Consider the following 54,129-nt stretch of genomic DNA (forward strand, 5'->3'; position numbering starts at 1 on the left):
AGAAGGATATCCGGGTCGACCAGCAGAAGCCGGGAGACCTCGATCTTACGCCTGAGCAGGGGGATCAGAGAGACCTCGATCTCGAGCCTTTCGATGACGGCCAGGTCGGGCCGCGATCCCCATTCCGCGTTTTCAAGACGCACCTGTCTTGCAACAAGCCAGGGGTGAAATCCGATTTTCAGGTCAATGTCGCCGGTCAGCGCCAATCGCCGGCCCGTGGCATTATACACTATTTCCTCGATCTCGGGTTTGAAGTGGTTGACGTCGAAGCGTTTGACGGCAATCCACAGGCAGATGCCGAGAAGCACCAGGATGACCGCCGCGGTCGCCGTAATTTTTCGCCAGTTCATTTTTCTCCAGCCTTCGCAAAAAGTTTCTACCCCAACCCGACTTTCGAAAGCCGATGCCGCCCAGGGGCGGCTCAAGATCCCCACCAGGCGCACCCCAAGCGATGACCCTGATGCAACGGCGCGGGCCGTATCCTCCCGGCACCGGCCTGTCAAAGTCGAAAGTTGAGTGACTTGTTATTTCAACATAAGCATTTAAGGTGAAATTCCCAATGGATGCGTTCAGGAAGGATCCATCGTGTCGCAGCGCACGCTTGTTGACAAATTTATCTATTTGATATCCATAAACAAAATATTTGTAAAAAATTTTGTCGAATGCTCTTGACAAGGCCTTTCCCTCGCTTAATGTTTATGGCCAAAATAAAAGGCTTTCGGTCCGGGTTTAAATTGTTTCCCGGAGGTTGCCCAACGGGTTGCCCGCTGCCGAGAAAATGCGGCGGTGACAGGCTGCATGATGATTTCGGGAATTTGAGATATTTTAGAATGCTTTCATTATGATATCTACGGAGGTAAACAGGCGAGATGAAGGTCAGACCGTTGAACGACAGGGTTTTGGTAAAAAGGGTTGAGGCCGAGCAGAAAACCGTCGGTGGGATCATCATCCCGGACACGGCCAAGGAGAAACCTCAGGAGGGAGAGATTGTGGCGGTGGGACCGGGCCGGCTGAACGATGACGGCACCCGAACGGCGCTTGATGTCAAGGTTGGGGATCGAGTGCTGTTCTCGAAGTATGCCGGAACCGAAATCAGGACGGGGGGAGAAGAGCAGATCTTCATGCGCGAGAGTGACATTCTGGCCGTGTTCGAATAACGACACAGGAGGAGAATTCAGATGCCTGCAAAAATGATCGCATATGGTATGAATGCCCGTGAAAAGATGCTTGCGGGGGTCGACAGCCTTGCCGATGTCGTGAAGGTAACCCTCGGACCGAAGGGCAAGAATGTCGTTATCGAAAGGAGTTTCGGCAGTCCTGTCGTCACCAAGGACGGCGTGAGCGTGGCCAGGGAGATCGAATTGGAGGGCAAGTTCGAAAACATGGGCGCCCAGATGGTCAAAGAGGTCTCCAAAAAGACGTCGGATACCGCGGGCGACGGCACCACGACGGCGACGGTACTTGCTCAGGCCATCTATGCCGAGGGCCATAAACTGGTAACTGCCGGCATCAATCCGATGGCCCTCAAGCGGGGACTTGACCGCGGGGTTGCCGCCGTTGTGGAGGAACTCAAGGCCCTCTCTAAGGATGTCAAGGGCAAAAACGAAATCTCCCAGGTAGCCGCTATCTCCGCCAACAACGATGAAGAGATCGGTCAGTTGATCTCGGATGCCATGGAAAAGGTGGGCAGGGAAGGCGTCATCACGGTAGAGGAGGCCAAAAGTATGGCCACCACCCTCAACATGGTCGAAGGCATGCAGTTCGACAGGGGCTACATTTCCCCCTACTTCGTGACCGATGCCGAAAAGCTGGAGGTTCATCTTGAAGAGCCTTATGTCTTGATCCACGAAAAAAAGATCTCCCATCTCCAGGATCTGGTCAATCTTCTGGAGGCGGTGGCCCGATCGGGCAAGCCCCTGCTTCTCATTGCGGAGGATGTCGAGGGGGAGGCCTTGGCGGCGTTGATCGTGAACAAGCTGCGGGGCACGCTTCAGGTGGCCGCCGTCAAGGCGCCGGGGTTTGGCGATCGCAGGAAAGCCATGCTTCAGGATATTGCCGTCCTCACCGGCGGCCAGGTCATATCCGAGGAGTTGGGCATAAAGCTGGAGAATGTGACCCTTAACGATTTAGGCCGGTGCAAATCAGTCCGGATCGACAAGGATAACACCACCATCGTCGACGGCGCAGGGGCCAAGGCGGACCTGGACGGCCGCATTCGTCAGATCAAGGCCCAGATCGAAGAGACGACGTCCGATTACGACCGGGAAAAACTTCAGGAGCGGCTGGCCAAACTCGCCGGCGGCGTTGCGGTGATCAACATCGGCGCGGCGACCGAGACCGAGATGAAGGAGAAAAAGCCGCGGGTGGAGAATGCGTTGAACGCCACGCGGGCGGCAGTGGAGGAGGGGATCGTCCCCGGCGGCGGGGTTGCGCTGATTCGTTGCCTTGGCGCCCTCGATAAGCTGAAGGTTCCCGGAGATGAGAAGCACGGCTTGACCTTGTTGAAGCGGGCCCTCAAAGCTCCCCTTCGCCAGATCGTCTGCAATGCCGGCCATGAGGGTTCGGTCGTCGTGAACCACGTGCTGGAGGGTAAGGACGATTATGGATTCGACGCGGCTGTCGGTGAGTTCGGAAACCTGATGGCCGCCGGTATCATCGATCCGACGAAAGTGGTGCGGTTCGCTCTCCAGAATGCCGCGTCCGTTGCCGGTTTGATGCTCACTACGGAAGCCATGATCACGGAAAAACCGAAAAAGAAAAAGGGGACCGGCGCGGCATCTCCGGCAGATATGGAAGACGATCTGTATTGACGGCGTCCGGCCGGGACGACTCGGCCACAGCCCCATAAGGTTATTTCAGATACGAAGGGGTGGAGCAGGGTTCTCGGGTGATGGAACCGCTTCACCCCTTATGTTTTCAGCGTGCCGCGATCGCGGCTGCGGCCCCGTCGCTCGCGGTATTGCGGGTTTGCGGTATGGGGCGCTGGCAGGCGGGGGTGGTTGACAGTAGAACCCCGATATGAGAGAGACGTGAGGAATATATGAAACTGTTGAAGCGTATTTTGGGCATTTGCGAAACCCCGCAGCCTTTCGATGCGGGCGGATGGTCCTATGGAGAGGGAACTCTCACGGTCCGACTGGCGCGGATGCCGGAATTGCGCCGTCGGGGAGGCGCGGTGCGCCTGGAGGGCGGGGGGCTTCCCCGAAGAATCCTGGTGATTCACGGCACCGACGGCGCGTTCCACGCCTTTTCCAATCGATGCACCCACATGGGGCGGCGGCTGGATCCTCTGCCTGGGGAAGACCGCCTCGAATGCTGCAGTGTTTCCAAATCCACATTCACTTATGCCGGCGAACCCGTTTCGGGCGCCGCTAAAACACCCATCGAGACGTTTTCCGTTACGACGGAAGGCGATGCATTACGAATCGCAATCGGTTAAGGACCGGGTCGGCATCTCGGATGCCGACTTATCGACGTAAACAAAGGAGATGAACATGGAATTGAAACAGAAAGGCAGTGAGGCCAATGTCGGCGGATTCAAACAACTCATGGTCGCCATGCGGTGGACCACCGCCGCCGATTTCGATCTGGCTGCAGCTTATGAAACCAAGGAGGGCAAACAGGGGCTGGTCTATTTCGGCGAAAAAGGTGACCTGAACGCGTTCCCCTTCATGCAGTTGAGCGGAGACGAGGGCGTCGGCGACAAGGGCGGCAAAAACGAAGAGGTCATGCGAATCACCAAGCTGGATGACATGAAGTATGTCTGGCTCATGTGCTGGGACTACGGCCGGGTGAAAGACGGATCCGCCGCCCGGTTCAAGGACAGCGACGTCACCCTCTCGCTCCTGGACGATACGGGCACGTCCCATGACGTAACCCTCGACACCGGCGACATGGGAAATGTGGCCGTTATCGCGACCATCGACAACACCAGCCCCATTGGCGCCAGGCTGATCAACACCAGCAAGGCGGGAACGCTCAAGGGTTTGAAAAAGCTTCAGGATCTCATGGATATTATCAACGAATAATCCGAAAGGCGGAGAGCATCCGGTTCCGGAGACGCTCTCCCGCCCGAATTCTGGCGTCGACCGGCATCGACGGTCGACGCTTCAGTCCGGCGGCCCGGAAATCCTGAAGTCTTTCTTCAGCCGGGCCAGCATTCGTGCGGGGATCTTTGCCGCTGTCTCGGACGTCGTCAGATGGGTGGGGGCGATGGCCTGACGGTGTCTCCGGTTGGCCGTACAGCGCCAGCAAGGCTTTCCTCCCCAAGTCCCGAACTCCACCGCGCCGTTGCACCGGGTGCAGCGCAGGGCATCCTGTGAGGGCCGTGGCGTGTGATCGATGGGACGGACATAGCAGCGTTTTTGGATGCATCGCCAGTAAAAGGGGCGATGCATGCCCACGGCGGCGACTATCTCTCCGCCGCAAATGGGGCATCGGGGGCGCGTGCCGTCGTCGAAAGCCTCTACAAGTTTTTCCAACCCCAGCTTCAGGATGGTGAAGGCGATGACGGCCCGGGCTTCGCACCGCCCCATCCCCCCGGGACAGCAGCAATTGGGGACCGGCGAGGCATCGGCACCCAACGGGTCTTGGGATCCAAACCACAGAACCCGGTCGTCAATCAAAACCAGTTTTTCGTGCATCCGCATCTGGTGAATCACGGTGACTCCCCAGGTTTCCAGGAGTCCCTCCATCGATCGATATTTCTTGACCTCGCTTTTTCGTCGTTTTTCAACCGGCCGGGTAATGACGTATACCCTGACGCCGTCAGCGACGGCCGTGAGCAGGGCGGATTCCAATATGGAGATGGTGTTCGGATCCAGGTCGGGAGAATAGAAGACCGCCCGTTTCTCTGCGACGGCGATATCTTCCATGAGGCCTTCGATGAAGCCTTTCCGGAAGGTTTCGGGGCGGGTTGTTTCTCGCCCGAGGTCATTGTTTCCAGCAGCCGGAACCGGTTCCAGGATGTGATTGGGAGATTTCAGGATGGCCGCTCGCTTTTTAAGCGCGGGAATGATGCGGTTTCCGGTCACGCAGGCATGGGCCCGGCGCTCGAGGCAGCCGAAATCGCCAATGACGACGAGGCGGCATCGGGCGCGGGTGAGGCAGGTATACATGCGCCGCAGTATGACGGCATCGGCGCTGGGCCTGAATACCGGAGCGCCGGAATAGGGATCGTCCTCCACCAGATCCAGGACCACTGCCGACGCACGAACCGCGGCAAGGCTTTCAGGGGTTCCGACGTGAATTTCGTTTTCCAGATGTTCGTGGCGGATCATCAGGTCCACGAGGGCGGCATGGGAATCGTAAAGCGTGAGGATCAGAACCCGGGGGTTCCCATCCTCCCCGGGCAAGCCCCCATCCTCGTCAAGGAGAGCTTTGGCGGCGGAGACGGAACAGGCGGCCGACAGGAAATTTATCCTGTCCGCGGGATCGCGGCCGGCCACCCGGGTGATCCAGGCGTTGCAAGGTCCGGTGTCGATCATGCGGATGGGGGCGAGGATATCCCCCTGGATGCCTTCGACATCGGATCGACCGGTATTGGCGAGGATGTCTCCGGGTTCAAGCAAGAACTCGGGATCGGGTGGCGACGGCGTCCATTGCGAGCACATCTCCGCGGTCAGTCCACTGATGAGGGGATGTGTACGGTACTGACGGCGGAGTGTGACCCGGTAAGATCGGTCTTTCTCCTTCCAGATGGCGCTTGCGCTCTCGAAGACGTTTCGCCCCATCCATTTACGAGCCGATTCGCCGTCGGACAAGACAGGCGGCGACATCTGATTCGGATCTCCCATAACGACGACGCGGGCCGACGCCAGGCCTGCCGTGATCCACACCGCCGGCAACGGCGTCATGGCAGCTTCGTCAATGATCACCGTATCAAATTGCCGGGCCTGGACGGCGTCATGCCGTGAGGCGGTGGAAAGGGTCGTTACGACGACGGCCGCACCGGCTATGATCCGCTCTTCCAGGTTATTGACGTCCGGATCGTCTTCCGGTGCATCCATTTCACCGGAAAGTTTCTTCAGCGCCTTCCGGTAGGACGCGGTGGCGTCCTCCAGCCGCATCAGTTCACGACGAAGGGTGTCGATATTCAGCCCACTGGTTTTGGATTGGGCACCGGCATAGGCTGTCTTGATCGCTTTGAGAACCGTCTCGGGAGGCCCCCCCGAGAGGTGGGTCAAACCCCACCCGTTCAGAATTTTCAGTCTCGCGCTCAGGAGCCCCGCCATATCGATGCGGCTGTCGTGATAGGCCTTGTTGAGTCTTTTTGTTTCTCGGCTCAACGGTTCATAGCCTGCCTTGAGGATAAGTTTCTTTTTATGGATGCCCTGTCGACCGGCGGGATGTGTTCGTTTAAACTGCGCCGCCAGCGACTCGAGGTGTGTCTGTTGGTCTTCGAGGGTCTTCCGTATTGTCTCTTTGGCCCCTATCGTCTCACGCAATCCGGCTGTTTCGGCTTCAAGGTCGTCGACAACCGTTTTTTGCTGTTCCGGGGGGGGCAACTGGCGCAGCTGACGCGCCAACCATCCGGCGGAAGATGTCTTGGCATAGATACTTCGGGCTTCGACAAGACGGGCGACCGCAGCCTCGAGCAGGACGATCAGATCCGAAACCTCGCCCTTCAGAGATGTGATCCGTTCGGTGAGTCGGACCCGTTTCGTTTCAATCGCCTCGATCCTTCCGGCCTCCTCTTCGGCGTCGCACCAGAAAGCTATCCGCCCGGAGATCACTTTTAAAGCGCGGCGCCGTTTTTCAAGCACTCGCTTTTTTTTCTGAAGATCCAAAAACTTGAGGTCCATCTCCTCGAGCTCTTTTTTCCCCTGTGGAAGCCAGGTCAGGATATCGATCATCCGGGATATCTCAATAGATCGCGTCTCTGCCGTCCGAAGCTTTTCTTTGATTCGTGCCGTCTGTTTCAAAGGGGCTTCCGCTTGCATGGCGGCCAGCCGCTCCGGGAGAAGGTGATCGTGTTCCGCGAAGTCCGACCTTACCGGATCCCCGACCCGAATCACGCGCCCGTCGCTCCCTTCAACCGCCGAAAACCGGCGGGAGATTTCCAGAACGATTCGGTCCGCTGACCGGCCGCTGCCGGAGGCGACAAGGACCGAGCGATTTTTTTCGGTGAGGCGGCGGGCGATTTCAGCGATTGTCCGGGTTTTTCCCGTGCCCGGCGGGGCGAGGATGAAGGCTGCATCGTGGCCCAGGGCCGCGGCCACAGCCCGGGCTTGATGCGGGTCGAGATCCTTTGTCGGCACGATCTCCGCAGGGGATTCCGATGCAGGGAATTCCGAGACGGCAAGCATCCCGCAGGCGCGCTGCCCCATCGGATTCGGTCGATCCCTGAATCCTTCGAGTCTTTCGATCCATCGCCCGAGCATCCGGGTCGGATTGTAGTGTACGCGGGCCTTTTTGATGCGTTTGCCCACATGGTCGGGAAGGCTTGCGGTCAATGTCAGGCCTCTTGCAGAAAGCAGCGTGACGTTCAAAGGCGGTCGGCCGGGGATGTCTATGATCGCCGGTGCATCCCATAAAAGGCTCAAGGGCCTCTCCATGGCAAAGCTGTAGTGGCAGCGATTCCCGATGCGGATGATGAATCGGCCGTTTTTCAGTTGAAAGGCGTCCGCGAATCCATTGCTGCGAATAGCGGCCGTCTCTTCAAGGAGAGCCGTCTTGAACTCGGACAGAATGTCATCCGGCGGCAGATCGCTTCTGGTGTTCGGCTCCGGTGTCGGTTCCAAAATCAGGTGCCTCGTCTATTCTCTCATCGAAATCTTATGCGTTTCGGGCGGCTTCGAGAGCCCGGAACGGAACGCCGGACCCATGATCATTGTATCTACCTGAAAGGACTGCCTTTAAAATATATCGAAAAGATTATAAACGCAATCCATAAATGATGCGCCATCATATGAATCTATAGGATGGTTTTCAAGGGAATTTTACGGTGACGGCAAAAACCGCATTCGGGACGCTGATGATGGACCACGCGATACCGCCTGAACGACAAAATCTCCGGAAACCTTTTGGGCGGCTTGCAGACAATACCATGGATTCGAGTGTCCTATGATGATATTGTCTTTTTGTGATTTAATCCAGGGATCGACGGGTTTCACGATGCTCGTTTTTCAGCTTTTGGCAGACTTGATGAAAGGCCGCCGTTCAAGAACCGTTAACGCATTTTCGATCGATTCACCATTCGTTTTACTGTGCGCAATTTCAAAAGGAGATTTAAATGATCGTAGGCATCCTGAAAGAGATCAAAGCCGAAGAGAACCGGGTGGCCATGACGCCGGCCGGGGTTGAGGTCATGAATCACCACGGTCATACCCTGCTCGTCGAAAAGAACGCCGGTATGGGAAGCGGCTTTGACAATGCCGCCTATGACGACGCCGGAGCCGAAATCGTTGCGACTCCCGGGGATATTTTTGAGCGTGCCGACATGGTCATGCACGTCAAGGAGCCGCTGCCCGTCGAATACGATCTCATCCGGGAAAATCAGATTCTTTTTACCTATCTTCACCTGGCGGCCGCCGAAGCACTGACCCGCGCTCTCATCAAAAGCAAAGCCGTCTGCATAGCCTATGAAACCATCCAGAAGACCGACGGTTCCCTGCCGCTGCTTACCCCTATGAGTGAGGTGGCGGGGCGGATGGCTATTCAGCAGGGCGCCAAGTACCTCGAGATTGCCCAGGGGGGGCATGGGATGCTTCTGGGAGGTGTCCCCGGCGTCGATCCGGGAATCGTGCTCATTATCGGGGGCGGTACTGTCGGCATCAATGCGGCCAAAATGGCCTGCGGTCTCGGCGCCAAGGTCTATCTCCTCGACAACAATCTCGAGCGTCTCCGCTATCTGAGCGACGTGATGCCGGCCAACTGTTTCCTCCTCTACTCCAGTCCCGCCGCAATCCGGGATCTCGTTACGCGAGCGGACGTTGTGGTGGGGGCGGTACTGATTCCCGGGGCAAAGACGCCGAAACTGATTACACGAGAGATGCTGAAGACCATGAAACCCGGTTCCGTGATCGTGGACGTTGCCGTCGATCAGGGGGGATGCTGCGAAACTTCCCGGGCTACGACCCATTCCAACCCGACATACAAGGTTGACGGCATCGTCCACTACTGCGTGGCCAACATGCCCGGCGCGGTTCCCAAGACCTCGACCCTGGCGCTCACCAACGCCACCTTGCCCTACGCCGTCGAGATTGCGGGCAAGGGATGGCAGGCCGCCATGCGGAGCAATCCTGAAATCAGGCGGGGCGCCAACGTCGTGAATGGAAAGGTTACCTGCAACGGCGTAGCCGAGGCATTTACCATGGACCTGACACCTATTGATAGTTTTCTTTAAATTCCTCAACTTTCGACTTTCATGATGGTGACCGGCCCATGAAAGTCGAAAGTTGCATAAATTCAATGTGCTTTCTGTTTCAAGAGGCGCACCGTTCAGGCACCCGACGCCTGGTAAAGGTCCTTGGCATGGTAGGAACTTCGAACAAAGGGGCCGCTTGCCGCATCGATGAAGCCCATGGCCAGGGCGGCCTCTCGCCAGGCATCGAATTCTTCGGGCCGGACAAACCGCTCGACCGCGAGGTGGCGGCGCGACGGTTGGAGGTATTGGCCGATGGTCAGGAATTTGCAGTCGACGCGCCTGAGGTCGGCGAGCGTCTCCCGAACCTCCGCGTCGGACTCTCCCAGCCCGAGCATGATGCCTGATTTGGTGAGAATGCTCGGCGCCATTGATGACGCCCGCTCCAGGAGCCTGAGGGATCGCTCGTAAACGGCCTGGGGTCGGACCCGCTCGTAGAGGCGCGGCACGGTTTCGATGTTGTGATTCAGGACATGAGGTTCGGCGTCCAAAACGGTTTTCAAGGCATCCCGATCTCCCTGGAAATCCGGGATAAGGATTTCTATCCGGGTGTCGGGCAGCCGGCGGCGGATTTGGGCGATCGTTTCGGCGAAGATGCCCGCGCCGCCGTCCGGAAGGTCATCCCGGGTCACGGACGTCACCACCACATATTGGAGTCCCATCCTCATAGCGGCTTCGGCCACCCGCCGGGGCTCTTCCGGATCAGGTGCGGTCTGGGGACCGTAGGCCACGTTGCAGAACCGGCAATCGCGGGTGCATCGGGAGCCCATGATCAGAAAGGTGGCCGTTCGTTGCGAAAAGCATTCGAACCGGTTGGGACATTTGGCTTCCTCGCAGACCGTATGCAGGCGGCCCTGGGAGATGATCGTGCGGACCTGTTCGTACTCGGGGGCGCTGGGAAGCCGTCGAGAAAGCCACCGGGGTTTTCGTTTGATTTGGGAAGCGTGTTCGCATGCCATGGTTAAAACCTTTCTTTGGGTGTTGTTCGGGGGCGTATCCGGTTTCTGAGGCTTGTCATGTCCGCATCCGTGCACATGATGTTGAGAACCGATAGAAGGTGGTGCTTCAATGCGTGTCGAACCCGATCCATGGGAATCTCCCGTTTCAGTTCCTTTTCGAGGGACGTCATGCGGATTCCGTGGAGTCCGCAGGGGTTGATCCAGTCAAAGGGCGCAAGGTCGGTGCCGATGTTCATGGCCAGACCGTGGAAGCAGATCCCGTGGGTGACGCTGACGCCGATGCTGCCCAGTTTCCGACCGTCGACCCAGACCCCCCGATTTTTGGGATGACCGACAGCCTCCACTCCCCAATCCGCGGCGGTGCGAATCATGGCGAGTTCGAGGCGCCCGACGTAATCCCGGATACCCAGGCGGGCGGCGTTGAGGTTCAGTATGGGGTAGACCACCAACTGGCCCGGGCCGTGATAGGTGATGTTCCCGCCTCTCTCGATCTGGACCATGTCGACCTTCATCCGGTGCAGAAAATCTTCGGAAACGACCAGGTTTTCCCGACCGCCGTTGCGGCCCAGGGTGAAAACCGGCGGGTGTTCCAGGGAGAGGATCACATCCGCGTCCAGACGGTTTTCCTTCCGGGCCGCCGTGATTTCCCGCTGAAGCCCCAGAGCCTCACGATAATCCGTGAGCGGCAGATCTATACAAAGGCAGGCGCTCGGTTTCATTGCATCCTTTCCATGAACGGCCGTGAAGGCGTCCGTGTGTCGTCCAGGGCCCTGAGGTACGGGTGCCGCTCCTGAAACCACGGCGGTCGGTTCCGGCCAGGTACTCTTGTTTACGGTTTTTCGAGGTCACGATTCATCGACGCCGAGACGGGCCTCAGGGAGCGGATCAGAGAATGTAAGGTACCTTGAGGTTGAAGTTTTTATAGATGACGAAGGTTTCCATGGACTGAACCCCTTCTATCCTGGAGACCTCTTCCGTATAGAATTCCTCCAGGCTGTAATCGTCGTTGAACAACACCGTGACCATCAGATCGTAGCGACCCGTCACCACCGCCACCGAAACGATCCCCCGCAACTTGCTGAACATCTCCGCTTTTTTGAACATGTCCGCAGTGCCCAGTTTGACGCCGATAATCACCGTATGATGTCTGGGAATCGATTCAGGGTTCACCACGCCCGATATTTCAAGGATACCGCCTTCCATCAATTTCTTTACGCGGGATCTGACCGTGTTTTCCGTGAGGCCTAGATTGTCGGCAATGTTTTTGAAGGATCTTCGACCGTCACGAAGATGCTTGATGATTGCCATGTTGATCTCGTCAATTTTCATGATGTTTCGGATTTTCGTTTATGCGTGTCCATATGATTTGACATGATTTTTCTTAAGGTTGATTTATGTTAAAGTCAATATTTTTCTCTGATTTTCATTAAAACATTAAAATCGAGACCAATATTGAAGGGAAAAACTAAAAACGCATGAATAATTCCGGGTGCCTGGCGACGGTCGACAAGATCCGCCATCCCGACGGGGTTGAATGGAATATTTCCAGATTCAAGCGGGTGACGGGCCGGGACATCGACCGGATCACACGGTACGGGGGAGAGGCGTCATTGGGGTGCTACCCGAAACAGGGTCTGATGGGGCATGGGCTGTCGGAGAAAATGGTGGAAGGCGTTGGCGGACGGCAGTCTTTATCCGACCAAACGAAACGGTCGAAACAGAAAGCCCGATCGATGTGACTGCGGCGGCCGGCACGCACGGCGAAACCGGCCCCATATGGACGGATCGGGCGAGGGAACTCCGCCGAGATATATCAGATGGACTCTTTCAGCTTCTTTCCGGGAGAGAATTTGACGACATTGCAGGCCTTGATCTTGATCTCCTCGCCGGTCTGAGGGTTTCGCCCCTTTCTGGCTTTGCGGCGGACCTTCGAAAAAGAACCAAAGCCCACGAGGGTGACTTTGCCGTCTTTTTTCTTGAGAGCCTGGGTGATACCTTCGGTGATGGAATCGATGGCTTTCGCCGCGATGGTTTTGGAGATGCCGACATCCTCTGCTACTTTGTCGATTAAATCTGCTTTTTTCATCCGTTTTCCTCTCCTTTGTCTGTTGGGGTTTTGCTCCCTGATCATGGGTTCCGGAGCAGGCCGCGGCATCATCTTGTGATGCATACGCTCAACAACCCGCCGAGGATCCTTCACGTGATGATCAATGCAGAAATATATCTGCGTTGTCAACATAAAACGGCTGTTTTTCAGTGGGTTCGCGGAGGGATGAAGGTCGATCCGCCTGTTCCGGTATCCGGTTGTGGGTATCGACAAGACGGGGATGGGATTTAAAACCCATTGACGCAGGGTTAGATCTTACTGTAAATTCAAATGATATTTTACGGAGCCGACTGGGTTCCGAGACCGGTGGTTTTGGCAGAGGAATGCGATGGGGACGTATTCGTTAAACTTGTACGGCTCCGGCACGGCCTGGGATTGACGCCTGCGGATGCCAACCCGGGACGCACTGAACGGTAGGTCGAACGCGGGAGGAGATGGTATGTCCAAGGTACTGATTGTTTATGCCACAAGAATGGGAGAAACGGAAAGGATCGCTCAACTGATTGGGGAAGGGGTCCGAATATCCGGAGTGGAGGCCGTCGTTATGGATGCCGGGAAGATCAAGAATGAAGGGGATCTTCAAGGATACGACGCGCTTGTTTTCGGCTCTTCCACCTATCACGGCGAGATGCTCAATAAGATGAAGACCCTCCTTTTTCTGGCGGAGAAGGCTGGTTTGGAGGGTAAGGTGGGGGGCGCTTTCGGTGCTTTCGGTTGGAGCGGCGAAGCGCCCGGGCGAATCTACAACACCATGGCCAACGTTTTTAAAATGGCGATGGTGGGTGATCCTCTCATGCTGAAAAACGCTTCCCTGGGCGGCGGCATCCAGATGGCCCAGGAATACGGCAAATCCATCGCCGGGAAACTTAAGGAGCGATAATTCGCAATCATACCCCCTTTATTTTTCCTCATCCTCGCTCAATAGGACGATCGAAACGCCGCGAATCGCGGCGTTTCTTGGATGGCCGACGTCGCGGCCGAGGGATCACTATCCGACGTATTTGAAGGAAAGATTTACCCGGGCGCGGTAGGCCGTTACTTTACCGTCTTCCACCTTCATGTCGAGTTTGGTGATTTCCGCGACCCTGAGATCCTTGAGGGTTTTCGATGCAGTCTGCACCGCGTTTTTCGCGGCTTCCTCCCAGGAGTTGGGACTCGTTCCGACCAGTTCGATGACTTTGTAGACACTTTCGCTCATCATTGCCTCCTTTTCCGGTTGATCAGGGGTTGAGTAAAACGTCCTACAGTTCCGGCGGATACGTTATGAGATGTGCCGATCAGGTGTCGATTTCGGTCGTAGTTCGAATTGCGCGATTTGCGAACGGTGTATGTCGGATGCGATTGTCGGGCCCGGAACAGATGAACAGGCACAGATCATGATAGGTTACCTTTACCCCATCTTCGACGCATCCGTCAAGAGGGCTTTGGCCGGGAAATAAGTTTTTTCCCGAATGAACGAAGCGATACGGCCAACGGCGCTCGCCCGGATTGCCGAACTCCTTCGGGTCATAGGATAATCCCCCGATTCGCCCCTCAATCAAACCACCATTGAAAAATCGCTGTTCGTGAACCATTATATGTGTATGTAAGGGGAGGCGGTTCCCACGATCGGGGTACTGCCGCAATCACAGTCCAACATCTCTGAAAGGAGAATCCATATGAACAGAACGGAATGCTTTTACGACAAAATATCCAGCAGAATGGTCGGCACCGTTGTATTCACTGTAAGTCTGCTGCTGGCCGTTATCGGCGCTCTCATTTTGCCGGTCTTCGGTTTCTTTTTCGCCCTGCCCCTCATCATTCTCGCAGGAATCTTCATGCTGGCGCCCGACAGCAAGGCCTGTCGGCTGTTGTCGGCAAAGGAGGAAGAGCGCGGTACGGCATGACCACCGTCTCAGCAAGCCTGATCGGGAAACGGCGCGCCCCTCGTCCGGGGGCGCCGCTTGATGCGGATACAGGGGATCGATGGCCGCCGATCCGGGTGTCAGGGCGTGATGTCCGGATAACATGTTTTCGGGAAAGGAGGCAGGCATGTACGGATGGTGCGGCATCGTGTTACGGGTGGATTTGACCCGCGGCGTTATTGATAAGGTTCCGTTGGATCTGGACGCGGCCCGAAAATTCCTGGGGGGCCGAGGGTTGAATTCCAAAACGCTGTTCGATGAAATCGCGCCGGGCATCGATCCCCTGGGGCCTGATAATGTGCTTTGTTTTGGCGCAGGGCCGCTTTCCGGTACGGGGGTGCCGCTGTCGAGTCGCATCGAGGTGAGCGCGCTCTCGCCTTATTCGGGTATCCTCGGGGACGGGAACGCCGGCGGGGCCTTCGCCCACCGCCTGAAACGGGCGGGCTACGATCAGGTTGTCATCACCGGCCGGGCCGAGCGCCCCAAATATCTCTGGATCGACAACGCGCATGTTGAACTGCGGGATGCCGCAGGGCTCTGGGGCAAAACCACCTGGGAGACCGCGGATGCCCTGGTTGCTGCTCACGGCAAGGAGATTTCCACGGCCTGCATCGGACCTGCCGGGGAAAACCTGGTCCGGTTCGCCGGCACTATCGTGGACAAGTACAACTCGGCGGCGCGGGGCAGCGGGGCAGTACTCGGATCCAAGCATCTGAAGGCCGTGGCGGTCCGGGGTACGACGCCTGTTCCCGCCGCGGACCCGAAGACGTTTCGGCGCCTTGTCGACCTGGACCGCCGTTTTTTCGCTACGGATCCGATTCAGCGGGACAAGGTCGCGGTTTACGGCTCCCATGTCGGCATGGTGGAATGGCGTCCCGGCTATCGGTATTTTCAGAAATATCTCGAGGCAGAGGAGGTGCCGGTTTCGCTTCGGCCGGAATCCTGGAAACGCTTTGAAATCGGCCGAAAGGGCTGCCACGGTTGCTCCGTGGCCTGCAAGAACGTCTTCCGGATCCCCGAAGGTCCGCGGGCCGGCGAAACCGGAGCGGCCCTCGAGTTCGAGGCCATCTACTGCATGGGGGTCAACGCCGGCATCGAAGACCCGGTGGCGATCATGGAATACGGCAATCTGGCGGACCTCTACGGCATGGACGTGATCGCACTGGGCAATGCCGTCGCCTTTGCCAAGAAACTCTTCGAACTCGGCATCATCACCGAAGCGGATGCGGGGGTCTCCCTGGCGTGGACGGACGCGGCGGCGCAGGCCGAGCTGATTCATCGAACGGCCCTGAGGGAGGGATTCGGCAACCGCCTGGCCGAGGGCATGCTCAACCTGGCCAGGCTTCTGGGCCCCGAGGCCGTGAAGTATTGCTATCATGTCAAGGGACTCTCCCGGGGAACCTTTCCGACGGGGCTCTTCGCTTTGGCCCATGCCACCTCCACCCGCGGGGCCGACCATCTTCGTGGTCGGAGCTGGGCATTCGGAGAGAACGATCCGGTGCTTTACCCGGAACTCGTGCGGCGCGGGTTTCTCCCGGCGGATCCGGAAAAGGCGCCGGTCGCAAGCCTTGTCGTCTCGGAGAGCGCTACCACCCTGGCTGATGCCTTGGGTCGTTGCAAGGGTGCTGTCAACACGTGGGGCTGCGCTGTCCCCCTGGTGGGGGCTTTCCCACTCTTCGACGGGTTGGGGCGTCTCCTTACGGCGCTGACCGGCGAGGATTTCGACGAAGCATCTCTGGGCGGTGGAATCGCTCCGAGGATCTGGGCGGTAGAGCGCTGTTTCAACATCCGGCAGGGCTGCATCCGCCGGCACGATGCCTTGCCGCAGCCCCCGGATATCGCCGAAAGCCTCGAGGGCAGGGAACAGGTCAAGGCCCACGAGGCACTCCTGACCGAATATTATCGTACCCGGGAATATGATCCCGACACCGGCGTTCCCACGCTGGATCTCATGGAACGGCTTGACATCAGGGATGTTTTCGAACGGACGGTGATGGGGTTGCCCTATCCCGAGTGGGATGGGCCGACACTTTGGCCTTTAGAGAGATATCCCCGAGGCGGTGTTCGAGTCTGATGCGATCAGGGCTCCGGGGAGAGGAAAAATCCGACGAGGCTCTCGACCAACTGGGCCATGAAATCGAAATCGAGTGTTTCCAGGGTGTCCGAGGGCATATGGTAGTGGGGATTGCGGTAAAAGGCCGAGTCCGTCACCATGACCGCCCGAAATCCCTCACGCCAGAAAGAGGCGTGGTCGCTCAGGCGAACGGTGGGCATGAGCAGGCCGTCGAAGGGGACTGTGAGGCCGATGACGGGGAGTTGACGGTTTTTGCGGAAGCTGTCGAGCAACTTGCGGGCGAACGGCCGGGATCTGAAATTGCCGACGATGCCGATGAACTCCCCTGTATCCGGATAATCCATGAACATCAGGGGGAAGGGGTAGTGCTGGCACCCGGGGGTGCGGCAGGTATAGCCCACCATTTCGAGGCAGATCATGCCGTCGATGGCCGTGCCCGCCCCCCGGGCCCGGGCCGCGTAAACGCGGCTGCCCATGTACCGGGTCCCGTAGGCCGGCGGCTCCTCGAGGGCGAAGGCGACGAAGGTGACGGCCGCAGTAAGCCGTTTGCGGTGCTCCGGGGCGGCCAGAATTCGGGCCGTCTCCAGCTGGACCGCCAGCGCGCCGGCGTTGTCGTCCGCTCCCACGGTGCCTGTCACCGAGTCGTAGTGGGCGCCCACCACATAATGGGTGCGGGGCGCCCGGTCCGGTGCAAGCGATGCAACGACGTTGTGTACCGTCATGCCCCGGAAACCGTAAGGCTCCAGTCGGGACTCCAACGGGATCTCCCGATGGAAGGCGTGGAGATATGCGGCGGTTCGGTTCAGATTCTCCGGACGGCGAACGCTTCTTTCGCCGATGTCGCGGGTCAGGACCGTCAGGTGATTCCGGAGTCTTTCCCGGGTGGTGTTGAAATCGATCAATGCCGTTTCCTCCCATGAAATTCGCCGCCGGACGCCCGGGTTTCATCAGGCGCCTCGGCGCTTCATGACGTGCCGTAAAAGGTCCAGGTAGATCTCCGCGGCCCGACAGACTTCGGCGAAGGATACTGATTCGTCCTCGGTGTGGGCCTGGGAGAGATCCCCCGGCCCCAGAACGATGGATTTGACCCCCGAAGCCCAGAGGTGATTGGCGTCGGAGTGGCTCCTGAAGGCGTCGGGGGTCCACGCCAGCTTCCGGGCTTGGTAGATGGATCGCAGGGCGTCCACCACCGCCCCCTTTTCCGGGATCTCGTATCCGGCGTCGATGGTGCGACACTTGAACTCCGTTCGCACGTCCATGGGGCTGTCACCGTCCCGTTGGAGGGTCTCCTCGATCTCGGAGAGAATCGTTCCCATGGCGAGGTGGGGGGGTACGTGGACGTCCAACCATGCCTCGCAGCGTTCGGACACGGCGAACCCGGCGGGGTTGCTGAAGAGATCCCGGATGTTGAAGACCAATTCCTGCCGGTTCGTCTCGAAATAGCGGATCAACCGGAGCATCTTCCTGAGCAGGACGGTGACGGGGCTGTGGCGGGGGTTGGCCACCGAGGCATGGATCCGGCGCCCCAGGGTGGCGACTTCGATCTCCACATACCCGAAACAGCGAAGGCAGGGGACGAGTCCGGTGGGTTCCCCGATAACGGCCCAGGGAAAATAATGCTCCTTCATCAACTGCCATGCACCGTCGCCGGTCTCCTCCTCCCCCACCACCAGGCAGAGGATCGCCCCCGGGGGAAGGTCACCGGTGTCGCACCAGGCAGTGAAAGCCTCGATCATGGCGGCGCAGCCGCCTTTCATGTCCGCGGCCCCCAGTCCCCGGATCCAGTCCCCCGCCTCCTCGTATGCGTACCGATCGAGGTCGAAGGCCGACACCGTGTCCAGGTGACCGATCAGGGCCAGGCGAGGCGCGTCGTCGAGATTGCCCACGATGAGATTGGCGCGGTTTTCGTCCACCGTCTGCATTTTCACCGGCAATCCCCGGCGTGCCAGGTACGTTTTCAGAAAGTCAATGATCTCCTCTTCTTTCCCTGACGGGCTGTAGATGTCGATCATCTGTTTCAGAAGCCGTTTCAGGCGTTGGCGCTGAATGGTCATGAAGATCCGATCTCTTTCCCGATCTCTGCCGATGCGACGGATCTGGTGCCGTTTTTTTTCTCGTGCTTGGCTCCGTTCATGTTGCCGCCGCGTTTTTTCAATCGTTGGATTTCGGCCTGGAGGTTCAGGGTGAGGTAGATGTGCTGCCGGGGGTGGCCGAACCCCTGCTTTCGAAAGAAGCGGAGGGCCGCCAGGTTTTCGGCGGCCGTGTCGACGAGGAGCATGCGGATCCCCTGTTCGATCATGAGCTCCTTGAATTTCTGAAACAGCTTTTCCGCCACCCCGTGATGCTGAACGTCGGGGTGGACCCCAAGCCAGATCAGGTAGCCGTATTTCCAGGCCGAACGGGATTTGATGATGGTGGTTCCCAGGAGAAACCCCGCGATCCGATCCTCGTGCTCCGCCACCAGGCAGAACTCCGTGTCGCTGTGAAACAGCCCCACCACCTCGTATGCATCCCAGGTTCGGTACATGTTGGGGGCCTCGTCGGCTTTGAAGAGCATCTCCCCCAGATGATAGACCGGCGCCAGATCGTCAATCTCCATTTCGCGGATGCGAAACACGATTCGCTTCTCTTTTCCTTCCGAAAGTCCCACAACCCCTCTCTTGCTGATGATCCCATGAAATGTCCGGGTCGCACACCTTGTAACCATCGCACCCATATTATCTATTATGGTGTTTCGAAAGGCTAAAATCAATATCGATTTGACGCGGCATCAAGTTAAGAAAATGTTCGGAAGTATGGTGGACGCCATGACCAAGGCACGCTTAGCACGATGAGCGGTTGGAGGAATATCGACTGATGGGAAAATCAACTTTCGACTTTCATAGGCCGGTGCCGGGAGGATACGGCCCGCGCCCGACGCGGATTCGTTAAAGTGCCGCTGAAGCTTGCTCCGGGCGGCCCGGAAACTCGCTTGCGCTCAAACAGTCCGGGCCGCTGATCCGCCGCGGCGCTTAAGCGGCACTAAAACTCACCGCCATAATCATATCCCTTGTTGCGCTTTCAGGCCTTGGACACAACGATGATCACGGCGATCAGGACGCCGCCTGCCAGGGCAACCAGGCTGAATCGCTTGCGCTCCTCTTCGGCCCGGGGCAGCAGGTGCGTGGCGCCGACATAAATCAGCGCGCCTGCTGAAAGGGAAAGCAAGGCGCCCAATATGGGTTGCTCTATCTTGCTGATGAAAGGATAGGAGATCAGCATGCCCAGGGGGGTGGTTGCCGCGGCAGACAGGAAGGCCACCCACATGGCCTTTCGTTCCTTGAATCCACCGCGTACGAGCAACAGGTAGGTGATGATTCCCTCTGGAAATTCATGCAGAACCATACCCATGGTCGCCAGGTACCCCGTAAAAATGCTGACCGTAAAAGCAATGGAGTATATGAATCCGTCGATCAGGGAGTGAAAGCCGATGCCGAACGATGGTATAATACCGATAACATAATCTTTTTTCTCCGGATCCCTCTCACAGACAAAGGCTGTTAAAAAACGATTGAATAGATGCAGGGCAAAAAATCCGACCAGTAACCAGACCGGTGCCTGGGAGGTCATGGCAAAAGATTTCGGTATGATATGCAGAAAGGAGGCGGAAATCAGCACCCCAGCCGCAAAGCACATGAAATAGGTTGTGTTGCGTTGTCCCCAGTTGGTGAATCGTCGGATCGTGTAGATGCCAAGAGATGTAACGACCGCCGCCAGGATGCTGGTGGTCAGCCCTGTCCAGAAGGTATTGGTCATTTTACATACCTTTCTTCAAGCCGGGACACCCTGTCGGCTGTGTGGAAATGGTCTGAAAGGAGGGCGACTTTCAACGAAAGAAAAGCATCCAACGACAAATATCCGCCCTATATCCTACAAGCCGCTATGATCATTCAACTGTCTTGGCTTGACGGCCTTGGCGACAACAAATGCACCCTTGCCAAAACCGTCTTGAATCATTTCATCTGGTTTTCCAGGAATCAGCGTTTGTTTGAAAGTCAGATCCTCAAAACCGGCATCCATGAGCAACTTGCGAACTTCCTGTGCAGAAAAGAAGGTGGCCTCTTTGTAGAAAATGCTCGTATTGCGCTTGTCCATGTACTGCCGGCCCAATTCGCTTTCTTTATCCACAAAGCCGATAATGATGCATCCGCAAGGCTTCAATACCCGAAACGCTTCCCTGAAGGATTTGTTGATATCGTCAACAAAACAGATCGTTGTTACCATCAATACAAAGTCAAATTCCTCATCGGAAAACGGCAAGTCCTCCGCTACATTTCGAAAAACCCGGATTCCCTGTTTTTCAGCCTTCGCTGCCATCCGTTCCGAGGGTTCCACGCCAATCTTTATTCCCAGAGGTACGGCGAATTTGCCTGAGCCAACGCCTACTTCCAATCCTCTTGCGGAAGGAGAAGGCATCAGTTTGCGGATCGCCGCCAATTCCTGATGGTAGATATCACGGTTTTTTTCGAACCATGCATCATAGTTGTCGCTGTGTTTTTCGAATGGGTCTATTTTGGGCATATGGAATATCAATTTGTTCAGTTCGTTACAGAATCAAAAAATCTTCGACAGCACCATTTGGGTTCGGCCCGGACAAACGATGTCCTCCCCTCGGCACATCAAGCGAAAAACTGGATATCATGCATCTCCGCCGGCCATCCTCAGTCTTCTCACGTAAAAGGTGTGATCGCCATATTCCGTCTCAACGAGTTCCCCTTTTTCCAACAGTTTCCGGACCACCGGCCATTCTGCTCCGGCCCGTGCCAGATAGTCGTTCACGGCATCCTTTCGCATCGGATGCACGGCCGTGATACTCAGGAGGTCCTGTTCCACGTCGCCCGTAAAGGCAAAGGCATTGCCCTCGTATCCGATCAGGTATTCGACGCGCCGCACTTTTTTGCTCAAGAGTTGATAGGCCTGGTTGAGGGCCTGCGCCTCGGGGGCGCGCACCCCCTTTTTCGCCGGGGGACGGGTGGGAATGGAAAGATAAGCCGCGGCCGGTTGAAGACGTGCCAAAAAATCGGCAACCGGGCCAAGTTGCTCCTCGCCGTCGTTGACCCCCGCCACAAGCATCGTCTCGGTCACAAGCTTTCCCTCATAGGCCTTGGCGAACCGCAGGGCACCTTCCATGATCGCGGCCAGTTCCAGGCTTCCATGAGGGCGGTTGATACGTCGCCAGGTGTCATCACCGACGGCATCGACCTTGAGGGAGACCCAGTCTGCGTCCAGCAGTTGGTCTCTCACATCCTGCCGCCAGATGAGGGAAGCATTGGTGATTACGGCGATGGGCAGATTCAGGGTTTTCAGGCGCTCTATGTGAATCCCCAGGCTGATATCCAGCGTGGGTTCGCCGTCAGGCACAAAGGTCAGGTAATCGACGGCTTCTCCGGCCTCCCTCGTCTTTTTGACTCTATCCCCCACGGAATGACAGATCGCCTCTGGTTCGTAGAAAGCCTGGCGTTTCGCCTGCATTTTGAGGGTGGGGCCCAACTGACAGTAGACACAGGAATAGCTGCAGATCTTGGGCGGAATGTTGTTGATTCCCAGGCTTCTGCCCAGCCGCCTGGACGGGACCGGTCCAAATGCGATCATCGGTGTACCTCCTCGGTCAATTTTCGATGCCTTTTCTTGCCGGGATGCCTTTTTGGTAGTAATGCCTGATCTCCTTCATTTCGGTGACCAGATCGGCCTTTTCCATCAGTTCGGGCGGGCAGTACCGCCCCGTTAAAATCAATTCAATATCATGCGGTTTGCCTTCCAGGAATTGTAAAAGAACATCGGTTTTAAGCAGCCCATAATAAATCGCCACACAGATTTCATCAAGAATCACGATGTTGTATTTACCGTCTGCCATCGCCGCCTCAGCCCGCTCCATCCCCATCTGGGCCGCAGCGATATCATCTGCGTCGGGCATCCGATGATCCATGACAAAATCGTCATTGCCATACTGCTCCAAGGTAACCCATGGACTCAGATACCCGATACTCTTTACTTCGCCATACGGGAAATCTTTCATATTTTATCTTTCATCTCCTGTCGGGTCAGGCAGGTAACTCCCCGCTGTGAAGCTTGCGGGCCTGATCTGCGAGAAGCGAGGTGAAGCGATCCAGGGTCACCGGATAAGCGACCATCGGGATGCCCATCCAGTCGCAGTAATCGAGAAATTCTTCCGGGTTTTCTTCCATGTACCGGTCCATGTAGCCTATGGCATCCAGCACCACCGCGCCACCGGTATGGCGTGGAAAATTCTCATTGGCCAGCCCCTTGTCCCAGCCCTTGAAAACCAGCTTTCGAAACTTCACCCAGCCCGGCGTCATCCACCAGACCGGTTCTCCGCCGGCCACTTCCCGGGCGATGGCATCGCGCTCGGTTTCGTCGGCGAGCATGTCCATGCAATGGGTAGCCTCGATGCGCGCCACGCCGGGGCCCTGTTCGTCGATGATGGTGCGCATCTGGCGGGTCGGTTCGTCGGCGTTGACGTAGCAGAACTTGCCGCCGTAAACTACGAGCACCTTGTCGGTCTTTTCTCTGGCCTTATGGATCTGACGAACCAGTTGGCGCTCCAGTTCATGAATGTCCTGATGCAGTCCAGGCGTGGTATAAAGGATCTGGGACGCATCGATGATACCCTCTTGCTGCAAATGGTTGAGTTCCAGGCTCAAAGTTCCGCAGGAGACGATCGAAATATCTGAAAATGATGGTTCCGTCATGATGACCCTCCTAATATTTCAAAGCGGTTGCATAACCGGCGTGAACCGCGGCATAGATGTCCATCACCTCGGCCGCATCGCCGATGGTTTCCACTGTCGGCACTGCCCTGCGAATCTCGTCGTCCGGTCCTGAAGCCGGATGCATGCCGGAAGCGAGGATTATGGTTTGAAAAGGTTTCAGGACCATCGCTTTGTCGTCTTGAACCACATCGACGCCCTCGGCGGAAAAATGCTTGACGGTGGTATGGGGCATGAGGTTCACGTTGGGAAGCTTTTCCAACCGCATCAACATCAGCTTCCTGGTGATCATCTCCATCATGGATCCGATAGGATCGGTACGTTTGGTGGCAACTACCTCGAAGCCGGCCATACCGAGTTTTTCCGCGATTTCAAGGCCGGTACGGCCGGCACCGATGACCAGTACCCGCGGACCATTGACAGTCTTGCGGCCGGCAAAATATTCCAGGGACGTCATCCAGTCCTGATTTTCGAGGCCGTCGATCGCAGGAATGTTCTGAACCGCGCCGGTGGCCCACACCAGCAGGTCCGGGGAGAGTTTCTTCACCATCCCGGGATCTACCGCCTGTCCGGTCAAAACGTTTTCCGCATGGATCCTGACCTTGTATTTCAGGTTGTCGAGCCCGTCCTGCATGGTCTTTTTACCCGGAGCCTGCCAAGCCAGGTTGAATTGTCCGCCCAGGTGATCTTCTTTTTCAGCGAGGGTCACGGTATGCCCCCGGCGCGCCAGGTAAAACGCCGCACTGATCCCGGCCGGCCCTCCGCCGGCCACCAGGACATTGAGCGGCTTGTCGGTTTGGCCCAGCGGGGGGTTTCCGATCTCCGGATTGAGGTTGCAACCGATGGGTTCCCCGTTTCGGACCCGGTGCAGACATCCCTGCAGACAGTACCCGCAGGCGGCGACATCTTGAAAATTCCCCCGGGCCCACTTTTCGATCATCTGCGGATCGGCGATCAGCGGGCGACCCAAGGCGATCAGATCGACCTGTCCGGACTCCCGCAACGCCTTGACCCTATCCGGACGACCCATGCGGCCGGCGGCGATGATCGGCAAATCGGTCTGCGACCGCACCCATGCCAAAGCGTCGTTCTGGGGTTTTTCCGGGAGGCTCGAATGCTGGAAGTACCAGGGCGGGCTGAAGCAGGAGGCGCCCATGCCGACGTGCACGGCAATGAACCCTGACGATTCGGCGAGTTTCAACACCGGGGCCAGATCGTCTGGGGAAATTCCGAACTCCGGGGACATCTCGCTGCCGGAGATTCTCAAAATCAGGGGCATTCGGGGTGCGCCCTCCTTGACCGCGGCAAATACCCTTTCGGCAAAAGAAAGGCGGTTGGTGCCGTAGCTGTCGGTACGGCGGTTGATCTTGGCGTTGAGAAACTGGGAAACGAGATATCCGTGGCCGGCCTGAATCTCGATCAGGTCGAAGCCGGCGGCTTCCGCGCGCCGGGCTGCCCGGTTGTACCCGTCGATGATGGTCTCGATCTGCGCTTCGATGAGCGCTTCCGCCGACTGACCGGTGGTCGGGCAGGTGACCGCAGATGGCGCCAGGGGCAGAGTGCCGCTGGCCTTGGGGTTGGCCGCGGCGCCGCCGTGGTTCAGGTGCAGACAGGCCAAACGGTCTTCCCGGTGAATCACCCTGGTGATTTTTTCCAGTTCCGCCACACTGTTGTCCAGGTGGACACAGAGCTGCTTGGGATGTTCCCGACCGTCTGTCGTTACGGCTACCGGTTCAAGGATCACGATAGCCGGTCCGTTGTGGGCAATCTGCCCATAGAAGGTGATCTGGCGATCGGTGACTTTGCCTTCGGGTGTCCCACAGGCGGTTTTTATGGGAGGAAAAACGAAACGGTTCGCCAAGGTCAAGGTGCCGAGATCCATCGGTTTGAACATAGCTCGCATGGTTTGCCTCCATGAGGTGGGTAGTGACGTTTTACGATGAAACAGGATGGGTTCTGATCAATATTTATGAGATAATGCACAATTTATGCCGATGCGGATCACCATGTTTCGTGTACGGATGCGAGTTATGTTCAAAGATTTATGATGAGTGTTCAATATATTGAAATCATTTATCTTAAGTCTTTTTCGGAATCCGTCGGGCATCCTTCTCGCCGGGTGTGAATACGTTACCAGTGATGATTTGTTAACGATATGTAACGTTACGTTTTCTCAGGTAACGGTCCTCGGCGCCCGTTATGCCGGACCTTCATCGTCATGTTTTTACCGATCCGTCAGAGGAATATAGACCGTACTGGAGCAACTGGATTCATGTCTCAATTTCCTTTCCGACGCGGATATCCACATATGTATCCCCCAGCGTCCGACGAAACGGGTCCAAGCTCCCATGCGAGCTGTCGCGGGACGAAAGGGCCGCGATTTTCGGCGACACCTTTGTCACTGCTTATCGTCGCTCAATTTTCGACGCAGGATTTTTCCGATCGGCGTTTTTGGGAGGGTCTCCCGGAATTCAACATGACGCGGTACCTTGTAATGGGTGAGCTGGGTCTTGCAGTACTGAATCACCGCCTCCCTGGTGAGGTTCGGATCCTTCTTCAAAATGACCGCTTTCACCGTTTCGCCGGATTTTTCGTCGGGTACGCCCACCACTCCGCATTCCAGCACCCCCGGATGCATCGCAATCACATTCTCGATCTCGCTGGGATATACGGAGAAGCCGGACACCAGAATGACGTCCTTCTTACGGTCGGTGATGGTGAGGCGGCCGTCGGCGCTCAGGTAGCCGATGTCGCCGGTCTTCAACCAGCCGTCCTGGATCGTCGTGGCGGTCTCTTCGGGCTTCTCCCAGTACCCTTTCATCACCTGTGGGCCGCGGACGCAGATCTCGCCGGTATGGTTCTCGATCTCGCCTTCACCTGTCCATACCGGCAGCGCGTTGAAGCTATCGTCGCGGATGGACACGTCGGTGGAAGGGAAGGGGAGGCCGACGCTGCCGTTCCAGGGCGTTCCCAGCAGATTGGCGGAGACGCCGGGAGACGCCTCGGTGAGGCCGTAGGCTTCGGTGATGCCGGATCCGGTCACCTGTTGCCAGCGCTCGGCCACTGACTTTTGCACTGCTGCGCCGCCGCCGACCACCACCTTCACGGCGGAAAAATCGATCCGATCGAATCCCGGGGTATTCAAAAGCCCGTTGAACAGCGTATTGACGCCGCTCATGATGCTGAACTTCCACCGTCCAAGCTCCTTGACAAAGGCCGGCAGGTCGCGCGGGTTGGTGATGAGCACGATCAGGCTGCCCCACTTCATGAAGGAGAGCGTCGCGGTCAGACAGAAAATGTGATACATCGGCAGCGGCGTAATGGCAATTTCGGTGCCCTCCTTGAAGCTCAGTGAGACCCAAGCGCCCGTCTGCTCCAGGTTGGCCAGGATGTTTCGGTGGGTCAGCACCGCGCCCTTCGGGACGCCGGTGGTGCCGCCGGTGTACTGAAGGAACGCGGTCTCCTCGCGTGTTATCTCGATCGGCTTGAGCGGGCGTGCCGCACCGCGGTCAAGGGCCGATCGAAACGTGACAGCGCCGTCGATGCGCCAGGCGGGTACCATTTTCCTGATCTTTTTGATGATCAGATTGACAATCCAGCGTTTCGGGATCGGCAGGAGATCGCCGATCTGGGTGGTAATCACATGCTCGATCGGCGTTCCCTCGATCACCTGCTGCAGGGTGTTGGCAAAATTTTCAAGAATGACGATGGCTTTGGCCCCCGCATCCTTCAGTTGAAACACCAACTCGCGCGGCGTGTAGAGGGGATTGACGGTAACGACGGTCATCCCGGCACGCAGGATACCGAACAGCGCTACCGGGTATTGCAGCAGATTCGGCGCCATGACGGCGACACGGTCGCCTTTGCCTAAATTCGGCAGCCCCTGCAAAAAGGCTGCAAAATCGCGTGACAGTTCATCCAACGTGCCATAGCTGATGGTGTACCCAAGGTTGTGATAGGCCGGTTTGTCGGCAAACCTGGTGGTAATCTTTTCCATCATATCCGGGATCGATCCGAAAAGATCAGGGTCAATCTCGGCGGGAATGCCGACGGGATAATGCTCGATCCAGATTTTATTTGTCATGATCTCCTCCTGTTGCTGCTTATCGGAGCAGGTTGGACCGCGATTACCGCCGCGTTTCGGTTGCAGAACGCGGAATTTGCTCAATGCCGTTGTGATGGCATTTCCTGATGTGAGGCGTCATATCAATGGGACGGCCGTCTATGAGAATACCTGGCGGACATTCGCCTTTATCTGCCAGAACGATCCGGGCATCGCTCTTTCCCGCCAGGTTTTTATGGCCGGCTCGCAGAGAGGGAAAATCAAAGCAGGTAAGGGCGTTCTGCAGCAGCGCCAGTTTTGTCTCTGACGCCGAATCCCCTTTTTTGCTGTGAAAATATTCGGAAAGAAGCTGATTATAGGACCGTTTTATGGCGGTTTCAATGCAGTGTCTTCTAAGATCGATCTCTATTTCCAACATGAATCATCTCGTCGCTTTCTATCGATTTCAACAGCTCGATTGTTCACGGATCTTTCTGAATTCCGTATGGTTTTATTACGATATTCACCCGAATTTACGGTAGCCTGATAATCGTTGTCCTTCTGAATTCGTCTTCGGGGAAAACGCGTCCGGAGAGCAGCGCCGAAAATATGTGCTCAAACACAAGGCCTGCGTTTCCCTTGGTTTCTCCGGATCGGAAGTATGAATGCCCTTTGGGATAGTCGTAGATATTGTTGACGTCGTCGCAGTCGACCGCATAGACGTTTTTGGGGGTGAGATCCATATCTTCAGGTCCCGTGTGACCCAGGCGTCGGGAAGCCACCCTGTTTTTGAGGTTGGATGCCTTGCTGGCCCGAAGCGCCAGGTCGTCGGATGCAAAATAGACCACGACATTTCGTGACGCATGGCAAATCAATTCACCGCGCTCCCCGATATGCAGGGATTCGTTCACGATGTCTGCCGCCACCAGGAAAATGTTTCGAAAAATGAGGGGGACGCCGTCGGCCAGATCATACTTGTTCCAGACGGCCAGGGTCTCTCGAAGCACCCGATTTCCCATGGAATGCGCCAGGATATTCATTCGTTTGAGGCAGGGATCCGATTGGGGGTTGTATTTTTCGGAATTTCGCCAGGCAATAAACTTTTCGAGCACCCTCGCAAAGGAAAAAGCGCTTTGATCCGCGGACTTCTGGTCATCCCAGTAATCCTGGACAATGCCGAGGTCGTTGTCGCAGGGCCAGATGATCGGTACCACCAGCACCTCCTTTTTCTTCTGGGCATCGCAAAGCGCCTGGAGCTCCAGAGCCGCGTCAAAAACATCCTCCGGCAGATTCGAAAAGCCGTGGATGTAAATCAGGAGCTGGCGATAGCTTGAATCCTTGAGGCGTTCCAGAAATGCGATACTGCCCACCTCCTGGTATTTTTCACTGTCCGTTCGTTCGCAGAAAAAAACCGAGTTGCTGGGAGCGTTGTTGTTGAGATCGAAATCAAACTTCCGATCGATGCGGGTCCGAATACTTTGACGTGGAAACCGATTGGTGATGAATAACATTTTCGCCTCCCTATGGTATGATGATTTTGCCCAAAAAACTTTTGCCGAGCGCACGGGTTACATGGAAAATCGTGCACCAGGGAGCAGCGCCGGCGTTACCCATCGCCGCGTCAGCGGAAAATCAAGAAGGGAGACAGGATGGTTTCAGGTCAAAAGACGGGTCGGCGCGCGATGGCCTGTCGTCTGGATTTCGGGCGAAAGCGAATTAAATAGAACCGTTTTCCCCTTTCTCTTTATAGTAAGAAAAAAAAATATTCTGTAAACAGGTAAAAAAACTTGTATGGAAAACATTTCCAATCGGCTGAAACTGCATCCGGAATCCCTGTCGTCATTTTTTGATGTTTCTATTTTCCGCAAATGGGTTGATGCGTCGGCCCATCTCGATCTCCCCGTTTTCAGAGAAGAGGCTCAACTTTCGACTTCCATAGGCCGGTGACCTCTTTCCGGCCGGCATCATGAAAGTCGAAAGTTGAGGAAGGAGATTGAAGCGCGTCCTGATATCGCTACTTCAGGGCTTTGATCCGGCTGATGTCCTCTGATTTCCCAAGCATAATGAGGATGTCGCTGTCCTTGATCAGAAAGCCGGGGGGCGGCACCAGGATGAAGTTCTCAGGGACGAGTTCCTTGATGGCAATGATGTGAACATTGTATTTCGCTCTCAGATTAAGATCCCTCAGGCTTTTACCGATGAATTCCCTCGGAGGCCCCACCTGGACAAGGTCATACTCGTCCGAGAGGGGGATGAAGTCCAACACGTTCGGCCTGCATAGACCCCTTGAGACGCGAAGGGCCATGTCCCGCTCCGGATGAATGATCTGGGTGGCGCCCACGCGTTTGAGGATCTTGCCGTGATCGTCGTCGATCGCCTTGGCCAGAATCTTCCTGACGCCGATCTCCTGCAGGTAGAGACATATCAGAATACTGTTGCTGATGCGGGTTCCGGTAGACACGATCACCGCGTCCATCTCCTCCATGCCGAGCGACTTGAGTGCCTCCTTGTCCGTGGCGTCCATTACGATGGCCTCCGTGGCATAGGGATCGACGGCCTGAACCCTGGCCTTGTCCGTATCGATGGCGGCCACCTCGTTGCCGTCCTCGAACAATGCTTTTGCCGCATGAAAACCGAAGTTGCCAAGACCGATCACTGCAAATCGTTTCATTTTTTTCTCCGTTGATTCATCTGATCCGTCTGACGCGCTATCCGATCATCAGGTTTTCTTCGGCGTACTCGACACCGTTGGTGGTGCCGGTCCCGACGATGATATAGGCAAACGTGAGCACGCCCACCCGGCCGATAATCATCATCAAAATGATCCAGCCCTTGCCCCAATCGGTGAGCTGGGGTGTTACACCCATGGACAGCCCCACCGTTCCGAACGCCGATACCGTTTCAAAAAGGTAGGCCAGAAAAGGGTCCCTTGTTCCGGTCACTGCATGACCGGTCGTCGAGTCGCCCACGAGCAGCATGAACAAAACCAGACCGATGATGCCGATGGAAATGAGAATCAGCGACATGCTCCGGGTCAGGGTTTCGTTGGGGACGCTTTTTTTGAAAAGATTGACCCGTCGCTGTTTTCGGATACGGGAGAGCGTGAAGACCGTCAGAAGGGCCAGGGTCGTGGTCTTGACGCCGCCGCCGCAGGATCCCGGTGAGGCTCCGAAAAACATGAGAAAGATCATCATGGCGAGAGTGGCGTCCTTGAGGGCTGCGATATCCACCGTATTGAACCCGGCGGTTCGGCAGGTGACGGACTGAAACAGGGGGGTCAGGACGCGATGGCTGATGGATTGTTCACCCCTTGGGGGCAGTTGTTCCAGAACGGCAAACATCAGGGCTCCGGAGACGATCAGGATAAAGCTGGTGAGCAGGACCGTCTTGGTTTGAACCGAAAGGCGGCATCGTTTCCGGCGGTGAAATTTCACCCGGCACTGCAGGTCGTAGAGCACCGGAAAACCGATACCGCCGATCACGATCAGGCTGCAAACGGTTCCATTGAGCAGGAGATTATCACTGTAACGCATCATGCTGTCGGGGAACAGCGCAAAGCCGGCATTGCAGAACGCTGAAACCGAGTGAAAGACGGCGGTATAAAGTGCCTGGCAGAACGGCATTTCCCGAATCCAATGGAAGGTCAGCAGTCCGGCGCCGACCAACTCCACGCTGAACGTGAACAGGGTAATGCTTTTCACAACGCTGAAAATGTCCTCGCGGGGCGTGTGGGCGAACAGATCCTGCATGACCATGCGATGTCGGAAGGAAACACCCCGACCGATCCACTGGAAGAGCGTTACGGAGATGGTCATGACGCCAAGGCCGCCCACCTGGATGAGCGCCAGGATAACCCCTTGTCCGAATGCGGTGAAAAAACCGCCGGTATCCACCACTGCCAGACCGGTGACGCAAACCGCCGAGGTGGCCGTGAAAAGGGCGTCGATCCAGGAGAAAACGCCGCTTCTTGTGGAGATGGGCAGCTTGAGCAACAGCATCCCCGCAGTGATGACCAGAATAAAGCCGGCCAGGACCACCACCGCCGGATGGAGTTTGGGCATTCTGTGATTTGCCGTCATGAATCGTGCCTTGGGTTCAGGTAATATTCGCAGGAAAGGTGTTTTTCGGTTTGGCAGACTTCGCCTAACCTGTGGCCGCCAAGGATCATTCGATCCAGGTATGCCCCGCAAACCGTCAGCTCGTGCCGAGACTCGATTTTGTTGTAATGGAGAAAACAGGTGGTATCACACACCAGGAATTTAAGGCTTCGCGGGGGCATCGTGTCGTCTATGTGCTTTAGATCCTGCATCTTGATCAACTTTCCTTGATGATCCCCCCCAATACCGCCGGCCGTCTCTGCCGAGCTTGAGGAGACTGACGATTACCACCATGAATTCGAGCCGTCCGAGAAACATGGCGAGGGTTTCCGCCCAAAGCGCGGCATCGGGCATGTGGGGGGCGGTCACCCCCACCGAGAGTCCGACCGTTCCGATGGCGGAGGCAAATTCGAACGCAGAATCGCCCAGGCCGTAACCGCATGCGCAGAGGATCATGACTCCCAGGACGTATGTTGCCAGATACGCGAAAATCAACACCCCCATATGTCGGATTCCGGCATCGTCCACGAAGACCCGCTGGGTGCCCTCCCATACGGGCAACTCCAGGATTGCGGTCCGCGGCAGGAGATGTCTGTGGATTTCCCAGAAAAAAAGACGCCACATGAGGTAGATCCGAAACTGTTTGATCCCGCCGGCCGTTGAACACGTTCCGCCGCCGATCAGCATCAGCACGATCAGCAGCGCCGTTCCGAAGGCATTCCAATTCCCGTAGCCCACGGTGGAAAAGCCGGTGGTGGTCATTGCTGATACCGCCTCGAACATCGCAACACGTATCGATTTTTCGAGGTGGGGATAGATGGTCCGGCATGTCAGAAAAAAAAGCGCACCTGTCGACAGCGGAAGCAGCACCGCCAGCATCCGGACCTCACCGTTCCGGGTGACGAATCGCCATTTGCCGCGCCACAGAAACCAGGCCGTGACGAAACTCAGGTTGCCGAGCAGCATGAGGGGCAGGCTCACCGCCTCGATCGCCGTTGAATTCCAGTGGCCGATGCTTTCGGGCCGGGTGGAAAAGCCTCCCGTGGATACGGCGGCAAAGGCATGGTTGACCGCGTCGAAAGGCGACATTCCTGCGATCCAATAGGCCAGTGTACCGATGACGGCGTAGCCGGAATAGATGATCAGCACTAAACGCGCCGATCGGCGAACCTGGGGGACGAGCTGATCGCTTCGACCTTCCGCGCTGGAAATTCCGACGCCCGTAGGGCCGACGATGGCCGACATCATGATGACGGCGAGTCCGGCACCGCCGGCAAACTGCATGAGACTTCGCCAGAACAGGATCATGGGGCCTGCCTCGGTCAAATCCACCACGGAGAGCCCGGTGGTGGTCCATCCGCTCACCGACTCGAACACCGCGAGGGAAAACGGAAGGTCCATCACCGACATGAAGGGCCAGGCGGAAAAAAGAATGACGGTCACCCAACTCATGAGGACGATAACGCCGCCTTCCTGAACCGTGAGGGTGGTGTCTGACGCGGATCGGAAGCACCAGCATAATCCGGCGCCCAGCAAAACAAGCAGCCCAGCCGGCATGCCGAATGCCCACGCGTGGACGGCTTCCTCCGGTCGGGCTGCGATCATCAGTAGCGGGGTCGCCGTCATCAGCCCGGTCAGCATCAGAACGGTGCCGACTGCTGACAGAATCCCGGCGTACCGGTGTCTGAGATATTCCCTCTCCCTCAAGATCGTCACCTCCACTATCTTCGTTCACCGGTAAAGGCCTTGAGGACCGGACCATGATTTTCGGGCAAGGTGATCAACACCAGACGGTCGCCGGTCCGCAGATCATTGTCGCCTCGGGGGACGATCGGCTGTTTGTCGCGGATGACGACGGCGACCAGGGCGTTTTCGGGAAGCGTTATCTCCTTCAGACGCTTCCCGGCCGCCGGAGACGTTTCATCGAGCAGAATCTCGGTCACGTTTACCCGGCCCTCGCCCACCGGCAGCAGGTTGGTGATCTGTTCCAGGGATGCACGCTGTTCGATGAGGCTGCCGACGATGTGGGTCGTCGAAAAAGCTGAAACACCCAGTGTTTCGAAAACCTCGGTATTGTCGGGGTCGTTGGCCAGGGCTACCGCTCTCGGGACGCCGAATTTGAGGGCGGCCAGCTGACAGATCACCAGATTGTCCTGGTCGTTGGGCGTGACGGCGAGCACCGCGTCCGCGCCCATGGCGCCGGCTTCCCCGAGAATACCGACATCACTTCCGTCTCCCCAGATCACCGTGGCAGGGAGTTGCCGGGCCAGTTGGATGCATTCCTCCTTGTCACGGTTGATGATGATGACTTGGTATCCTTTTGATGTGAGATTTCGACAAATAAAATAGAGCGTTTTGCCGCCGCCGACAATGATGGCCTTCATGATGACTTACCTCTCATTTTTGCGGCGTCATTGGCAATGGCCCGGAGAAATATGTCCGCGGCAACAGACGTCGGACATATGGTATCGATTTCCAACTGGGCGTATACCTCTTCCCTCTTGGGATCGAACACCCGGGCCAGCACTTGAGGAACGCCGAAGATCTTCCGCCCCACCTGGGCGACCATCAGGTTGACGTTGTCTTCACGGGTCGTGGCAATGAGAACGTCCGCTTTTTTCAGCTTGGCTTCCTTGAGCACCGCCATATGGCCGGCATCGCCAATCACACGAAAGCCGCTGAAATCGGGGGACAGGTTTCTGAAGGTCGCCTCATCCTTGTCAATCACCACGACTGAATTGCCGTCGCGACTGAGTCGGTTGGCGAGATAGGAGCCCAATCGACCGCATCCGAGGATCACGACATAGCGGTTATGCGTCATCGCGGTTCTCCTTGGCGTCGCCGTTGGACACTGCGGCATCCGTTTCTTCCGATCCGAGATCGATCTTGCCGAGTTTGGCCCATGAGGTGGCCCGATCCAGGTTCGCATCGGCCGGTTTGAAGGTCGGATCGATATCCAGGGCCGCCCGATAGAATTTCAACGCATTCAGGCGGTCATTACTGACTTCAAACAGTGCGCCGAGAAGGTTGTAGGCCTCGGGCTGGGCCGGGTCTGCGGCGATGGCCTTGCGCGCGGTCTCCCGGGCCAGGGAAAAACGGCGATCCGTGATGTGGCGCTTTGTCAGTTCGATCAGAGCCGGATAATTCATGGCACGTTTTTCATCCAGGCTCTCGCGCGCCAGCACTTGCGTCGCCACCTCACGAATCTCAACCGGGCTGAACGGCTTTTGAATGAAATCCACTGCGCCGAGCTTCATGGCTTCCACGGCGGTCTCGATCGTTCCGTGGGCGGTGATGATGATCACGCGGGTTTTGGGCCAGTGCGCCTCAATGCGTCGCAGAAGGGCCATCCCATCCATTCCCGGCATTTTCAGATCCAGGAACACGAGTCCAAAAGTCTCATGCTGAAGCTTTTTCAGCGCTTCTTCTCCGTTGATGGCCGTCCGGACCGGAATGCTCAATGACTCTAAGGATTGGGACAGGGTCAGACGGATGTTCTTTTCATCATCAACCACCAGAATCGGTTTTTTCTCCATGACGATCTCCTACTGGGCTGCCGGGAGCGTGAAAGTGAAGGTGCAATTCTCGCCTGGAGACGATTCCACCCATATCGCGCCGCCGTGAGCCCGAACGATTTCCTTGCAGATGGCGAGTCCCAGGCCGGATCCGGTCCCCTCCCGCCCTTTTATCTGAACAAATTTTTGAAAAATTCTGGATTGATACTCAGGGGGGATTCCCGGTCCGTTGTCACGTACACTCAAGTGGATGTGTGGACCGATTCTGCAGGCCATGAGTTCGATATGCCCCCCCTTGCCCACATACCGCAGTGCATTGGAAACCAGATTGGTCAGCACCCAGGTAATTTTGTTGGCATCGGCGCGGACGCGGGGCGGATCTCCGGTGACCGCCGATGTGAGGGAGATCGCCTTGATCTCCGCCTGGCTTTTAAACACCGCCTGCACGTGGTCAAAAAGGGTTGAAATGGAAACGTTTTCAAATTCCATTTCGATTCTGCCGGCTTCGATTCTGGACAAGTCGAGCAGGTCGTTGACCAGTGCCTTCATGCGGTAAACTTCCTCGTGGGCCGCCTGGAGGAGTTCGCGGTCCTTTTCGGCAAGTCCATCCGCGGCATGTTCCAGGAGCAGATCCACGCTCATGCCCAGGCTGGTGAGGGGGGTCCGCAGTTCGTGGGAGGCGGCCATAACGAATTCGTCCTTGAGTCGTTCCACCTCCTTGAGACGGGTCACATCCCTCAGCAGGAGCACAACCCCGGACAGATGGTGTTCCGGTCCGCGGATGGCCGTGACGGAAAACAGGTAGTGCAGGGCGTTGTCATCTCTTGTGACCGTGATGATCCGCCGTTCGTCGGGAACCTCGGGGGGGATGTCGGCCGCCACCGTTTTCTGTATCAGATCACACACATTCGGATCCGACAGAATGTCCCTGCAACATAATTCGGCTCGCTCGGCAAACCCTAAATCCAGCATCCGACGTGCGGCGGGATTGATGGCGGTGACCTTGAGCCGGGTGTCGAAGGTGACCAGACCGTCTTCGATGCTGGAGAGGATGGCTTCGCCCTTGTTTTTTTCCGAAATGATCTCGTCGATATTCATTTGATGGTAATGGTCGAGCTGACGGGCCATTCGATTGAACTCTCCGGCCAGTTCTCCCAACTCGTCACGGGTCTCCACAGATACCTGGACGGCATAGTCTCCCGCTGAAATCCGCCGGGAGGCTTCCATGAAATGCCGAATCGGTCTCACGATGCGCTCGGCAAGAAACATGCTGAACATCAAGACCAGGATCAAGGCCGTCGCCGCCACCAGGACCGTCGACCAGATGGCGCGCCGGGCCACCCGCCCCGCCTCCGCGCCGGCGGCATACATGGTCTCCTCATTGAGCCGGCGAAGCCCGATGCAACCCTCCCGGACCTTGGCGAAAAGAGGGTAGATCGTTTTCTGGTAATCGCCGGTCTGCAAAGTCCGCTCGGCTGTGCCGCCCATGTCGGTCAACAGGGAAAACGCCCGTCGGTAGATCGCGTAATCAGACTCTATGGCCTGGATGAGCTTTGACTCGCCGGGAATCGTGATGTTGTCTTTGGCACGGGCCATCCATTCGAGGAAGATCGCCTCGTTTTCCCGGAATTGAACGATTCCGTTTTCCATATCACCCAGGAATACGAGCAATATGCCGCTGTCCTGTCGCTCTATGGCATCCACCATGTTTTCGGCGGCGAGAATGCTCCTGTAATTTTCGCTCAGGATCGCGTCGGTCGCCTTGCCCAGGGATACCAGGTTTGAGACGGCCCAGGCGATGACAAAACCCATGAGGGCAAAAACGACGCCATATCCGATATAAATTTTCTTTTTGAGTGTCATGGGACGCAATCCTCCATCGAGTCACCATTGGTATAGATGCTTGAAGCAATACCCGTACCAGTTGCAGGGAGTGCATGATTTCGATGGGTTAGCAAAATGTTCAGGAAAGGTCGTCTTGAAATTTGAAAGGCTGGGGTGCAGAGGTCTTGCACAATGCAATACGGACGGTCTCACCTGCGAGACCCTCATCCGCGAATCAGATGCCGTAGACCTTTCTTCTGCGCCAGAGCGTTGCGGGATCGATGCCCAGAACCTCCGAGGCCTCCTGGAGCGAAGCGGTGTTGGCGATGACCCTTCTGATGTGCAGCTCTTCGATGACGGACAGGGGAACCCGGTCCCCGATGGCGGGAGCGCTTGCGGTAGGAACGGTGCCGCCGGGCAGATCCGTCGTGGCGATCCGGTTGCCGGTGCCGAGGATTACCGCCCGCTCGACAGCGTTGCGGAGTTCACGGACATTGCCGGGCCAGTCGTGGCTCACAAGAAATTTCTCGGCATCCCGCGTAAATCCGAGGATGGATTTGAAATTCTCCCGGCAGAGATGGACAAGAAAATCCATAGCCAGCGGCAGAATATCCTCGGGCCTCTCCCGCAGCGGCGGGATCCTCAAAGGGATGACGTTGATTCGGTAGAACAGGTCTTCGCGGAAACGACCCTCGGCCACCCGTTTTTCAAGATCGACGTTGGTGGCGGCGATGATGCGCACATCCGCTTTCCGCGAGGCGGTTTCACCGAGACGTTCGTAGGTTTTTTCCTGAATGAACCGCAGCAGCTTGGCCTGTACCGGCAGGGCCATGTCGCCGATCTCGTCCAGAAGGAGGGTGCCGCCTTCGCAGGCCGCAATGCGTCCCGGATGGTGCCGAATCGCCCCCGTGAAGGCGCCTTTGGCGTGTCCGAACAGCTCGCTTTCAAGAAGATCGGCCGGGACCGCAGGGCAGGCCACCACCGCCATGGGCTTTCCGGTCCTCGGGCTCCAGTGGTGGATGGCCTTGGCAAACACCGACTTGCCCGTGCCGCTCTCCCCCTGAAGCAGGATAATAGCTTCTGAGGCGGCGGCCTTTCTCGCGGTTTCGATAACGCGCTGCATGCCTGCGTTTCTGCTGTGAAGCCGGTCTTCCGGGCCCGGCGGCGGCATGCCTTCCCTGAGCACCGCGATCTCGGTTTCCAGGTTTCGAATTCTGCCGATCCGCTGGGTGATGAACCTGACCTGGTCAGGGGTGAAAGGCTTGACGATGTAATCAGCGGCACCGCGCCGCATGGCATCCACGGCGCTTTCGATGGTGGCGTGGGCCGTAATGACCACGATCTGGGTCCAGGGTGAGTCCGATGCCAGGACGGGAATCAGGTCCATGCCGTTTTCCTCCCCCAGCCTGAGATCCACGAAGGCCAGGTCAAAAGATCGTCTCCGGGCCTCCTCGACGGCGTCTGCGGGATTGCTCACTGCCGTGACGTCATGGCCTTCGGCCGTCAGGCAATAAGAGAGGGTTTTGCGAATATTGGCGTCGTCGTCGACGATGAGGATGCCGAGGGAAATCATGTTAGTGCAGCTCCTTGATCTCCTTCAAATCCTTTTCTCTTCCCAAAATGACGAGGACATCGCTTTCCTTGACCGTGAAATCAGCGTTGGGCACCATGACGAACCGGTCCGATGCCAACTCCTTGACGGCGATGATGTTGATCTCGTAGCGTTTGCGCAGATCCAGCTCCTTGAGCGATTTGCCGATGAAGGAGGAAGGGGGATCGATTTGGACGATGGTATAATCTTCCTCGAGAGGCAGGAATTCAAGGATGTTCGGCGAGGTCAAGCGGAGGGCCAGGCGATAGGCCATATCCATGCCCGGTCGAATGATTTCCGTGGCCCCCAGCTGTTTGAGGATCTCCCCGTGATCATCGTCCTCGGCCTTGATAATAATACGTTTGATCCCCATTCGGCTGAGGTGGAAGCAGATCAGGATGCTGGGCTTGATGTCGGCGCCCGTGCTCACGATGACGGCGTCCATCTCGTCAAGCCCCAACCCCTTGAGTGCCTCGATATCGGTCACGTCCTGGACGATGGCGCTGGTGCAGTGGGGCTCGATGGCCTGAATCCGCTCCTTGCTGAGATCGATGGCGATCACCTCGTTTTTGGCTTCGTAAAGCGCTTTGGCGACATAATAGCCGAAGCTCCCCGTACCGATGACGGCGAATCGTTTCATGCTTACCTCTATTTTACTCTATCCGATCATCATGTTTTCCTCGGCGTACCGCACGCCCTTGGTGGCCTCCCCGCCGGCGACGATATAGGTGAACGCGGGAACGCCCACACGGCCCACGATCATCAGTCCGACAATCACCAACTTGCCGGCCGGTGTCAACATCGAGGTGATTCCCATGGACAGGCCGACGGTGCCGAACGCCGAAACGGTTTCGAAAAGAAAGCTCAAAAATTGGCGATTTCCCTGAACGCGTCCACCGTGATCCGGATCTATGAAAAGGATCAGAAAGACGGCGACGCAGATCGCGGCCAACGAAAACACCAGAACTGAAATGCTTTTCGTCACCGTATCCTCGGGAACGGTTTTGCCGAAGAGATTGACGCATTTGTAACGCATCAGACGGCTCCATGAAAAGGCCGTCAGCACGGTAAAGGTGGTTGTTTTCATGCCGCCGCCGCACGATCCCGGAGAAGCCCCCACCAGCATCAGGAACATCATGAACAGCAGCGTCGCTGTATTGAGCGAGGCGATATCCACCGTATTGAACCCCGCGGTGCGGCAGGTGACGGATTGAAATATCGCAGTGAGGACTCCCTTCCACCAGCCCATCGATGACAGGAGGTTCCATTCGGATATCAGGATCACCAGGACGCCCGTTAAAATCAGGCCGAGGCTCGCCGCGATCACGCTTTTGGTCTGAATGGAAACCTTGCTGCTTTCCCGCAGAACAACCCCCCGGTAAAGTTCGTAAACCACGGGAAATCCGATGCCTCCCAGGATGATGAGCGCACACACGGTCATATTCAACACCACGGACGCCTGATCCGCCATGAGGTTATTGCTGAACTGAGAGAAGCCGGCGTTGCAGAAAGCGGAAACGGAATGGAAAACGGCTTTGTAGAGCGCTTCGGAAACCGGATAGACCGGCTGCCAGTGGACGAAGAGGACCATGGCGCCCGCCGTTTCGACCGCAAAGGTGAAATAGAGCACCGAACGGATCAGATGATAGATATCCTCCCTCGGAGTATGGGAAAAAACCTCCTGCATGGCCATCCGCTGCTGAAACACCACCCTTTTGCCGATCACCTGAAACAGCGCCACGGAGATCGTCATGATCCCCAGTCCGCCGATCTGGATCAGAAAGAGGATAACGCCCTGTCCCAAGGGGGTGAAATAGGTGCCGGTATCCACGACGATCAGGCCGGTAACGCAAACCGCGGACGTGGCCGTGAAAAGAGCGTCGATCACGCCGATGTAGCCCTTCACCGTGGCTCCCGGCATCATCAGGGCGGCGGTGCCGACGGCGATGGCCGCCAGATAGCTCATCATCAGCAGGTTGGTGGGGTGGGCACGCCGGAGGCGATTTTGAAACCAGAAGGTCATTTCGTTACCCCCTGCCGCGACGCTTGAGGGGACGTCTCATCCAGGATACCCCTGACCTTGATGCCCAGATCCTTTCTGGAAAAAGGCTTCTGAATGAAGTACACACCCACGTCCAGCACACCCCTGTGGGCGATGACGTTGGCGGTGTAGCCGGACATGAACAGGGTTCTGATCTCCGGACAACGAGCTTTCAGTTGATTCGCCAGATCGCGTCCGTTCATTTCGGGCATGACCACATCGGTGACGAGCAGATGGATTTTGCCCACGTGCGCATCAGCCAGGCGCATTGCCGAGGTTGGGGTGTCCGCGGTCAGTACGCGATAACCCAACCCCTCCAGCATCATTGCGCCTACCTTCAGGATAGCCGGTTCGTCCTCCACCAGGAGGATCGTTTCACCTCGGCCCAAGGGAATCTCGACGGGCGGATCAGGTGAAGACGCCGTCGCCGGCCCCTGATGACGGGGCAGGTAGATCTTGAAGGTCGTTCCCTTGCCGGGTTCACTGTAAACATTGATAAACCCGTTGTTCTGTTTGACGATACCGTACACCGTGGCCAATCCCAGACCGGTGCCTCGTCTGACGTCCTTGGTGGTGAAAAACGGTTCGAAGATGCTTTCGAGGGTTTCCTTGTCCATACCCCGACCGTCGTCGCTTGCGGCCAGCAATACATATTCGCCGGGTATGCAATCGGGGTGATGGGCACACTAGGCTTCGTCGAAGGTGATGTTTTCTGTTTCAATCATCACCTTGCCCACGCCTGAAATGGCATCCCGGGCGTTGAGGCAGAGATTGGCAAGAATCTGTTCGATTTGCGATGGATCTATTTTTACGGGCCATGATCGGTGTTTCGGAAACCATCTCAGGTCGATGTCCTCGCCGATCAGGTGTCGCAGCATTTTGAGCATGCCTTCAACGGTTTCATTCACGTCGAGCACTCTGGGGCTGACGGTCTGGCGGCGCGCGAAAGCCAGCAATTGTCGGGTGATTTCGGAGGAGCGTCTGGCGGCGTCAAAAATTTCCATGAGATCGTCGTGCAGGGGATCGGACGAATCGACCTTCTTAAGGGCCAGCTCCGTATAACCGAGAATTACGCCGAGCATGTTGTTGTAGTCATGGGCCACGCCTCCGGCCAGGCGACCCACGGACTCCAGTTTCTGGGCCTGCTGCAGCTGGGCCGCCATGGCCAGGTTTTCAGTGATGTCGTGGGCCACCCCCACGTAGTTGACGGTGCGACCTGCGGCGTCACGAACCGGAGCGATGGTCACCTCCTGAGTCAAGAGGGTCCCGTCCTTGCGTTGGTTGACCATGCGTCCCTGAAAAACGCGGCCGATTGCCAGGGTTTCCCGTAAAATTCGATAGTAGGCGTCATCATGGCGTCTGTTTTCGAGCGCGCACGGGGTTTGACCGACGGCTTCCCTCCGGGTATATCCCGTTACCCGTTCGAATGCCGGATTGACGTACTGGATGACCCCGTCGGGATCGGTCATGACAATCGTCTCCCCGGCCTGTTCGATGGCTGAAAGGAGCCGTTCACGCTCGATTTCGACCTGCTTGCGTCGAGTAATGTCGCGGATATTGAATTGTATAATCCTGTTGTGATCCACCCGATAACTGGTGCCGACAAACTCAATCTCGACGATTCGTCCGTCGGCGGTTTCCAACGCCGCATCCTCGCAGTGGAAAACATTTTTTCCCTGCAGGGTTTCAAGGGCATCCTCGAACAGGGTCATTCGGGTGAAGGGACCGAGCTCTCCGAGATCCTTTCCCACGATCGTCTCATGGGACATGTCCACCATCCGTAACAACGACGGGTTGGCATCCAGCACTCTACCTGTGTCGGCGTTCAGAACCAGAATGCCGTCTCCGGCGGATTCAAAAAGTCGCCGGTAGCGCTGCTCGGCCTTTTGCCGATCCGCCTCGGTACGTTTGCGTGCCGCGATTTCCCAGATCATGTCCGAAAGGGAAGCGAGCTCGGCGGCCTCCTTGTCGGTATAATCGCCCTGTTTACCGCTCACCCCAAGGACGGCGACCGTCTGGTCCTTGTGTATCACGGGAACCACCAGTTCGCGATAACGCCGGATGCCGCCGTCGCCCGACACTTGTCGGCCTTTCGATGGGATGTCGTCATTGCGGATGATCGGTTTGTTCCGCCGCACGCATTCTGCTATTGCGTCGGTTGGCTCGATGGGGTCGTTCGGGATCTGCTCTCCGGTCCGGTGGAATCCGATCAGCGCTGGAGTCTGTCCCCGTGCGCCGGAAGGGGTGTGGGAATCGGTTTCCACAAATCCAAACCATCCGCTGGGGCTCTCGACCCGTTCGGTGACGATTTCCAGCGCTCGAGTCATCATCTCGTCAAGGGTGTGGGTCGCGGCATATTCGATCAGGTCCGATCGGATTTCGCTGGTTCGCCGGGCGCGGCGTTCTTCGGTCTGATCCCTGAAAACCAGCACTACTCCGATGATCTCGCCGTCGGCGTCACGAATGGGTGCGCCCGAGTCGGCTATGGGCCGTCGGGTGCCGTCTCTCGCAATAAGCAGGGGATGGCGGGTCAACCCTATCACGGCACCCTCCCGCAACACCTTTGCCGGCAAGCTTTCTACCGTCTTCCCCGTTTCCTCGTCGACGATCCGAAGGATCTCGTCCAGCGGTTTTCCGTGGGCCTCGACATCTCCCCAGCCGGTGAGGGCCTCGGCCGCTGGGTTGAGCAATTCCACCATGCCCCGGGCGTCGGCGACGATCACGGCGTCTCCGATGGATTTCAATGTGATGCCGTAACGTTCGAGGCTGTTGCGGAGGGCCGCCTCGGAAACATAGAGCGCTCGAAAATGAATATTTCTTTCATGCTGCCGCAGGAGTATCGCGATCGCCCCGATGAGCACCGTTGCTCCTGCAAGGAGCGCCCATATGAGGACGGATTGCCGGCGCCACTCGGCAAAGACCTCCGTCGTGTCCACCTTGGTCACCATGAACCAGGGCGAGTCAGGTATAGGGCGGATGACCGAGACCACCTCTACCCCCCGGTAGTCCCTGCCGCGAACGAAGCCCTCCCGGCCGAGCACCGCCATGACTGCGGGCATGTCCGTTCGAGTCAGGGGAATCCGCAGCTTGAGCGCCGTGTCGGGCTGATGACGCAGATCGTTGAGAAAGAGGACGTGCTCTCCGTCTTGCCGGACCAGCAGTGTCTCGGCGGTTTCGCTGCCGGTGGGCCAGGATTGGATCAGGGGATAGAGGAATCGGGCGGCATCGATGACCAGGATGACCGCGCCGACGGGCGTCGACACCGCTTCGTCATTTGAGAAAAGGGGTGCTATTACCGAGATGTGAGGCGTTTGACCTTGAGGATCGGTGTGAATATCCATTAGAACAGGGGTTTTCTCATGCACGGCGGCGGCCAGATCCGTCGCGTATACACCTTGAGCATACCTTTTGCCGCTCAGGCTCGACAACATCCTTCCGGTCGGATCTGTCAACAAAATGTCGGTGTAGTCGTGCTGTGTCGCCAGAATGCGAAAGCGCTCGCGAAGATCCTCGGCGTTTTCCGCGCCGGGATCGCTGGTGAAACGCACCACGCTTTGACGAAGATAGCCGTGCTCCTTCAATGCGGCGGCGTCTTCCAACTGGTCTGTGCGCCATGCGGCGATCTGATCTCCCTTGAGTCGCGCGACGGCGACCAGATCCTCCGCGACCTTTCGCCGTACGGCATCTTCCTGGGCGCGGTATAAACCCAGACCCCCGGCCGTAACGATCATCAGGGCCGTCAACAGGAGGATCAGGATCCAACGGGGCAACATCATTGTATCCGGTTTCATCTTTTACCGCCCGATGGGTATTTGGAGGCTGTTTCCGTGGAACGGTCGGGTGATCCTGCCGTGGAGGAGTTGATTGTCGGATGTCGATCTTGCCGCAGTGCCCATTCCCCTCCTTTTTCGCGATGCCGCAGTTTTTGCTTTCGGCGGTTTTCAGTGAAATAATGCCGGGATGCCGCTCTGAACTTCCGTTCAGAGCGATCTAGACGCGTTCTTCCCTAAAAATCAAGGCAAAATATGCCCGATATAGATATCTGAGCCGGCGCCGGAATGTGAGCATGAAAACATATGTTCAAGCCGGTGGCTGCCGTGTATCTTCACGACGGCGTTGCCACGCCTTTTCCATTTCAATCAACAACAACATCCCCAGACCCAGCCCTGCGCACACCAGCAACTCGCCGACGCCAAGGGGTACAACCTGGAAAAAAGGGGCAAAGAAGGGCACATAGAGGACCATTAGCTGAAGCAGTGCTGTAATCCCCACCAGTCCGATAAGCACCGGGTTGGAGAAGAACCCCATCGACATCAGCGAGGCCCGGGTCGATCGGGATGCCAGGGCCTGTCCCATCTGCATGAAGGCCAGGGTCGTAAAAATCATCGTCTGCCAGCGGTTGTCGGGATCCCTCACATCATGATAGAGCGCCCCCACGCCCAGGGCGGTAAGGCCGATGATCAGGCCTACCCAGATAACGTGTTGCGCCAGTACGCTGTCGAAGAGGGGCTCCTGGGGCCTTCGGGGCGGTCGTTTCATGGTATTGGGTTCAGGGATTTCAACGCCCAGCCCCAACCCGAGGAGGCCGTCGGTGAGGAGATTCAGCCACAGCAGCTGCAGGGGCAGCAGCGCCACGTTGATGCCTGTAAGCGGCGCCAGCAGCATGACCAGCACCTTACCGATATTGCCCGCAATGGAGAACTTGACGAAACGACGGATATTGTCGTAGATCACCCGTCCCTCCTCCACCGCCGAGACGATGGTGGCGAAGTTGTCGTCCAGCAGCACCATCTCCGATGCCTCTTTGGCCACGTCGGTGCCGGCGATCCCCATGGCGATGCCGATGTCGGCCTTGCGCAGAGCCGGTGAGTCGTTGACCCCGTCACCGGTCATGGCAACCACTTCACCCCGGGCCTGAAGCGCTTCGACGATGCGCAGTTTGTGCTCCGGCGTCACCCGCGCATAAACCGACACCTCACCTACCACGGCGGCCAATTCCTCCGGCGACATACGTCCCAGGTCCTGTCCTGTTTTGACGGACATGTTCTCGGTGATGCCCAGGTCGTGGGCGATGAAACGGGCGGTGAGCGGATGGTCTCCGGTGATCATGATCGGGCGCATGCCTGCTGTTCTGCAGACGGCTACGGCCGATTTTACTTCCGGGCGAGGCGGATCTATCATTCCCGTCAAACCGATGAAGATGAGGTCCTCTTCGATTGGTGCGGTGTCTGACTGCCAGCGAAGGGCCAATCCCAGCACCCGCATTCCGTTCTGAGCCATCTCGGTGTTCGCCGTGTCTATGCGTTTTCGCCAATGGTCATCCATGGGAACGGTTTCGCCTTTCAGCCAGATGTTTTGGCACAGCGGCAGCAGGCCGTCCACGGCCCCCTTTGTGAAGGCCACGAAGGGTGCGGGCGGATCGGCAAGGGCCCGCAGGGCCCGGGGCAGTTGTGCGAGATCTTCCGGAAGTCGGTGAACGGTGGTCATACGTTTGCGCTCTGCGTCAAAAGGCAGCTCCCCCACCCGGGGCGCAACGGCTTCCAGCTCTTTCCGGCGAAGGCCGGCCTGAGAGGCCGCCACCAGCAACGCCCCCTCGGTGGGGTCTCCCAGAGCCAGGTAGCGCCCGGTCTCGGGATCGGAGCGGAGGGACGCATCGTTGCAGAGGGCCCCGGCGGCCAGCGCCAAGCCGATTTCCGGGGGTTGGTTTTCCAGGAAGTCGGGGCTGGGATCCGGCACCCGAAGTGCGGCGGCGGGGTGGTGCGCCGTTCCCTGTAATTCCAGATAATGACCGGCGACGCTGATGATGGTAACGGTCATGCGATTTTCCGTCAATGTGCCGGTCTTGTCGGAGCAGATGGTGGTGACGGACCCGAGGGTCTCCACGGCGGGTAACTTCCGGATGAGGGCCCGGCGTCGCAGCATACGCTGCGCACCCAGAGCCAGGGTGACGGTGACCACGGCGGGCAGCCCTTCAGGCACCACGGCAACGGCGATGGCAACGGCGGTCAGGAACATATCCTGGAGAGATTCCCCCCGCAGTACCCCGATGGCCATAACCAGTGCGGCAACGATAACGCCGCCCACGGCCAGCTGTTTGCCGACCTGGTCCAGTCGTCGCTGCAGAGGCGTCATGCCGGTCTCAACGGATTGCAGAAGGGTGGCGATCCTGCCCAATTCCGTGTCCATCCCGGTGGCGACCACTACTGCGCTGCCCCGTCCATAGGTGGCGACGGTGCCCATGTAGGCCATATTGCGCCGGTCACCGAGGGAGACCTCCGTCTCCGGAATCGGATCGGTGTGCTTTTCCACCGCCTCGGACTCACCGGTCAGAGCGGCTTCCTGAATGCGCAGATTGACGCTCTCCAGCAACCGCAGGTCGGCAGGGACGGCGTTACCGGCTTCCAGCAACACGATGTCCCCGGGCACCAACTCCCGTGCCGTGAGTTCCCGCAGCGCCCCGCCGCGGCGGACCCGGACCAGCGGCACCGCCATTCGTTTGAGGGCCGCCATGGCCCGTTCGGCCTGATACTCCTGCAGAAAACCCAGCAGGGCAAAGAGCACAACAATAGCGGCGATGGCTGCCGTCTCCGTAACCTTGCCCAGAAATCCGGAAATGACGGCGGCGGCGATGAGGATCAACACCATGGTGTTGGTAAACTGGTCCCACAGCAGCCGCAGGGGAGAGATTCCACCCCTTTCCTGCAGTTCATTGGGGCCGTGCTGCGTCTTGCGGGCGGCCGCTTCGGTGTCGCTCAAACCGTGGATCATGTCGCTTCCGGTCGCCGTCAGGACATCTTCCGGGGTCAACGTATGCCATAATTTATGTGTCACGGGACGCCTCCGATCAGGATGGATACGGGTTTAAGAAGGATTGCCTGCTTCAGCTCAGTTAACCACAGATGTGACGATCGGATCAAACATTTCTTGACAAATCGCATAAGCGTTCTAATGTGAATTGTTATGTGGTGTCATACTTTGCAGGGTCTCCTTCGGACGACCTTTCTGTTGCATATGTATCCCGGATGATCGGTGCTCGGCATCGCGTGACGTTTTTATTCTCTTCCCGTTTATCCCCGCTTTTATGACCCCTGACCGCCGGAATCCCCCGTGGTGCGGCACGATTCAACAGCACTTCCGGTCAAGGTGCTGCCCGGTTGACCCACACCGCGGCTTGGCGTCTACTTCGACGGCTTTTCGGCAGCCCTGATACATAACCCTTGAAAACTGTCCGCTTGAAAGCGTTCACACGCGATCAAGAAGGAACATTTTTTCCAAAAGCGTATATCCGGCTATAGCGTCCGGGCGCCTGCATCGGCAGGGAATGGTATTTCAGTTTCGCCTGACCCGGGCCCCGGTCAGCTATTCATGGATAGCCAAGGGAGGTCATGATATGAAAACAATGAGCGTAAATGGTAAAATGAAACCCGTGGACGACACGCGTATCATTACCGATGAATATACCGGCCACTTTCTCTATGTCAGCTACTCCCAGGAGATCAGCGGACAGTCCGTATTCAACAAGGACAGGGTGGATCTGACCGGAGATGGCGCCTTCCGGTTCAACATCCTCCCTCAGGATCAGATCGTCAATGAGATGGTCACCGTGGAGGCCTACGCGCCGGACGGCCAATTGCTGGGCCGGCAGGTATACAGCTATGATAGTTTAAATGCCTCGGATATCCCGATCGGCGCCGAGGATGACTCTTCCCCGCTGACGATCCTTCTGGACCCCAAAATCATCGAATTCGGATCGTCATCCCCTGTAGAGGATGCTATGCGGAAAATCAGCGGCAAGGTGATCGATCTGTCGGGCACTCGAAAGGGCGCTGGATTGGAGATCCTCATCATGGTCAGTGACGATCCCGGAGCCGAGTTCGACAGCAGCACCTATCGGGCGGTTTTCTCGGCGGTCACCGATAAAGAGGGCTATTTTTTCGGACAGGTGAAAAACGAAACGGTTCAGATGGGCTATGGCGTCATCGCCGGGTTGGAGGATCAACCGGTGGTGATTGCCCTGGAGCAAAACAAGATACCCAAACAAATCCTAATGGTTACGGATCTGTCCAATCTGCCGGACCATGTGGCCACCGGTGGCGGTGCCGTGCCCGCCCTGCCGGACCAGGGCGATCTCGTTCGCGGCTCATCCTTTTCCCAGGATGTGGGGGGCACTTGCGTTGATTTCACGGTGCCGGACCGCACCCTGGAGGAGTTCAGTTTTTTTCATACCGTCCGCACAACGGAGCCGGAGATCAGGGGGCTGACTATCTCCTCCAAGGAGAGCGCAACGCTGAAGGCGGAGTTCATCGATCTGTCCGATCATACCTTCGAACTGGTGGGGCGTTTGAACGATTCGTTCAATTCCCTGGCGCTGATTCCATTTGCCGTTGAGGAGTTGCCTGCCGCGGACACGCCGGGTGTTGGGACGGTCCGCACGGCCGGCACGAATACCGCTGCATCGCAGGCCTCCCGGACCCAGTCCCCCAATTACATGATCAAACTGGACGTGGGCGGCAAGGAGCCGTTCAAGGTGAACACCCGGGACCTGGTGTACGAAAAGAGTCGCTTCGAATACGTGGATGTGGTCAAACTGGTCACCGAACAGGCGCAGCGGCACAACAAACTGCTTGCATTGCAGCAGAAACTGGCGGCTGCCTACTGCGGCAGATACGGTGTGGAAAGGGAGAAGACCTATTGTGAGAGTTTGACGGCCAACGATGGGATCAACCGTGCGGAACTCAGCGCCCTGGTGGGTCATGTGGAGAAAAATCGCACGGGGTTCGGCAGAGACGATGCACTGAAAAAACAGCTCGATACATTGATCTTCAAATTGGAAAAATTGATCAGCAGGCCCGTCGCCGAAAAGAATGAGATTTCAGACGCGATCCATCTGGTGGAAAAGGCGATTCAGGTTGTGGATATCAACACAGAGGAATCCCAGCTTCAGGAGAACGTTCTGGGGTATCTCCGGCGAATCATCATCGAACTGTCCAACGCCGGCATAACCGGCGCCCTCTCCTTCGAACCCTGTCCTCCGGAGGCCGAGGCCGAGACCATGGGAATCATGTGCCTGATTCAAAAGTTCCAGGAACTCAAACAAGTTCTGGAAAACAAATCGGTCTTCTCCTACGGAGAAATCATCGAGCTGAAGGCCTACTATTCCATCTTTTTGCGAAGCATCAACGCCTTCCGGTCGCTGCTGGACGAGTTTTACATATTCTATAAAAACAGTACCAATTTCGCCATCGAGTTGACAGACAACTTTTTTTACGAAGAATACGGCGCCATCAAAAGTACGCTGACCGCGCTGCAGCGGCAGGTCGTTGCAGCCCTTCGAAAAACCATGGAAATGGAAAGAGCCTACATTCTCAACCATCCGGGGCGCGTCAATCTGAGCGCCGAGACGAGCGTGGACTGGGATGAGACCCCCACCATTTATGAGAATACCACCATCGCCCACGGCCACATCCTGCACTTCAAGCAAAAATATAAATCCGCCGGGTTCTCCCTGGGCACACTGCTTAACAGTATACCCCTGGCGCCATGCCAGGAGAAGCAAATCGCCATATATGACTGGGACCGTACCGAGCGTGCCAGCCGGACCGAGGAGTTGCTGGTGGCGGAAGAACTCGATGCCGAGATCTCACGGGACAGGGATATTTCCGAAATCGTCAATTCCGTGTTCGGCGAGAGCATTCGCGCCTCGTCATCCAACAAGACCTCGTCCACCAGCGCCGGCATCGGCGGCGGGATCGGCGGATTCGTGAGCGGAATTGTTTTCGGCGTCGCCGGGGGCGTGGCCCACTCCGGGGCCTCGTCCACATCCACGGCGTCCCAGGACGCGTCGCGCACCCTGACGGCCACTTCAATGAACCAGCTGCAGGATACGACCACCCAGTCGGCATCCAGCCTGCGCAATCAACGGAGCACGGTGGTGCAGGCCGTGGGTCAGAACGAGTCGGTCAGCGTTCAAACCGAGGTGATCAAAAACAACAACCACTGCCACGCCATAACGGTGGAGTATTTTGAGGTGCTCAAGCATTATGTGATCGAGCAGCAGCTGGTGGACGTGCAGGAGTGCCTGTTTGTGCCCCTGCCCATGGGCCATTTCGACCATCAGAAGGTGTTGCGGTGGCGGCATACGCTGCAGCCCACCATGTACGGCCGTAAAATCCGGCGGGGCTTTGACGCCATCGAACGGATCGAGACCAACTACGCCAACTCCGACCTGCCCGCAGGCAGCTACGCCGACGAGGTGATCGAGGAATTTTCGGGCTTTTTTACCATTACCTTCGAGTTGCAGCGGCCTCAATTGGCGTCCATCGACGAGGCCACCAAAATCGAAACTATCGATTTGCACGATGCGTTTCCATGGTTCTTCGGATTCATGAAATTCAGATACGATGTGGAAGTGCCGCTGACGGAGGCCGAAAAGGACGCCCTTTTCGAGCAGCAATACGCCCCCGGTATCGTCAGGGATTTTATCGACCGGATGGAGCTGTACGCCATCGCGGACAACGGCACGGAAGAAAAACTGCAGCTCGATTTCACCCTGTTGTCCAATTACGCAAAGGGGGCGGCCCTGAGGGTGAGCCTGGCCAGCAGTGCGCTGCAGAACATCACCCGCAACCAGATCAAGCATTTGCGTGTCCGGGCCACCACCGAGGTGAAATCAGGCTCCAGGATCATATTGCGTTCGCTTTATCTCCAATACCGGACCCCGCATTTGAACGAGTCCATCTATCGCAACGCCGGCGTGAACAACGATATCATCAATACAACATCCGCCGATGGCGGGGTGGTGACCGATTCGGCCCTGATGTATACGCCGTTGAACAAAAGAGAAACAGCCAATCCGCGCAAGGAGGACCAGGAGGCTGCCGCAGCCCTGGTGAGCTACCTGAACGAGAACATGGAGCTGGCCCACAAGGTGATCTGGTCGAAAATGGACGCCAGCCGCCTGTTCGGACTGCTCGATCGTTATATCGCCCCCCACAGCGGCGGCCGCAGCGTAGCCAGCGTGGTGGAAAACCGGGTGACGGGGGTGGTCGGCAACAACCTGGTGATGAAGGTCGTGCCCGGAGAACGGCTCGATCCCGTATTCAAAGGCATGGAGAATCTGCTCGACTTTTACAAGCCCACCACGCCTCCCGACCCCTTCCGGATCAGCGTACCTACCAGAGGGGTCTACGCCGAGGCCGTCATGGGCAAATGCAACAGTTGCGAGGTCATCGATGAAACCCGTAACTGGCGGTTCACCGAGGTGCCCTGCGGCACTTCGCCTGCCGCCATCCAACCCGTTTCCACGGAGAGCCGCCGCAGTGAGCCCGGGGATTTGACGACCAAGGATCTGCCCGCCAGCCTGATCAACCTGCAGACAGCCCCTGCCGCCCCGGATCCCACGGGTTTGGCCGCGGCCTTTGCCTTGCTGGCCAAAGGGGATGCCTTCAAGGATATGACCGGATTGGCCGGCACCCAGGCCAATGCACTCGGCGCGCTGCAGACCACATCCAAGAGTGTCACCGACCTGGCCGGCATATCCAAGGACTTTGCCAATATGGCCGTGATGGCCAGCCAGAACCGGGATGGGGCCAAGCAGATCGAACAGATCAAGAAACTGAACAAGGAAGGCTATCTCACCGATGCGGAAGCCGGCCAGCAGATCAAGGGCGTCCTGGGCACCTACACTGATGCGGCCAAAAACATCACCAATACCAAGAGCAAGGACGGCGATTCGGTTCCCGACAAGATCGCCGACAAGGTCCTGACCCAGGGCATGCCGTCACCGTCCCATGAAATTGAATATCAGAAGGTCGGCTCGGACGGCGAGACGGAAAGCATCAAGGTCAGCCAGCCCGAAAGCCTGTCCGATTCAAGCGCCAAACCGGTGATCTATCTTACCGGCAATACGGGTTCGGCCGATTTGAGGGCGTTCAAACCGTCCACCAACGACAAGAGTCTGATCATCGAAGTGGGGGCCGGTTTCAGAAATGCGCCGGACGGTTCAAAGTTGCGATGGTCGTCGCCCACACCCGGCGCCTTGATCATCGACAACCCCAACGCCACTGTGACTCGGGTCAAAGGCGTCACGCCCGGCAAACACGATCTTGATCTGGAACTGCTGGATCCCGGCGGCAACCGCATTGCAAGCATCAAACTCAAACTGTCCGTGCCTCAATGCGTTACCGTCAATGAAGACCCGGCCTTGTTTGACAGTGCGCTGATCAACCTCCATCTGGTCGGGCATAAGAACGATGTGGTGGATGAAATGAAGCGCGTGGTGGAGCATCTCCTGGCCAAGGCCAACGTGCGCGTCTTCTGGCAATTCGGCGGATACAGCGAGGCGCTTCCTGCTCACGTGCCGGCCGCCAACGTGGTGACCGCCGTTATCAAAGACAAGGACCCCAGCGGCAACCTGGGGGTGACGTCCTCCACTTCCGCCGCTCTCGATCTTTTCAATGAAACCATCGAGGTTTTCCCCGGCATGTATGCCGAGGAAGATGCCATCGACGTGGATACCGAGACCCAGGCCCTGATCGTCGACCTCGACGCGTCACTCCCCGGGAATGCCGACTTGATCCCCATCATGATCAAAGTCTACGGCCGATTGATCGGGGAGACCTTGAGCCATGAAATCGGTCATGCCTTGCTGTGGGACGATATTCCCGCCGACGGCCACAATTCACCGGCCATTGCCAACGATCTGATGAATCGCGGCGTGGACCGCCTGTTCCGCCAGCGCACCGGCATGGAAAACATCGCTCAGGTGAGCCCTGTATTGCCTGAACATTATGTGGACCACGGCCTGGCGGCGATCGGAGGGTTCCAGGCGGTGAACCAGGCCCTCATCGATGCGCAGTGGCCCGTACCGCCGGCCCATGGTTAAACGCCTCGATCGTGAAGGCATCCGCCATTCTTCCGCCTATACATCCCAGGAGATCGCCGAAGCGGCGGGAATCCCCGGGAAAAAGCTCGCTAGTGCGGTGCTGGTGAAGCTTGACGGCGCATCGGCCATGGCCGATGCGCCGTCAAGCCGCGAAGTCGCCGGCAAGGGCTACACCGCCGCCAGCATCCGAAGCGTGCCATGCGGGCATGGATGCTTATCTTAATATAGAAAAAGTCTCGTCAACGGCACGGGAAGGGCGGGGCGGGCCGGGATGCCCGTCGCGCTGCATACACCTCTGGCGGATGGAGATTCATGAAGATTTTTTCACTGTTGATGGTCTTGCTCTGGGGGCTTCAGCCGATGGCGGCGGTTCAGGCGGCGCCTCCGGATGGAGCCGCCGGTCCTTCGGCGCAGATCCTCCATATCACGGGCCCCATCGGCCCAGCCACCGCGGAATTCGTACACGACGGTTTCGGGATCGCCCGCGCGCGAAACGCCGCGCTGATCATTCTGGCGATGGACACGCCCGGCGGGCTGGCGGAGAGCATGCGCGCCGTCATTCACGACATCCTGGATTCGCCGGTGCCGGTGGCGGGGTTCGTCTTCCCGTCGGGTTCGCGGGCGGCCAGCGCGGGCACCTACATCCTCTATGCCGCCCATGTGGCCGCCATGGCGCCGGGCACCAACCTGGGCGCCGCAACGCCCGTCATGATCGGCGGGGGGCTGCCCCTGCCCGGCCCGGACGACGAGCCGAAACCTGACGACGACCAAAAGCCGCAGCCCGACAAGCCGGCCAAAGGCGCCATGGCGGCCAAGGTCGTCAACGACGCGGCTGCCTACATCCGGAGCCTTGCCGAGATGCGGGGGCGCAACGCCGAGTGGGCCGAACGGTCCGTGCGCGAAGGGGTCAGCCTTTCGGTGAACGAAGCTCTCGAAATGAAGGTCATCGACGTGGTTGCCG

The 54,129-nt window shown here is 57.5% G+C and carries 44 protein-coding genes and 1 pseudogene; 13 read left to right on the top strand and 32 right to left on the bottom strand.

Annotated elements, in window-relative coordinates; all coding sequences use genetic code 11:
• Nucleotides 1-350 (bottom strand): AsmA family protein (locus tag AB7S84_RS05065; RefSeq protein WP_428153227.1); only part of this gene is annotated, 350 nt, incomplete at its 3' end.
• A gap of 519 nt (nt 351-869) precedes the next feature.
• Here AB7S84_RS05065 and groES point away from each other — a divergent pair.
• The 4 genes from groES (at nt 870) to AB7S84_RS05085 (ending at nt 4,028) form a co-directional block, all read left to right on the top strand.
• Entirely contained in the window at nt 870-1,157 is a 288-nt protein-coding gene (groES, locus tag AB7S84_RS05070; RefSeq protein ID WP_020876316.1) for a co-chaperone GroES, read from the top strand.
• Nucleotides 1,158-1,178: 21 nt separating this feature from the next.
• On the top strand, nt 1,179-2,810 hold the full coding sequence (gene groL / locus AB7S84_RS05075) for a chaperonin GroEL (protein ID WP_020876315.1): 1,632 nt from the start codon (nt 1,179-1,181) through the stop codon (nt 2,808-2,810).
• Between the two features lie 230 nt (nt 2,811-3,040).
• A complete protein-coding gene (locus AB7S84_RS05080) occupies nt 3,041-3,439 on the top strand; it encodes a Rieske (2Fe-2S) protein (RefSeq protein WP_020876314.1) in 399 nt (132 codons plus the stop codon).
• A gap of 55 nt (nt 3,440-3,494) precedes the next feature.
• Nucleotides 3,495-4,028, top strand: a complete 534-nt coding sequence (locus tag AB7S84_RS05085) for a hypothetical protein (RefSeq protein ID WP_428153231.1) — start codon at nt 3,495-3,497, stop codon at nt 4,026-4,028.
• A gap of 81 nt (nt 4,029-4,109) precedes the next feature.
• On the opposite strand, the gene AB7S84_RS05090 is transcribed toward AB7S84_RS05085, so the two are convergent.
• The gene (locus tag AB7S84_RS05090) at nt 4,110-7,742 is read right to left on the bottom strand and encodes an AAA domain-containing protein (protein ID WP_020876312.1); all 3,633 of its coding nucleotides are present in this window, start codon (nt 7,740-7,742) and stop codon (nt 4,110-4,112) included.
• Nucleotides 7,743-8,233: 491 nt separating this feature from the next.
• Here AB7S84_RS05090 and ald point away from each other — a divergent pair, with 491 nt between their 5' ends.
• On the top strand, nt 8,234-9,346 hold the full coding sequence (gene ald, locus AB7S84_RS05095) for an alanine dehydrogenase (RefSeq protein ID WP_020876311.1): 1,113 nt from the start codon (nt 8,234-8,236) through the stop codon (nt 9,344-9,346).
• A gap of 95 nt (nt 9,347-9,441) precedes the next feature.
• Here ald and lipA read toward each other — a convergent pair whose 3' ends face one another.
• The 3 genes from lipA to AB7S84_RS05110 form a co-directional block, all read right to left on the bottom strand.
• Nucleotides 9,442-10,323 carry a lipoyl synthase gene (gene lipA, locus AB7S84_RS05100; RefSeq protein WP_020876310.1) on the bottom strand — a complete coding sequence of 294 codons (882 nt, stop codon included), beginning with the start codon at nt 10,321-10,323 and terminating at the stop codon, nt 9,442-9,444.
• A 2-nt stretch (nt 10,324-10,325) separates the two neighbouring features.
• The gene (lipB, locus tag AB7S84_RS05105; RefSeq protein WP_020876309.1) at nt 10,326-11,042 is read right to left on the bottom strand and encodes a lipoyl(octanoyl) transferase LipB; all 717 of its coding nucleotides are present in this window, start codon (nt 11,040-11,042) and stop codon (nt 10,326-10,328) included.
• Nucleotides 11,043-11,208: 166 nt separating this feature from the next.
• Nucleotides 11,209-11,652, bottom strand: coding sequence for an Lrp/AsnC family transcriptional regulator (locus tag AB7S84_RS05110; RefSeq protein WP_020876308.1), 444 nt, complete (start codon nt 11,650-11,652; stop codon nt 11,209-11,211).
• Between the two features lie 146 nt (nt 11,653-11,798).
• On the opposite strand from AB7S84_RS05110, the gene AB7S84_RS05115 reads away from it, so the two are divergent.
• Nucleotides 11,799-12,062 carry a hypothetical protein gene (locus tag AB7S84_RS05115; protein WP_020876307.1) on the top strand — a complete coding sequence of 88 codons (264 nt, stop codon included), beginning with the start codon at nt 11,799-11,801 and terminating at the stop codon, nt 12,060-12,062.
• A 74-nt stretch (nt 12,063-12,136) separates the two neighbouring features.
• Here AB7S84_RS05115 and AB7S84_RS05120 read toward each other — a convergent pair whose 3' ends face one another.
• The gene (locus AB7S84_RS05120) at nt 12,137-12,409 is read right to left on the bottom strand and encodes an HU family DNA-binding protein (RefSeq protein ID WP_020876306.1); all 273 of its coding nucleotides are present in this window, start codon (nt 12,407-12,409) and stop codon (nt 12,137-12,139) included.
• A gap of 460 nt (nt 12,410-12,869) precedes the next feature.
• On the opposite strand from AB7S84_RS05120, the gene AB7S84_RS05125 reads away from it, so the two are divergent.
• Entirely contained in the window at nt 12,870-13,310 is a 441-nt protein-coding gene (locus tag AB7S84_RS05125) for a flavodoxin domain-containing protein (RefSeq protein WP_020876305.1), read from the top strand.
• A 108-nt stretch (nt 13,311-13,418) separates the two neighbouring features.
• On the opposite strand, the gene AB7S84_RS05130 is transcribed toward AB7S84_RS05125, so the two are convergent.
• Nucleotides 13,419-13,628, bottom strand: coding sequence for a dodecin family protein (locus AB7S84_RS05130; RefSeq protein ID WP_020876304.1), 210 nt, complete (start codon nt 13,626-13,628; stop codon nt 13,419-13,421).
• A 460-nt stretch (nt 13,629-14,088) separates the two neighbouring features.
• Here AB7S84_RS05130 and AB7S84_RS05135 point away from each other — a divergent pair, with 460 nt between their 5' ends.
• Both AB7S84_RS05135 and AB7S84_RS05140 read left to right on the top strand, forming a co-directional pair.
• Nucleotides 14,089-14,316, top strand: coding sequence for a hypothetical protein (locus AB7S84_RS05135; protein WP_020876303.1), 228 nt, complete (start codon nt 14,089-14,091; stop codon nt 14,314-14,316).
• A 145-nt stretch (nt 14,317-14,461) separates the two neighbouring features.
• Nucleotides 14,462-16,408, top strand: a complete 1,947-nt coding sequence (locus AB7S84_RS05140; protein ID WP_020876302.1) for an aldehyde ferredoxin oxidoreductase family protein — start codon at nt 14,462-14,464, stop codon at nt 16,406-16,408.
• Between the two features lie 5 nt (nt 16,409-16,413).
• On the opposite strand, the gene AB7S84_RS05145 is transcribed toward AB7S84_RS05140, so the two are convergent.
• The 12 genes from AB7S84_RS05145 to AB7S84_RS05200 all read right to left on the bottom strand — a co-directional run bounded on the left by AB7S84_RS05145 (nt 16,414) and on the right by AB7S84_RS05200 (nt 28,728).
• Nucleotides 16,414-17,310: a M28 family peptidase gene (locus tag AB7S84_RS05145; protein WP_020876301.1), complete on the bottom strand. Its 897-nt coding sequence runs from the start codon at nt 17,308-17,310 to the stop codon at nt 16,414-16,416.
• A gap of 45 nt (nt 17,311-17,355) precedes the next feature.
• A complete protein-coding gene (locus AB7S84_RS05150; protein WP_020876300.1) occupies nt 17,356-18,462 on the bottom strand; it encodes a M20 family metallopeptidase in 1,107 nt (368 codons plus the stop codon).
• Entirely contained in the window at nt 18,459-19,058 is a 600-nt protein-coding gene (locus tag AB7S84_RS05155) for a GNAT family N-acetyltransferase (RefSeq protein ID WP_200809303.1), read from the bottom strand. The genes AB7S84_RS05150 and AB7S84_RS05155 overlap by 4 nt, the downstream gene beginning before the upstream one ends.
• Before the next feature lie 410 nt (nt 19,059-19,468).
• Nucleotides 19,469-20,203, bottom strand: a complete 735-nt coding sequence (locus tag AB7S84_RS05160) for a ZIP family metal transporter (RefSeq protein WP_428153240.1) — start codon at nt 20,201-20,203, stop codon at nt 19,469-19,471.
• Between the two features lie 114 nt (nt 20,204-20,317).
• Nucleotides 20,318-20,968 (bottom strand): class I SAM-dependent methyltransferase, encoded by a 651-nt coding sequence (locus AB7S84_RS05165; RefSeq protein WP_020875444.1) that lies wholly within the window; start codon nt 20,966-20,968, stop codon nt 20,318-20,320.
• Between the two features lie 117 nt (nt 20,969-21,085).
• Nucleotides 21,086-22,039 (bottom strand): radical SAM protein, encoded by a 954-nt coding sequence (locus AB7S84_RS05170; protein ID WP_020875443.1) that lies wholly within the window; start codon nt 22,037-22,039, stop codon nt 21,086-21,088.
• 16 nt (nt 22,040-22,055) lie between these two features.
• Entirely contained in the window at nt 22,056-22,463 is a 408-nt protein-coding gene (locus tag AB7S84_RS05175; protein ID WP_020875442.1) for a cob(I)yrinic acid a,c-diamide adenosyltransferase, read from the bottom strand.
• A 25-nt stretch (nt 22,464-22,488) separates the two neighbouring features.
• Nucleotides 22,489-23,157: a DUF1638 domain-containing protein gene (locus tag AB7S84_RS05180; RefSeq protein ID WP_020875441.1), complete on the bottom strand. Its 669-nt coding sequence runs from the start codon at nt 23,155-23,157 to the stop codon at nt 22,489-22,491.
• Between the two features lie 10 nt (nt 23,158-23,167).
• Nucleotides 23,168-25,078, bottom strand: a complete 1,911-nt coding sequence (locus AB7S84_RS05185; protein WP_020875440.1) for an FAD-dependent oxidoreductase — start codon at nt 25,076-25,078, stop codon at nt 23,168-23,170.
• 495 nt (nt 25,079-25,573) lie between these two features.
• Nucleotides 25,574-27,172 (bottom strand): AMP-binding protein, encoded by a 1,599-nt coding sequence (locus AB7S84_RS05190; protein ID WP_428153246.1) that lies wholly within the window; start codon nt 27,170-27,172, stop codon nt 25,574-25,576.
• Nucleotides 27,173-27,302: 130 nt separating this feature from the next.
• Nucleotides 27,303-27,656 (bottom strand): hypothetical protein, encoded by a 354-nt coding sequence (locus AB7S84_RS05195; RefSeq protein WP_428153249.1) that lies wholly within the window; start codon nt 27,654-27,656, stop codon nt 27,303-27,305.
• A gap of 94 nt (nt 27,657-27,750) precedes the next feature.
• A complete protein-coding gene (locus tag AB7S84_RS05200) occupies nt 27,751-28,728 on the bottom strand; it encodes an alpha/beta hydrolase (protein ID WP_020875437.1) in 978 nt (325 codons plus the stop codon).
• On the opposite strand from AB7S84_RS05200, the gene AB7S84_RS05205 reads away from it, so the two are divergent.
• On the top strand, nt 28,718-28,990 hold the full coding sequence (locus AB7S84_RS05205; RefSeq protein ID WP_428153251.1) for a hypothetical protein: 273 nt from the start codon (nt 28,718-28,720) through the stop codon (nt 28,988-28,990). The genes AB7S84_RS05200 and AB7S84_RS05205 overlap by 11 nt on opposite strands.
• A gap of 241 nt (nt 28,991-29,231) precedes the next feature.
• On the opposite strand, the gene AB7S84_RS05210 is transcribed toward AB7S84_RS05205, so the two are convergent.
• From AB7S84_RS05210 to AB7S84_RS05270, 13 genes are all read right to left on the bottom strand, one after another.
• Nucleotides 29,232-29,888, bottom strand: coding sequence for a potassium channel family protein (locus AB7S84_RS05210; RefSeq protein WP_428153253.1), 657 nt, complete (start codon nt 29,886-29,888; stop codon nt 29,232-29,234).
• A gap of 37 nt (nt 29,889-29,925) precedes the next feature.
• Nucleotides 29,926-31,407, bottom strand: coding sequence for a TrkH family potassium uptake protein (locus AB7S84_RS05215; RefSeq protein WP_327078311.1), 1,482 nt, complete (start codon nt 31,405-31,407; stop codon nt 29,926-29,928).
• Between the two features lie 69 nt (nt 31,408-31,476).
• A complete protein-coding gene (locus tag AB7S84_RS05220) occupies nt 31,477-33,036 on the bottom strand; it encodes a TrkH family potassium uptake protein (protein ID WP_200809304.1) in 1,560 nt (519 codons plus the stop codon).
• Nucleotides 33,036-33,698: a potassium channel family protein gene (locus AB7S84_RS05225; RefSeq protein WP_020875432.1), complete on the bottom strand. Its 663-nt coding sequence runs from the start codon at nt 33,696-33,698 to the stop codon at nt 33,036-33,038. The genes AB7S84_RS05220 and AB7S84_RS05225 overlap by 1 nt, the downstream gene beginning before the upstream one ends.
• A complete protein-coding gene (locus AB7S84_RS05230; RefSeq protein ID WP_020875431.1) occupies nt 33,695-34,135 on the bottom strand; it encodes a potassium channel family protein in 441 nt (146 codons plus the stop codon). Before AB7S84_RS05230 ends, AB7S84_RS05225 begins: the two co-directional genes overlap by 4 nt.
• The gene (locus AB7S84_RS05235) at nt 34,125-34,850 is read right to left on the bottom strand and encodes a sigma-54-dependent transcriptional regulator (RefSeq protein WP_020875430.1); all 726 of its coding nucleotides are present in this window, start codon (nt 34,848-34,850) and stop codon (nt 34,125-34,127) included. Before AB7S84_RS05235 ends, AB7S84_RS05230 begins: the two co-directional genes overlap by 11 nt.
• A gap of 9 nt (nt 34,851-34,859) precedes the next feature.
• On the bottom strand, nt 34,860-36,692 hold the full coding sequence (locus AB7S84_RS05240; RefSeq protein ID WP_428153258.1) for an ATP-binding protein: 1,833 nt from the start codon (nt 36,690-36,692) through the stop codon (nt 34,860-34,862).
• A gap of 196 nt (nt 36,693-36,888) precedes the next feature.
• The gene (locus tag AB7S84_RS05245) at nt 36,889-38,226 is read right to left on the bottom strand and encodes a sigma-54-dependent transcriptional regulator (RefSeq protein ID WP_020875428.1); all 1,338 of its coding nucleotides are present in this window, start codon (nt 38,224-38,226) and stop codon (nt 36,889-36,891) included.
• A gap of 1 nt (nt 38,227) precedes the next feature.
• Entirely contained in the window at nt 38,228-38,884 is a 657-nt protein-coding gene (locus AB7S84_RS05250; protein WP_020875427.1) for a potassium channel family protein, read from the bottom strand.
• 18 nt (nt 38,885-38,902) lie between these two features.
• Nucleotides 38,903-40,267 (bottom strand): TrkH family potassium uptake protein, encoded by a 1,365-nt coding sequence (locus AB7S84_RS05255; RefSeq protein ID WP_428153261.1) that lies wholly within the window; start codon nt 40,265-40,267, stop codon nt 38,903-38,905.
• The gene (locus tag AB7S84_RS05260; RefSeq protein ID WP_428153263.1) at nt 40,264-40,932 is read right to left on the bottom strand and encodes a response regulator; all 669 of its coding nucleotides are present in this window, start codon (nt 40,930-40,932) and stop codon (nt 40,264-40,266) included. The genes AB7S84_RS05255 and AB7S84_RS05260 overlap by 4 nt, the downstream gene beginning before the upstream one ends.
• A gap of 39 nt (nt 40,933-40,971) precedes the next feature.
• Nucleotides 40,972-44,076 (bottom strand): PAS domain S-box protein, encoded by a 3,105-nt coding sequence (locus tag AB7S84_RS05265; RefSeq protein WP_428153265.1) that lies wholly within the window; start codon nt 44,074-44,076, stop codon nt 40,972-40,974.
• Nucleotides 44,077-44,365: 289 nt separating this feature from the next.
• The gene (locus AB7S84_RS05270) at nt 44,366-47,116 is read right to left on the bottom strand and encodes a cation-translocating P-type ATPase (protein WP_428153268.1); all 2,751 of its coding nucleotides are present in this window, start codon (nt 47,114-47,116) and stop codon (nt 44,366-44,368) included.
• Nucleotides 47,117-47,675: 559 nt separating this feature from the next.
• Here AB7S84_RS05270 and AB7S84_RS05275 point away from each other — a divergent pair.
• The 3 genes and pseudogenes from AB7S84_RS05275 to AB7S84_RS05285 form a co-directional block, all read left to right on the top strand.
• Nucleotides 47,676-53,168 (top strand): hypothetical protein, encoded by a 5,493-nt coding sequence (locus AB7S84_RS05275; RefSeq protein ID WP_020875423.1) that lies wholly within the window; start codon nt 47,676-47,678, stop codon nt 53,166-53,168.
• A complete protein-coding gene (locus tag AB7S84_RS05280) occupies nt 53,134-53,391 on the top strand; it encodes a hypothetical protein (RefSeq protein ID WP_020875422.1) in 258 nt (85 codons plus the stop codon). Before AB7S84_RS05275 ends, AB7S84_RS05280 begins: the two co-directional genes overlap by 35 nt.
• Nucleotides 53,392-53,480: 89 nt before the next feature.
• Nucleotides 53,481-54,129 (top strand): annotated as a pseudogene (locus AB7S84_RS05285) (NfeD family protein); the annotation flags it as partial.

The sequence above is a fragment of the Desulfococcus sp. genome (assembly GCF_050178255.1).
In the GTDB taxonomy this organism is placed as follows: domain Bacteria; phylum Desulfobacterota; class Desulfobacteria; order Desulfobacterales; family Desulfococcaceae; genus Desulfococcus; species Desulfococcus multivorans.

What these genes read in the sequence shown, in the direction of transcription:
- AB7S84_RS05230 (WP_020875431.1), bottom strand. Translation starts at nt 34,135, where the DNA reads ATGACGCATAACCGCTATGTCGTGATCCTCGGATGCGGTCGATTGGGC.
- AB7S84_RS05250 (WP_020875427.1), bottom strand. Translation starts at nt 38,884, where the DNA reads ATGAAACGATTCGCCGTCATCGGTACGGGGAGCTTCGGCTATTATGTC.
- AB7S84_RS05200 (WP_020875437.1), bottom strand. Translation starts at nt 28,728, where the DNA reads ATGTTATTCATCACCAATCGGTTTCCACGTCAAAGTATTCGGACCCGC.
- ald (WP_020876311.1), top strand. Translation starts at nt 8,234, where the DNA reads ATGATCGTAGGCATCCTGAAAGAGATCAAAGCCGAAGAGAACCGGGTG.
- AB7S84_RS05115 (WP_020876307.1), top strand. Translation starts at nt 11,799, where the DNA reads ATGAATAATTCCGGGTGCCTGGCGACGGTCGACAAGATCCGCCATCCC.
- AB7S84_RS05110 (WP_020876308.1), bottom strand. Translation starts at nt 11,652, where the DNA reads ATGAAAATTGACGAGATCAACATGGCAATCATCAAGCATCTTCGTGAC.
- AB7S84_RS05160 (WP_428153240.1), bottom strand. Translation starts at nt 20,203, where the DNA reads ATGACCAATACCTTCTGGACAGGGCTGACCACCAGCATCCTGGCGGCG.
- AB7S84_RS05195 (WP_428153249.1), bottom strand. Translation starts at nt 27,656, where the DNA reads ATGTTGGAAATAGAGATCGATCTTAGAAGACACTGCATTGAAACCGCC.
- AB7S84_RS05140 (WP_020876302.1), top strand. Translation starts at nt 14,462, where the DNA reads ATGTACGGATGGTGCGGCATCGTGTTACGGGTGGATTTGACCCGCGGC.
- AB7S84_RS05150 (WP_020876300.1), bottom strand. Translation starts at nt 18,462, where the DNA reads ATGACCATTCAGCGCCAACGCCTGAAACGGCTTCTGAAACAGATGATC.
- lipB (WP_020876309.1), bottom strand. Translation starts at nt 11,042, where the DNA reads ATGAAACCGAGCGCCTGCCTTTGTATAGATCTGCCGCTCACGGATTAT.
- AB7S84_RS05175 (WP_020875442.1), bottom strand. Translation starts at nt 22,463, where the DNA reads ATGAAAGATTTCCCGTATGGCGAAGTAAAGAGTATCGGGTATCTGAGT.
- AB7S84_RS05085 (WP_428153231.1), top strand. Translation starts at nt 3,495, where the DNA reads ATGGAATTGAAACAGAAAGGCAGTGAGGCCAATGTCGGCGGATTCAAA.
- AB7S84_RS05255 (WP_428153261.1), bottom strand. Translation starts at nt 40,267, where the DNA reads ATGACCTTCTGGTTTCAAAATCGCCTCCGGCGTGCCCACCCCACCAAC.
- AB7S84_RS05210 (WP_428153253.1), bottom strand. Translation starts at nt 29,888, where the DNA reads ATGAAACGATTTGCAGTGATCGGTCTTGGCAACTTCGGTTTTCATGCG.
- AB7S84_RS05225 (WP_020875432.1), bottom strand. Translation starts at nt 33,698, where the DNA reads ATGAAGGCCATCATTGTCGGCGGCGGCAAAACGCTCTATTTTATTTGT.
- AB7S84_RS05180 (WP_020875441.1), bottom strand. Translation starts at nt 23,157, where the DNA reads ATGACGGAACCATCATTTTCAGATATTTCGATCGTCTCCTGCGGAACT.
- AB7S84_RS05170 (WP_020875443.1), bottom strand. Translation starts at nt 22,039, where the DNA reads ATGATCGCATTTGGACCGGTCCCGTCCAGGCGGCTGGGCAGAAGCCTG.
- AB7S84_RS05190 (WP_428153246.1), bottom strand. Translation starts at nt 27,172, where the DNA reads ATGGAAAAGATTACCACCAGGTTTGCCGACAAACCGGCCTATCACAAC.
- AB7S84_RS05280 (WP_020875422.1), top strand. Translation starts at nt 53,134, where the DNA reads ATGCGCAGTGGCCCGTACCGCCGGCCCATGGTTAAACGCCTCGATCGT.
- AB7S84_RS05130 (WP_020876304.1), bottom strand. Translation starts at nt 13,628, where the DNA reads ATGAGCGAAAGTGTCTACAAAGTCATCGAACTGGTCGGAACGAGTCCC.
- AB7S84_RS05265 (WP_428153265.1), bottom strand. Translation starts at nt 44,076, where the DNA reads ATGAAACCGGATACAATGATGTTGCCCCGTTGGATCCTGATCCTCCTG.
- AB7S84_RS05240 (WP_428153258.1), bottom strand. Translation starts at nt 36,692, where the DNA reads ATGACACTCAAAAAGAAAATTTATATCGGATATGGCGTCGTTTTTGCC.
- groL (WP_020876315.1), top strand. Translation starts at nt 1,179, where the DNA reads ATGCCTGCAAAAATGATCGCATATGGTATGAATGCCCGTGAAAAGATG.
- AB7S84_RS05205 (WP_428153251.1), top strand. Translation starts at nt 28,718, where the DNA reads ATGAATAACATTTTCGCCTCCCTATGGTATGATGATTTTGCCCAAAAA.
- AB7S84_RS05120 (WP_020876306.1), bottom strand. Translation starts at nt 12,409, where the DNA reads ATGAAAAAAGCAGATTTAATCGACAAAGTAGCAGAGGATGTCGGCATC.
- AB7S84_RS05125 (WP_020876305.1), top strand. Translation starts at nt 12,870, where the DNA reads ATGTCCAAGGTACTGATTGTTTATGCCACAAGAATGGGAGAAACGGAA.
- AB7S84_RS05135 (WP_020876303.1), top strand. Translation starts at nt 14,089, where the DNA reads ATGAACAGAACGGAATGCTTTTACGACAAAATATCCAGCAGAATGGTC.
- AB7S84_RS05185 (WP_020875440.1), bottom strand. Translation starts at nt 25,078, where the DNA reads ATGCGAGCTATGTTCAAACCGATGGATCTCGGCACCTTGACCTTGGCG.
- AB7S84_RS05275 (WP_020875423.1), top strand. Translation starts at nt 47,676, where the DNA reads ATGAAAACAATGAGCGTAAATGGTAAAATGAAACCCGTGGACGACACG.
- AB7S84_RS05080 (WP_020876314.1), top strand. Translation starts at nt 3,041, where the DNA reads ATGAAACTGTTGAAGCGTATTTTGGGCATTTGCGAAACCCCGCAGCCT.
- AB7S84_RS05245 (WP_020875428.1), bottom strand. Translation starts at nt 38,226, where the DNA reads ATGATTTCCCTCGGCATCCTCATCGTCGACGACGACGCCAATATTCGC.
- groES (WP_020876316.1), top strand. Translation starts at nt 870, where the DNA reads ATGAAGGTCAGACCGTTGAACGACAGGGTTTTGGTAAAAAGGGTTGAG.
- AB7S84_RS05235 (WP_020875430.1), bottom strand. Translation starts at nt 34,850, where the DNA reads ATGGAGAAAAAACCGATTCTGGTGGTTGATGATGAAAAGAACATCCGT.
- lipA (WP_020876310.1), bottom strand. Translation starts at nt 10,323, where the DNA reads ATGGCATGCGAACACGCTTCCCAAATCAAACGAAAACCCCGGTGGCTT.
- AB7S84_RS05165 (WP_020875444.1), bottom strand. Translation starts at nt 20,968, where the DNA reads ATGCCCAAAATAGACCCATTCGAAAAACACAGCGACAACTATGATGCA.